The 57,671-nt window shown below is 71.6% G+C and carries 45 protein-coding genes, 1 tRNA gene and 1 pseudogene; 22 read left to right on the top strand and 25 right to left on the bottom strand.

Going from position 1 to position 57,671, the window contains the following annotated elements:
• Positions 1-42 precede the first annotated feature (42 nt).
• A complete protein-coding gene (uvrA, locus tag N7925_RS28565) occupies positions 43-3,090 on the bottom strand; it encodes an excinuclease ABC subunit UvrA (RefSeq protein WP_274345591.1) in 3,048 nt (1,015 codons plus the stop codon).
• Positions 3,091-3,265: 175 nt separating this feature from the next.
• Here uvrA and N7925_RS28560 point away from each other — a divergent pair, with 175 nt between their 5' ends.
• Together N7925_RS28560 and N7925_RS28555 are read left to right on the top strand one after the other, a co-directional pair.
• Positions 3,266-3,955: a maleylpyruvate isomerase family mycothiol-dependent enzyme gene (locus N7925_RS28560; RefSeq protein WP_274345590.1), complete on the top strand. Its 690-nt coding sequence runs from the start codon at positions 3,266-3,268 to the stop codon at positions 3,953-3,955.
• A 10-nt stretch (positions 3,956-3,965) separates the two neighbouring features.
• On the top strand, positions 3,966-4,622 hold the full coding sequence (locus tag N7925_RS28555) for an MBL fold metallo-hydrolase (RefSeq protein ID WP_265602277.1): 657 nt from the start codon (positions 3,966-3,968) through the stop codon (positions 4,620-4,622).
• 126 nt (positions 4,623-4,748) lie between these two features.
• Here N7925_RS28555 and N7925_RS28550 read toward each other — a convergent pair whose 3' ends face one another.
• The 5 genes from N7925_RS28550 to N7925_RS28530 all read right to left on the bottom strand — a co-directional run bounded on the left by N7925_RS28550 (position 4,749) and on the right by N7925_RS28530 (position 12,202).
• On the bottom strand, positions 4,749-5,777 hold the full coding sequence (locus tag N7925_RS28550; protein ID WP_265602276.1) for a TerC family protein: 1,029 nt from the start codon (positions 5,775-5,777) through the stop codon (positions 4,749-4,751).
• A gap of 243 nt (positions 5,778-6,020) precedes the next feature.
• Positions 6,021-8,003, bottom strand: coding sequence for a TerD family protein (locus N7925_RS28545; RefSeq protein WP_274345589.1), 1,983 nt, complete (start codon positions 8,001-8,003; stop codon positions 6,021-6,023).
• 292 nt (positions 8,004-8,295) lie between these two features.
• Complete coding sequence (locus N7925_RS28540; protein ID WP_026290465.1) at positions 8,296-8,874, bottom strand: TerD family protein; 579 nt, start codon at positions 8,872-8,874, stop codon at positions 8,296-8,298.
• A gap of 310 nt (positions 8,875-9,184) precedes the next feature.
• Positions 9,185-11,314 (bottom strand): excinuclease ABC subunit UvrB, encoded by a 2,130-nt coding sequence (uvrB, locus tag N7925_RS28535; protein ID WP_265602274.1) that lies wholly within the window; start codon positions 11,312-11,314, stop codon positions 9,185-9,187.
• A gap of 39 nt (positions 11,315-11,353) precedes the next feature.
• Complete coding sequence (locus N7925_RS28530; protein ID WP_274345588.1) at positions 11,354-12,202, bottom strand: MHYT domain-containing protein; 849 nt, start codon at positions 12,200-12,202, stop codon at positions 11,354-11,356.
• 230 nt (positions 12,203-12,432) lie between these two features.
• Here N7925_RS28530 and N7925_RS28525 point away from each other — a divergent pair, with 230 nt between their 5' ends.
• From N7925_RS28525 to N7925_RS28515, 3 genes are all read left to right on the top strand, one after another.
• Positions 12,433-13,308: a glycerophosphodiester phosphodiesterase family protein gene (locus tag N7925_RS28525; protein ID WP_265602273.1), complete on the top strand. Its 876-nt coding sequence runs from the start codon at positions 12,433-12,435 to the stop codon at positions 13,306-13,308.
• A 76-nt stretch (positions 13,309-13,384) separates the two neighbouring features.
• Positions 13,385-13,942 carry a methylated-DNA--[protein]-cysteine S-methyltransferase gene (locus N7925_RS28520; protein WP_274345587.1) on the top strand — a complete coding sequence of 186 codons (558 nt, stop codon included), beginning with the start codon at positions 13,385-13,387 and terminating at the stop codon, positions 13,940-13,942.
• 326 nt (positions 13,943-14,268) lie between these two features.
• Positions 14,269-15,471 (top strand): MFS transporter, encoded by a 1,203-nt coding sequence (locus tag N7925_RS28515; protein ID WP_443032360.1) that lies wholly within the window; start codon positions 14,269-14,271, stop codon positions 15,469-15,471.
• A 104-nt stretch (positions 15,472-15,575) separates the two neighbouring features.
• On the opposite strand, the gene N7925_RS28510 is transcribed toward N7925_RS28515, so the two are convergent.
• Entirely contained in the window at positions 15,576-15,938 is a 363-nt protein-coding gene (locus N7925_RS28510; RefSeq protein ID WP_274345585.1) for a cupin domain-containing protein, read from the bottom strand.
• A 105-nt stretch (positions 15,939-16,043) separates the two neighbouring features.
• Here N7925_RS28510 and N7925_RS28505 point away from each other — a divergent pair, with 105 nt between their 5' ends.
• Positions 16,044-17,015, top strand: coding sequence for a pseudouridine-5'-phosphate glycosidase (locus N7925_RS28505; protein ID WP_274345584.1), 972 nt, complete (start codon positions 16,044-16,046; stop codon positions 17,013-17,015).
• Positions 17,012-17,923 (top strand): carbohydrate kinase family protein, encoded by a 912-nt coding sequence (locus N7925_RS28500; RefSeq protein WP_274345583.1) that lies wholly within the window; start codon positions 17,012-17,014, stop codon positions 17,921-17,923. Before N7925_RS28505 ends, N7925_RS28500 begins: the two co-directional genes overlap by 4 nt.
• A 120-nt stretch (positions 17,924-18,043) precedes the next feature.
• Here the strand turns inward: N7925_RS28500 and N7925_RS28495 are convergent, their stop codons facing one another.
• Both N7925_RS28495 and N7925_RS28490 read right to left on the bottom strand, forming a co-directional pair.
• Positions 18,044-18,691 (bottom strand): uridine kinase, encoded by a 648-nt coding sequence (locus tag N7925_RS28495; protein WP_265602267.1) that lies wholly within the window; start codon positions 18,689-18,691, stop codon positions 18,044-18,046.
• A gap of 89 nt (positions 18,692-18,780) precedes the next feature.
• On the bottom strand, positions 18,781-19,473 hold the full coding sequence (locus N7925_RS28490; protein ID WP_274345582.1) for a winged helix-turn-helix transcriptional regulator: 693 nt from the start codon (positions 19,471-19,473) through the stop codon (positions 18,781-18,783).
• Positions 19,474-19,558: 85 nt separating this feature from the next.
• Between N7925_RS28490 and N7925_RS28485 the strand changes: the two genes are divergently transcribed.
• Positions 19,559-20,770, top strand: coding sequence for a pyridoxal phosphate-dependent aminotransferase (locus N7925_RS28485; protein ID WP_274345581.1), 1,212 nt, complete (start codon positions 19,559-19,561; stop codon positions 20,768-20,770).
• Between the two features lie 89 nt (positions 20,771-20,859).
• On the opposite strand, the gene N7925_RS28480 is transcribed toward N7925_RS28485, so the two are convergent.
• From N7925_RS28480 to N7925_RS28455, 6 genes and pseudogenes are all read right to left on the bottom strand, one after another.
• Entirely contained in the window at positions 20,860-22,257 is a 1,398-nt protein-coding gene (locus N7925_RS28480; protein ID WP_274345580.1) for a VWA domain-containing protein, read from the bottom strand.
• 233 nt (positions 22,258-22,490) lie between these two features.
• Complete coding sequence (locus tag N7925_RS28475) at positions 22,491-23,735, bottom strand: AAA family ATPase (RefSeq protein ID WP_274345579.1); 1,245 nt, start codon at positions 23,733-23,735, stop codon at positions 22,491-22,493.
• A 458-nt stretch (positions 23,736-24,193) separates the two neighbouring features.
• Positions 24,194-24,925 (bottom strand): DUF7873 family protein, encoded by a 732-nt coding sequence (locus N7925_RS28470; protein WP_265602262.1) that lies wholly within the window; start codon positions 24,923-24,925, stop codon positions 24,194-24,196.
• Positions 24,926-24,968: 43 nt separating this feature from the next.
• The gene (locus tag N7925_RS28465; RefSeq protein WP_274345578.1) at positions 24,969-26,324 is read right to left on the bottom strand and encodes an SWIM zinc finger family protein; all 1,356 of its coding nucleotides are present in this window, start codon (positions 26,322-26,324) and stop codon (positions 24,969-24,971) included.
• Positions 26,321-29,341 carry a DEAD/DEAH box helicase gene (locus tag N7925_RS28460; RefSeq protein WP_274345577.1) on the bottom strand — a complete coding sequence of 1,007 codons (3,021 nt, stop codon included), beginning with the start codon at positions 29,339-29,341 and terminating at the stop codon, positions 26,321-26,323. Before N7925_RS28460 ends, N7925_RS28465 begins: the two co-directional genes overlap by 4 nt.
• Positions 29,342-29,453: 112 nt before the next feature.
• Positions 29,454-29,938: pseudogene (locus tag N7925_RS28455) on the bottom strand (hypothetical protein); the annotation flags it as partial.
• 96 nt (positions 29,939-30,034) lie between these two features.
• Between N7925_RS28455 and N7925_RS28450 the strand changes: the two are divergent.
• Positions 30,035-30,391 carry a hypothetical protein gene (locus N7925_RS28450; protein WP_265602258.1) on the top strand — a complete coding sequence of 119 codons (357 nt, stop codon included), beginning with the start codon at positions 30,035-30,037 and terminating at the stop codon, positions 30,389-30,391.
• A 37-nt stretch (positions 30,392-30,428) separates the two neighbouring features.
• Here N7925_RS28450 and N7925_RS28445 read toward each other — a convergent pair whose 3' ends face one another.
• Positions 30,429-31,127 (bottom strand): class I SAM-dependent methyltransferase, encoded by a 699-nt coding sequence (locus N7925_RS28445; protein WP_265602257.1) that lies wholly within the window; start codon positions 31,125-31,127, stop codon positions 30,429-30,431.
• Between the two features lie 197 nt (positions 31,128-31,324).
• On the opposite strand from N7925_RS28445, the gene N7925_RS28440 reads away from it, so the two are divergent.
• Positions 31,325-31,663: a DUF6343 family protein gene (locus N7925_RS28440; protein WP_274345576.1), complete on the top strand. Its 339-nt coding sequence runs from the start codon at positions 31,325-31,327 to the stop codon at positions 31,661-31,663.
• Positions 31,664-31,751: 88 nt separating this feature from the next.
• Here the strand turns inward: N7925_RS28440 and N7925_RS28435 are convergent, their stop codons facing one another.
• The 3 genes from N7925_RS28435 to N7925_RS28425 form a co-directional block, all read right to left on the bottom strand.
• The gene (locus N7925_RS28435; RefSeq protein ID WP_265602255.1) at positions 31,752-32,120 is read right to left on the bottom strand and encodes a tetratricopeptide repeat protein; all 369 of its coding nucleotides are present in this window, start codon (positions 32,118-32,120) and stop codon (positions 31,752-31,754) included.
• A 91-nt stretch (positions 32,121-32,211) separates the two neighbouring features.
• Positions 32,212-32,814 carry a dephospho-CoA kinase gene (gene coaE, locus N7925_RS28430; RefSeq protein WP_274345575.1) on the bottom strand — a complete coding sequence of 201 codons (603 nt, stop codon included), beginning with the start codon at positions 32,812-32,814 and terminating at the stop codon, positions 32,212-32,214.
• 31 nt (positions 32,815-32,845) lie between these two features.
• Positions 32,846-33,784 (bottom strand): PAC2 family protein, encoded by a 939-nt coding sequence (locus N7925_RS28425; RefSeq protein ID WP_030627562.1) that lies wholly within the window; start codon positions 33,782-33,784, stop codon positions 32,846-32,848.
• 307 nt (positions 33,785-34,091) lie between these two features.
• Here N7925_RS28425 and N7925_RS28420 point away from each other — a divergent pair, with 307 nt between their 5' ends.
• On the top strand, positions 34,092-35,051 hold the full coding sequence (locus N7925_RS28420; RefSeq protein ID WP_274345574.1) for a right-handed parallel beta-helix repeat-containing protein: 960 nt from the start codon (positions 34,092-34,094) through the stop codon (positions 35,049-35,051).
• A gap of 111 nt (positions 35,052-35,162) precedes the next feature.
• Here the strand turns inward: N7925_RS28420 and rpsA are convergent, their stop codons facing one another.
• Positions 35,163-36,683, bottom strand: a complete 1,521-nt coding sequence (gene rpsA / locus N7925_RS28415) for a 30S ribosomal protein S1 (RefSeq protein WP_018957589.1) — start codon at positions 36,681-36,683, stop codon at positions 35,163-35,165.
• A 410-nt stretch (positions 36,684-37,093) separates the two neighbouring features.
• Here rpsA and N7925_RS28410 point away from each other — a divergent pair, with 410 nt between their 5' ends.
• The gene (locus N7925_RS28410; protein WP_265602252.1) at positions 37,094-37,933 is read left to right on the top strand and encodes a class I SAM-dependent methyltransferase; all 840 of its coding nucleotides are present in this window, start codon (positions 37,094-37,096) and stop codon (positions 37,931-37,933) included.
• A 60-nt stretch (positions 37,934-37,993) separates the two neighbouring features.
• The gene (gene hrpB / locus N7925_RS28405) at positions 37,994-40,495 is read left to right on the top strand and encodes an ATP-dependent helicase HrpB (RefSeq protein WP_274345573.1); all 2,502 of its coding nucleotides are present in this window, start codon (positions 37,994-37,996) and stop codon (positions 40,493-40,495) included.
• On the opposite strand, the gene N7925_RS28400 is transcribed toward hrpB, so the two are convergent.
• The 3 genes from N7925_RS28400 to N7925_RS28390 all read right to left on the bottom strand — a co-directional run bounded on the left by N7925_RS28400 (position 40,482) and on the right by N7925_RS28390 (position 43,623).
• The gene (locus N7925_RS28400; protein WP_274345572.1) at positions 40,482-41,447 is read right to left on the bottom strand and encodes a DUF3068 domain-containing protein; all 966 of its coding nucleotides are present in this window, start codon (positions 41,445-41,447) and stop codon (positions 40,482-40,484) included. The two genes, hrpB and N7925_RS28400, sit on opposite strands and share 14 nt — an antisense overlap.
• A gap of 26 nt (positions 41,448-41,473) precedes the next feature.
• Positions 41,474-41,611 (bottom strand): SPW_0924 family protein, encoded by a 138-nt coding sequence (locus N7925_RS28395; RefSeq protein WP_107406108.1) that lies wholly within the window; start codon positions 41,609-41,611, stop codon positions 41,474-41,476.
• 185 nt (positions 41,612-41,796) lie between these two features.
• Positions 41,797-43,623, bottom strand: coding sequence for a lytic transglycosylase domain-containing protein (locus N7925_RS28390; RefSeq protein ID WP_274345571.1), 1,827 nt, complete (start codon positions 43,621-43,623; stop codon positions 41,797-41,799).
• A gap of 188 nt (positions 43,624-43,811) precedes the next feature.
• Between N7925_RS28390 and N7925_RS28385 the strand changes: the two genes are divergently transcribed.
• On the top strand, positions 43,812-44,687 hold the full coding sequence (locus tag N7925_RS28385; protein ID WP_274345570.1) for a DUF4184 family protein: 876 nt from the start codon (positions 43,812-43,814) through the stop codon (positions 44,685-44,687).
• A 64-nt stretch (positions 44,688-44,751) separates the two neighbouring features.
• On the opposite strand, the gene polA is transcribed toward N7925_RS28385, so the two are convergent.
• Complete coding sequence (polA, locus tag N7925_RS28380; protein ID WP_265602247.1) at positions 44,752-47,463, bottom strand: DNA polymerase I; 2,712 nt, start codon at positions 47,461-47,463, stop codon at positions 44,752-44,754.
• Positions 47,464-47,583: 120 nt separating this feature from the next.
• Between polA and N7925_RS28375 the strand changes: the two genes are divergently transcribed.
• The 7 genes from N7925_RS28375 to N7925_RS28345 all read left to right on the top strand — a co-directional run bounded on the left by N7925_RS28375 (position 47,584) and on the right by N7925_RS28345 (position 56,753).
• Positions 47,584-49,881 carry an FdhF/YdeP family oxidoreductase gene (locus tag N7925_RS28375; RefSeq protein ID WP_274345569.1) on the top strand — a complete coding sequence of 766 codons (2,298 nt, stop codon included), beginning with the start codon at positions 47,584-47,586 and terminating at the stop codon, positions 49,879-49,881.
• A gap of 72 nt (positions 49,882-49,953) precedes the next feature.
• Positions 49,954-50,424 carry a PaaI family thioesterase gene (locus N7925_RS28370; RefSeq protein ID WP_265602244.1) on the top strand — a complete coding sequence of 157 codons (471 nt, stop codon included), beginning with the start codon at positions 49,954-49,956 and terminating at the stop codon, positions 50,422-50,424.
• 633 nt (positions 50,425-51,057) lie between these two features.
• The gene (locus N7925_RS28365) at positions 51,058-52,269 is read left to right on the top strand and encodes a branched-chain amino acid ABC transporter substrate-binding protein (protein WP_265604033.1); all 1,212 of its coding nucleotides are present in this window, start codon (positions 51,058-51,060) and stop codon (positions 52,267-52,269) included.
• 114 nt (positions 52,270-52,383) lie between these two features.
• Positions 52,384-53,313, top strand: coding sequence for a branched-chain amino acid ABC transporter permease (locus N7925_RS28360; protein ID WP_265602243.1), 930 nt, complete (start codon positions 52,384-52,386; stop codon positions 53,311-53,313).
• Between the two features lie 5 nt (positions 53,314-53,318).
• The gene (locus N7925_RS28355; RefSeq protein WP_265604032.1) at positions 53,319-55,103 is read left to right on the top strand and encodes a branched-chain amino acid ABC transporter permease; all 1,785 of its coding nucleotides are present in this window, start codon (positions 53,319-53,321) and stop codon (positions 55,101-55,103) included.
• 4 nt (positions 55,104-55,107) lie between these two features.
• The gene (locus N7925_RS28350) at positions 55,108-56,040 is read left to right on the top strand and encodes an ABC transporter ATP-binding protein (protein WP_265602242.1); all 933 of its coding nucleotides are present in this window, start codon (positions 55,108-55,110) and stop codon (positions 56,038-56,040) included.
• Positions 56,037-56,753 (top strand): ABC transporter ATP-binding protein, encoded by a 717-nt coding sequence (locus N7925_RS28345; RefSeq protein ID WP_265602241.1) that lies wholly within the window; start codon positions 56,037-56,039, stop codon positions 56,751-56,753. The genes N7925_RS28350 and N7925_RS28345 overlap by 4 nt, the downstream gene beginning before the upstream one ends.
• 84 nt (positions 56,754-56,837) lie before the next feature.
• Here N7925_RS28345 and N7925_RS28340 read toward each other — a convergent pair whose 3' ends face one another.
• Entirely contained in the window at positions 56,838-57,494 is a 657-nt protein-coding gene (locus N7925_RS28340) for an ANTAR domain-containing response regulator (RefSeq protein WP_007460230.1), read from the bottom strand.
• A 94-nt stretch (positions 57,495-57,588) separates the two neighbouring features.
• Between N7925_RS28340 and N7925_RS28335 the strand changes: the two genes are divergently transcribed.
• Positions 57,589-57,671: transfer RNA gene (locus N7925_RS28335), tRNA-Leu, on the top strand.

The following is a 57,671-nucleotide window of genomic DNA, read 5'->3' as shown; positions in this document are numbered from 1 at the left end:
CGCCGTCGACGAGGGTGGTCCGGGCGACCGCTCGCGCCTCGCTCAGGCCTTGCGGGCGCGGGTGGCCTTCTTCGCGGCGGCCGTCGTCGTGACGGCCTTGGCCGTACCCGCCTTGGCTCCCGTGGCGTTCGCCTTGGTCACCGCGGCCTTCTTGGCGGCGGCCGTCTTCTTCGCCGGGGCGGTCTTGCGGGCGGCCGTCCTGCGGGCCGTTCCCCGCCCGGAGGGCACCGCGGCCTCGCTGACGCGGTCCGCGTCCAGGACGCCCTGGAGGAACTTCCCGGTGTGACTGGCGGGGACCGAGGCGACCTGCTCCGGCGTCCCCTCGGCGACCACCAGACCACCGCCGTTGCCGCCCTCGGGGCCCATGTCGACGACCCAGTCGGCGGTCTTGATGACATCGAGGTTGTGCTCGATGACGATGACCGTGTTGCCCTTGTCCACCAGGCCGGAGAGCACGGTGATCAGCTTGCTGATGTCCTCGAAGTGGAGACCGGTGGTCGGCTCGTCCAGGACGTAGACCGTGCGTCCGGTGGAGCGCTTCTGGAGCTCGCTCGCCAGCTTGACGCGCTGCGCCTCGCCGCCGGAGAGGGTCGGCGCGGACTGGCCGAGCCGCACATAGCCGAGGCCGACCTCGTTGAGCGTACGGAGGTGGCGGGCGATCGTGGGGACGGCCTCGAAGAAGTCCAGGCCCTCCTCGATCGGCATGTCCAGCACCTCGGCGATGGACTTGCCCTTGTAGTGGACCTCCAGGGTCTCCCGGTTGTAGCGCGCGCCGTGGCAGACCTCGCACGGGACGTACACGTCGGGCAGGAAGTTCATCTCGATCTTGATCGTGCCGTCGCCGGAGCAGTTCTCGCAGCGGCCGCCCTTGACGTTGAAGGAGAAGCGGCCCGGCAGATAGCCACGCACCTTCGCCTCCATCGTCTCGGCGAAGAGCCGGCGGACGTGGTCGAAGACTCCGGTGTACGTCGCCGGGTTGGACCGGGGGGTCCGGCCGATCGGCGACTGGTCGACGTGCACCACCTTGTCGACGAGGTCGTCGCCGTCGACCCGGGTGTGACGGCCGGGGACCGACTTGGCGCCGTTCAGCTCGCGGGCGAGGTGGGTGTAGAGGATGTCGTTGACCAGCGTCGACTTTCCGGACCCGGAGACGCCCGTAACGGCGGTGAGGACGCCGAGCGGGAAGGAGACGTCGATGTCGTGGAGGTTGTTCTCCCGGGCGCCGTGCACGGTGAGACGGCGGGCCGGGTCGACCGGGCGGCGGACGTCGGGGGTCGCGATGGACCGCTTGCCGGACAGATACTGGCCGGTGATGGACTCCTCGTTGGCCAGGAGCTCCTTGAGCGAGCCGGAGTGGACGACCTTGCCGCCGTGCTCACCCGCGCCGGGGCCGATGTCGACGACCCAGTCGGCGACCTTGATGGTGTCCTCGTCGTGCTCGACGACGATGAGCGTGTTGCCCATGTCGCGGAGCCGGACCAGGGTCTCGATGAGCCGGTGGTTGTCGCGCTGGTGCAGGCCGATGGACGGCTCGTCCAGGACGTACAGCACGCCGACCAGGCCGGAGCCGATCTGGGTCGCCAGCCGGATGCGCTGGGCCTCGCCGCCGGACAGGGTGCCGGCCGCGCGGTTCAGCGACAGATAGTCCAGGCCGACGTCGACGAGGAACTTCAGCCGCTCGTTGACCTCCTTGAGCACCCGCTCGGCGATCTTCTTGTCGCGGGCGTTCAGCTTGAGGCGGCCGAGGAACTCGGCGCACTCGCTGATCGACATCGCGGCGACCTCGGCGATGGACTTCTCCATCACCGTCACCGCGAGCACGATCGGCTTCAGCCGGGTGCCCTCGCAGGTGGGACAGGGCACCTCGCGCATGTAGCCCTCGAACCGCTCCCGGCTGGAGTCGCTCTCGGCCTCGGTGTGGCGCCTCTTGACGAACTGCACCGCGCCCTCGAAGGAGGGGGTGGTGTAGGCGCGCTCGCGCCCGTAACGGTTGCGGTAGCGGACCTCGGTCTGGATCTTGTGGCCGAAGAGCAGGGCCTTCTTGGCCCGCTGCGGCAGCCCGGCCCAGGGGATGTCCGTACGGAAGCCGAGGGCTTCGGAGAGCGCGCCGATCAGGCGGCCGAAGTACTCCTTGGTGTGGCCGTGGGACCAGGGGTGGATCGCGCCCTCGTCGAGGGACTTCTCCTCGTCCGGGACGATCAGCTCCGGGTCGACCTCCATGCGCGTGCCGATGCCGGTGCAGTCGGGGCAGGCGCCGAAGGGTGAGTTGAAGGAGAAGGAGCGCGGCTCCAGCTCCTCGAAGGAGAGGTCGTCGTACGGGCAGTAGAGGTGCTCGGAGAACATCCGCTCGCGCTCGGGGTCGTCCTCGGGGAGGTCGACGAAGTCGAGCACGACCATGCCGCCGGAGAGGCCGAGCGCGGTCTCGACCGAGTCGGTCAGCCGGCGCTTGGCGCCGTCCTTGACGGTGAGGCGGTCGACGACCACCTCGATGGTGTGCTTCTCCTGCTTCTTGAGCGTGGGCGGCTCGGCGAGCTGGATGGTCGCGCCGTCGACCCTGGCCCGGCTGTAGCCCTTGGTCTGGAGGTCGGCGAAGAGGTCGACGAACTCCCCCTTGCGCTCGCGCACCAGCGGCGAGAGGACCTGGAAGCGGCTGCCCTCCGGCAGGCCGAGGACCCTGTCGACGATGGCCTGCGGCGACTGGCGGGAGATGGGGCGATGGCACTCGGGGCAGTGCGGCTTGCCGATCCTGGCGAAGAGCAGCCGGAGGTAGTCGTAGACCTCGGTGATGGTGCCGACCGTCGAGCGCGGATTGCGCGAGGTCGACTTCTGGTCGATGGAGACGGCCGGCGAGAGACCTTCGATGAAGTCGACGTCCGGCTTGTCCATCTGGCCGAGGAACTGCCGGGCGTACGAGGAGAGCGACTCGACGTAGCGGCGCTGCCCCTCGGCGAAGATCGTGTCGAACGCGAGGGACGACTTGCCCGACCCGGAGAGCCCGGTGAAGACGATGAGGGAGTCACGGGGCAGGTCGAGCGAGACGTTCTTCAGGTTGTGCTCGCGCGCGCCACGGACGATGAGACGGTCGGCCACGCCGGTCCGCACCTTTCTAGAGAGAAGCGGGGGAACTGAGCCCCTCTCCCAGGGTATGGGGGGCGCCACAGCGGTTTGAGAAGCTTTCCATTCCGAGCGTATAGCACGCACATTCGATTTACGGCCACCCTCTGACTCCTTCACCCGAATGAGTGGCAGAGCTAGGCTCGGCCGCATGACTGATCATGCGCACGACCTGGGAGCTGTACGCGAAGCGACCGAACGACTGCTCGACGCAGTCGGCAAACTGGACAACGCCGCTGTCGCCGAGCCGTCACGGTTGCCCGGATGGAGCCGGGGCCATGTTCTGGCCCACCTGTCACGTAACGCCGACGCGATCGGAAATGTTCTCCGGGGACTCCCGATGTACGCGAGCAGCGAAACCCGGGACGCCGACATCGCCGACGGCGCCCCCCGCCCGGCGGCCGAGCAGCTGACCGATCTGCGGGAGAGCGCGGAGGGCTTCCTGGCGGTCGCCGCCGCATACGCCGACTGGTCCCGTACGGTCACCCTGCGCAACGGGGTGACGGACTCCGCGGCCCGCGTCCCCTTCCGGCGCTGGGTCGAGGTGGAGCTGCACCACGTCGACCTGGACGTCGGCTACGAGCTGGAGGACCTGCCGGCGGAGTTCGTTTCGCGGGAGATCGCCTTCCTGACCGAGCGCTTCCTGGGCAACCAGGAGGTGCCCGCCAGGGCGCTGACCGACCTGGACGGCCGTACCTGGAGCACCGGCGGCGGCCCGCCGAGCGCCCTGGTGACGGTGCAGGGGCCCGCCGCCGAGCTGCTGGGCTGGCTCTGCGGCCGCCGTGACGGCGCCGCCCTGACCGTGGCCGGGGGCCCCCTGCCCGCACTGCCCCCGCTATAGGCTGAGCCGTATGACGTACAGCGGAGCGGTGAAGGTCGGCGGACCGGCGAGCGTGCACGAACTGACGGATCTGATGATCTCCAAGGTCGCCGTCGGCGAGATGAACAACAACGCCTATCTGCTGCGCTGCCGGGCGACCGGCGAGCAGCTGCTGATCGACGCGGCCGCCGAGCCGGAGACGCTGCTGGCGCTGATCGGTGACGACTCGATCGCCTCCGTCGTCACCACGCACCGGCACGGGGACCACTGGCAGGCGCTGGCCCAGGTGGTCGGGGCCACCGGCGCCCGGACGTATGCGGGCCGCTACGACGCCGAGGGCATCCCGGTCCCGACCGACGTCCTGGTGGAGGACGGCGACACGATCACCGTCGGCCGGGTCGGGCTGACCGCCCGCCATCTGGCCGGTCACACCCCGGGCTCCATCGCCCTGGTCTACGACGACCCGCACGGCGCCCCGCATCTGTTCACCGGGGACTGCCTCTTCCCCGGCGGGGTCGGGAACACGCTCCAGGATCCCGAGGCGTTCGCGAGCCTTCTGCACGACGTCGAGACGAAGCTGTTCGACCGGCTGCCCGACGAGACGTGGGTCTATCCGGGCCACGGGCACGACACGACGCTCGGCGACGAGCGGCCCCAGCTGCCCGAGTGGCGCGCCCGCGGCTGGTAGGCCGCGCGCCTCTCTCCGGCGCCTATCCCTCGTACGCGTACACAGCAGCGGCCGGGGCGGACGGCTTTCGCCGTACCGCCCCGGCCGCTGCCGGTGTCTCCCTGTGCCGCTCGGGGCGGCCCCGGGTCAGCTGTTGATGCTCTTGCTCTCCTCGTCGGACGGGCCGGCCGTCTCCGGCTTCCCGTCCTTCTCGGCCTTCTCCGCCTCGGCCGCCGCCATCTTCTTGCTGGCGATGAGGCTGGTGATCGTGGTGATCACCAGGACGCCGCCGATGACGGCGAGGGAGAACGGGATGGAGACGACGGGCACGTGCACCCCGTTCTCGTGCAGGGCGTGCAGCACCAGCTTGACGCCGATGAAGCCGAGGATCACCGACAGGCCGTAGCTGAGGTGGACCAGCTTCTTCAGCAGACCGCCGATGAGGAAGTACAGCTGGCGGAGACCCATCAGGGCGAACGCGTTGGCGGTGAAGACGATGTACGGGTCCTGGGTCAGGCCGAAGATCGCCGGGATCGAGTCCACCGCGAACAGCACGTCGGTCATACCGATGGCGAGCATGACCACCATGAGCGGGGTCATGACGCGCTTGCCGTTGTTGCGGATGAAGAGCTTGGTGCCGTGGTACTTGTCGGCGACACCGAAGCGGTGCTCGATCGACTTCAGGAGGCGGTTCTCCTCCCAGTCGTCGTCGTCCTCGTCGGCCCGCGCCTCCTGGATGAGCTTCCAGGCGGTGTAGATCAGGAACGCGCCGAAGATGTAGAACACCCACGAGAAGTTCGCGATCACGGCGGCACCGGCGGCGATGAAGATCGCCCGGAGCACCAGGGCGATCAGCACGCCGATGAGCAGCACGCGCTGCTGAAGCTGAGAGGGCACCGCGAACTTCGCCATGATCAGGACGAAGACGAAGAGGTTGTCGACGCTCAGCGACTTCTCGGTGATGAATCCTGCGAAGAACTCGCCGGAGGCCTGGCTCTCACCGACGACCGCGAGTCCGGCCCCGAAGAGCACGGCCAGCGCGATCCAGACGATGGTCCAGATTCCGGCTTCCTTGGTCGACACGTCATGGGGCTTGCGCCCGATGAAGAAGTCGACGGCGATCAGGGTTGACAGACCAACGATGGTCAGGACCCATACGGTCCATGAAACGTCCACTGCGCCTCCGGCAGTTCGCTACGGCTACTTGTCAGCGTCGTCGCTGCCGGAGGTCTCTTCCACCCTTGCACGCGCTACGCATGCCTGGACCGGCGCCCCGGGACCGATAACGGTCCGTATTGACGGGACGTCGCGTAAGGAGTACTCCCCTCCGTTCCCCGAACAGTACAGGCAACACCAAGTAAAGGTAAAGAAAAGGGTAAAGAACTCGTCAAAACCGCAGGTGAGGGGCTGGCTACCGCATCAGCGGCCGGCGGCTCGACGGGCGGCTGCCACCGCCGCGAGCACCTGTTCCAGGACGCGACTGCCCGGCGGAACCGCCAACGGCTCGTACGTCCAGGCATGCCCGACCCACGGATCGGCGAGGTGGCTGTCGGCTACCGGGGTGATCCGCAGGAGCGAACGCCACAGCGGGTCGAGCACCGGCCCGTACGCACTCGCCTCCTCCCGGTCCGCGACCATCAGGAGGTGCACCCCGACCGCGGGGCCCTCGTCGGCGAGATAGCGGAGCTGGGTGACGGCGCGGTCGTCGAAGCCGTGCGGGAAGTCGTTGACCACCAGCAGTTGCTCGCCGGTGTCCAGGTCTGGCGGGAGCGAATCGGCCGCCCCGGCCCGCACCGCCATCTGCACCAGGTCCACCCGCCGGGTGAGGTGGGCGAGGACCGAGGCCACTCCCCCGGGTCCGGCGGCGGGCGGCCCGGCGAGGACGCCCGCCTCGACCAGCGGGGCGAGCGGGCCGGCCGCGGCGCCCGCCGGGTCGATGACGTGCACCGAGAACTCACCGGGTGGATACACCGCGAGCAGCCGCGCCGCGTGGGCGACCGCGGTCTCCACGGCGAGCCGGCGCAGCCGGTCCGTGTCCATCAGGACGGCCGCCTCGGACGCCGTCCGTCCGCTGTCCACCCAGATCCCGCGCTCCAGCGGCAGCCGGACGAGCAGCGGTACGCGCAGGTCGGGGCGCTCGGGAAGGTGGAGGTCGCCGACGCGCAGCGCCATCGGTATCTCCATGGGGACGCGGTGGGCGTGCCAGACGGGGTTGCCCCAGCCGGCGTACGCGGCCGGGAGCGCGGGCTCGACGACTGCCGCCTCGGCTGCCAGCTGGGCCAGATCGCGGTCGAGCGCCTCCCGGGCCCGGGAGGTCAGCTCGTCGCGCTTGGCGCGGGCCCCCTCGCGGGCACGGTCGCCCGCGCCCCCGATCCGGTTGCGCGGGTCGGACAGGGCTCGGTCGAGCTCCTGGTCCATGCGGGACTCGGCGAAGTCCACGGCGCTGCGGTAAGCGGCGACGGCGCGGGCCAGATCCTCGAACATGCCCCAGATCTGGTTGTAGAGGCGCTCGTCCATCGACCAGCCGGTGGCGTCCCCGGCGACCGGCTGCGCGGCCTCTCCGGGCTGGGCCGCAGGCGCGGTGGGCGGGGGCGGCGGGGGCGCGGCGTGCTGCCGCCGCGGGTGCGCGTAGTTGATCGGGCCGTCGGCGGCGGATCCTGCGGGGGCCGGGCCCGGGGCGGTGTGCGGCTGGGGGGCGGTGGCCGGGTCGGTCAGCGGCTCGGGGTGCTCGGGGGCCGGGGGCGACGGGGGCGGGCGGTGGTCCGCGGAGCCCGCGGAGCCCGCGGAGCCCGTCGCGTGCCGTACGCGGTCGCCTTCCTGGGTCCGGGGCGGCGGCGCCACCGAGCGGGCCATGCCCCGGGTGACGGCCTCCTGAATGGATCCGGCCAGTCCGGTGGCCTCGGCCACACCCTGGTCGGCGAGCATCTCGGCGAGCCCGCCGGCGTACCCCTGCCCCACGGCGCGGACCTTCCAGGCGTCCTGGCGGCGGTAGAGCTCCAGGGCGCTGACCGCCGACTCGGCGTCCAGGCCGGTGAGCGTGAAGGTGGCGATCTCGGCACCGTCGAGACCGGTGACGGCGACGAAGGGGGCGGGAACGGCGCCGAACCGCGCCGGGCCGCCCGCTCCGACGGGAAGCGCGAGCAGCACGGTGACCCGGTGGGCGCCTGCGGGCAGTGCCTCCAGATCGACGGCGAGACGGTGATCGGCCGCCGCCTGCTGGGAGACCTCAAGACCGGGGAGCTGGGGCGAGCCGGGGTGGGCGATCCACTCGACGCCGCGCACCGTGCCCCGTTCGTCGCCGAGGGTGGCCCCGGCCACGACGGGCGTGCCCGCCGATACCCGGATCTCCAGACGGGTCTGGGGCAAGGTGTGGTTCTGCCCCCGGACCAGTTCGGCCGTCATTGCCCTGTCCCCCTCGACGATGGCCCGCGCGTCGAGGGGCGCGGTGCCGTGCGGTGCCGTGTTCTGCCGTTCCGTGTGTGACCTGTGCGCGGGTGCGGCCGTGTAGGCGCCTGCGGGTGTGGAGCCGTGCAGGTGCGTGCCGTGTGCGACCGTGCAAGTGCGCGGCCGTGTACGTGGGTGTGTGCCCTGTTGCCTGTGCGTGCCGCCGTGTGGGGGCAGCTCCCGGCGGCGGGTGCCTACGGGAGCTGCTCCTGGCCGTTCCGGTGCCGGCCGTGCCGGACCGGTGCGGGTCCTACAGGTGCGGGAGGATCGACGGCATCAGGTCCTGGAAGGTGCGGCCGTTGGCCGGGTTCCCGAGGGCCGTCATCTGCCATCCGCTGCCCGCGCGGTGCACCTTCGCCATGATCTGGGCGGTGTACTGGCCGCCGCCGTCGAGCGTGTACCGGGCGAGCTCCTGGCCGTTGGTCTCGTCGACGATGCGGCAGAAGGCGTGTCGGACCTCCTGGAACGTCTGCCCGGTGAAGGAGTTCACCGTGAAGACGATCTGGTCGATGTGGACCGGAACGCGCTGGAGGTCGACGAGGATCGCCTCGTCGTCGCCGCCGGAGCCGGCGCCGCCGACCAGGTTGTCACCGGTGTGCTTGACCGAGCCGTCGTCGCTGACGAGGTGGCGGAAGAACACGACGTCGACCGGCTGCTTGTCGGCGAAGAGCACCGCCGAGGCGTCCAGGTCGACCTCGCGGGTGCGTGAACCGAACAGGCCACGGCGCGGAGCCGCCTGCCAGCCGAGCCCCATCCGTACCGCGGTCAGGGTCCCCCCGTCGCTCTTCTGCAGGCTGATGGCCTGACCCTTGGTCATATTGACCGTCACGCGCTGTCCCCTCTCGGCATTGCCCCGCAACCATCCGTGTGCGGCTTCCCGGCACCCTACGCATTCCACCCCGGGCGGCAGCAGGCTCGGCCCGCTTTTGTGTCGCTCTTGCAACACACCCGGCGCGGCATGCCCGGCGCATCGGAAACGACACCGGAGACCGCACCGGAATCCGCGCTGGAACCGGTGCTGGAACCGGTGCGGGACCGCTGCGAAACCGGCACGCGTCAGCGGCGATCCCGCGCCCGCGGGGAACACCGGTCGCCGGGTCACCGGGTCACCGGGTCACCGGGGCACCGGGGCACCGGGATCAGGCGAGGCCCGCTTCCTTCATCTGGCGCAGTTCCTTCTTCAGTTCACCGACCTCGTCGCGCAGCCGGGCGGCCACCTCGAACTGCAGGTCCGCGGCGGCGGCCCGCATGCGCTCGGTCATCTCCTCGATGATCCCGGCCAGTTCGGTGGCGGGCCGGTCGCTGAGCACCGCGCCGGGCGAGGCCGCCCTGCCCTTCGCCCCGCCCTTGGCCGCCTTCGAGCCGAGCGCGGGCACCGGCGCCTTGGCCTCCTTGCCCTGCCGGTAGCCGGTGCCGAGGAGCTGCTCGGTGTCGACCTCCTCGCGGGCGATGGTCGCGACGATGTCGTTGATCTTCTTGCGCAGCGGCTGCGGGTCGAGGCCGCGCTCCGTGTTGTACGCGACCTGCTTCTCGCGGCGGCGGTTCGTCTCGTCGATTGCCTGCGCCATGGCCGGGGTGATCTTGTCGGCGTACATGTGGACCTGGCCGGAGACGTTACGGGCGGCGCGGCCGATGGTCTGGATGAGCGAGGTGCCGGAGCGCAGGAAGCCCTGCTTGTCGGCGTCGAGGATGGCCACGAGGGACACCTCGGGAAGGTCGAGGCCCTCGCGCAGGAGGTTGATGCCGACGAGCACGTCGTACTCGCCGGAGCGCAGCTCGCGCAGCAGCTCGATGCGGCGCAGGGTGTCGACGTCGCTGTGCAGGTAGCGGACCTGGATGCCGAGCTCCAGGAAGTAGTCGGTGAGGTCCTCCGACATCTTCTTGGTGAGCGTGGTGACCAGGACCCGCTCGTCGCGCTCGACGCGCTTGCGGATCTCGTGGACCAGGTCGTCGATCTGGCCCTCGGTGGGCTTGACCACGACCTCGGGGTCGACGAGGCCGGTGGGGCGGATGATCTGCTCGACGAACCCGTCGCCGCGCGAGAGCTCGTACTTCCCCGGGGTGGCGGAGAGGTACACCGTCTGGTCGATCCGCTTCAGGAACTCCTCCCACTTCAGCGGCCGGTTGTCCATCGCGGACGGCAGCCGGAAGCCGTGGTCGACGAGGGTCCGCTTGCGGGAGGCGTCCCCCTCGTACATCGCGCCGATCTGCGGGACCGTGACGTGGGACTCGTCCAGGACGAGCAGGAAGTCGTCCGGGAAGTAGTCGAGGAGCGTGTTGGGGGCGGTGCCGGGCGCGCGGTCGTCGAAGTGCATCGAGTAGTTCTCGACGCCGGAGCAGGTGCCGATCTGGTGGAGCATCTCGATGTCGTACGTGGTGCGCATGCGCAGTCGCTGGGCCTCCAGCATCTTGCCCTGCTTCTCCAGCTCGGCCAGGCGCTGCTCCAGCTCCTGCTCGATGCCGCTGACGGCCTTCTGCAGACGCTCGGGCCCGGCGACATAGTGGCTGGCGGGGAAGACGTGGACCATGGGGTCCTCGCTGATGATCTCGCCGGTCAGCGGGTGGAGCGTGGACAGGGCCTCGATCTCGTCGCCGAACATCTCGATCCGGACGGCGAGCTCCTCGTAGACCGGGAAGATCTCGATGGTGTCGCCCCGGACCCGGAAGGTGCCGCGGGTGAACGCCAGGTCGTTACGGCTGTACTGCATCTCGACGAAACGGCGCAGCAGCTGGTCGCGGTCGATCTCCTCGCCGACCTTGAGCCGGACCATGCGGTCCACGTACTCCTGGGGCGTGCCGAGGCCGTAGATGCAGGAGACGGAGGCGACCACGACGACGTCGCGCCGGGTGAGCAGCGAATTCGTCGCCGAGTGGCGCAGCCGCTCGACCTCCTCGTTGATGGAGGAGTCCTTCTCGATGTAGGTGTCCGACTGCGGGACGTACGCCTCGGGCTGGTAGTAGTCGTAGTACGAGACGAAATACTCCACCGCGTTGTTCGGGAGGAGCTCACGGAACTCGTTGGCCAGCTGGGCGGCGAGGGTCTTGTTCGGCGCCATCACCAGAGTGGGGCGCTGCAGCTTCTCGATCATCCAGGCGGTGGTCGCCGACTTGCCGGTGCCGGTCGCGCCGAGCAGGACGACGTCCTTCTCGTCGGCGCGGACGCGCCGCTCCAGCTCGGCGATGGCCGCCGGCTGGTCGCCGCTGGGCTGGTAGGGACTGACGACCTCGAAGGGCGCCACCGAACGTTCGATCTTGGAAACGGGCCGCATGCATCCACCGTACGGCCCGCCACTGACAACGGCCCCGGATCAGCGGTACCGGGCCCCTCCCGCCCCCTCCCGGGCGCTGCTCCGCGGGCGCTGCCGGCCCTGCGGACTCTGCCTGCCCCGCGGGCCGGGACCGGGCTCCCCCGTCACGGCCTGGGGGTCGAACATGAGCACCACGGCGGCCAGGAGCAGGAAGCAGCCGGGTCCTGCCAGCATCGGGCCGATCATCTCGGCGGGCCGGTCGCCGGGCAGGACGTCGGCCAGGTCGGACGGCAGGGTGGGCGGCAGGTGCAGGTGCACATCGAGCGCGGCCATGCCGGTGTAGTGCATTCCGGTCACCGCAACGGCCATCAGGATGCTCGCGCCGAGGCCGGAGCGGGCTCCCCGGAGGGTGACGGCGGCCCACAGGGCGCCCGTGGCGGCGATTCCGGCGATCAGCACCGAGAGGACGACGAGGGGCGTGTCGTACGCGAACCGCGCGTCCATACGCATGCCCGCCATGCCGAGATAGTGCATCGAGGCGATGCCGAGGCCGGTGATGGTGCCCCCCGTGATCAACGCCATGCGGGTCGCGCCCCGGTAGCCGACAATGAAGATGCCGATGCCGACCATCACCACGGCAATGGCCAGGCCTGCGAAGGTGAGGGGTTTGTCGTAGGAGATCGGGGTCTCCTGGACGGTGAAGCCCGTCATCGCGACGAAGTGCATGGTCCAGACCCCGGAGCCGATGGACAGCGACCCCAGAGCCAGCCAGCCGGCCCGCCAGGAGCGTGCGGCGTGAAAGGACCGGGTGGTGCAGCGGAGTCCGAGGGCGGCTCCCAGGGCAGCCATGAGGAAAGCCGCGACCGGAGTCACCAGGCCGTAGGTGAATCCGTCGACTGTTCCTTGCATGCGCGCACGCCCTTCGAAAAAGCCCGGGGTCGAGGAGAGTCCCCCAAGGGGCGAGTCCCGGCAGGCAGACAAAGAAAGCACATTTTATCGGCACGGCCGCGGGACGTGCTCCGGAGGTGGCCCCGGGATCGAAGGTTCCGTTCATTTCGCGGCCATCGCCGCCCCGCCGGGCGTTGGCGGGCCGCTGTCACTCTCTGCGTGTCCGCACACTCCCGACGTGAGGAGTCCCCGTGTTCGTCCGCACTGCCACCGCCTCCACCACGGCCGCCGCCCTGCTCGGCGCCGGCGCCCTGCTGCTGCCCGCCGACCGGCCCGAGGCTCCGGAGCGGCAGGACGCCCCGGTCGTCGTGGCCCACCGGGGGGCGTCGGGCTACGCGCCGGAGAACACCCTCGCCGCCGTCGACGCCGCCGACGCACTCGGCATCGAATGGGTCGAGAACGACGTCCACCGCACCCGCGACGGCGTGCTCGTCGTGCTGCACGACACCGACCTGAAGCGCACGACCGACGCCGAGCAGGTCTTCCCCGACCGGGCGCCGTGGGCCGTGAAGGACTTCACCGCGGCGGAGCTGGCGAAGCTCGACGCGGGCAGCTGGTTCGGAGCGCAGTTCACCGGGGCCCGGGTGCCGACGCTCACCCAGTTCCTGCACCGCATGGAGCGCAACCGGCAGAAGCTGCTGCTGGAGATCAAGAGCCCGGCGACCTACCCGGGCATCGAGCGGGACATCATCCGGGTCCTGGGGCGGTCGGGGTGGCTGGACCGCTCCCACGTACGGAGCCGGCTGGTCATCCAGAGCTTCGGCGCCGACAGCGTGAAGAAGGTGCACAGCCTGCGCCCCGACATCACGACCGGCTTCCTGGGCACACCCGCGGTGGCCGACCTGCCCTCGTACGCGGCGTTCACCGATCAGATCAACCCCTCGTACGCGACGGTCAGCGCCGACTACGTGGCGGCCGTCCAGCGGCTCAAGGGCCCGCACGGCAAGCGTCTGCGGGTGAACACGTGGACGGTCAACAAGGCGGCGGACGCGGTGAAGGCCCGTGACTTCGGGGTCGACGGCATCATCACCAACTTCCCCGACGTGGTGCGCGACGCGACGAGCTGACGCGGCCGGGGGCGGGCCCGTCGGTTTCCCGCCGACGGGCCCGCCGCTGTCAGTGGCGGGCCGTACGGTGGTCGGCATGAACAGCTACGGGACCGGTGCCGATCCGGCCGTCGAGTGGGCCGTCGTGGACAGCGACATCGGCCCGCTGCTGCTCGCCGCGACCGGGTCCGGACTGGTGAGTGTGTCCTTCCACGCCCGCCCCGCCGTGCGGGACGGGGTCCTCGACCGGTTGCGGACCCGGTTCGGCGCGGAGCCGGTGGAGGCGCCCGGCTCCGCGCGGCTCGCCGGGCCCGTACGCGCGCTCGCGGCGTATTTCGCGGGCGAGCGGCAGGATTTTGACCTCGATCTGGACTGGTCGCTCACCTCCGGCTTCCACCGTGAGGTGCTCCGCGAGCTGGCCTCCGGGGTGCCCTACGGGACGGTCGTCGGGTACGGGGAGCTGGCCGCGCGGGTCGGCCGGCCGGAGGGGGCGCAGGCGGTGGGCGCGGCCATGGGGGCCAACCCGCTGCCGGTGGTGGTGCCGTGCCACCGGGTGGTGGAGAGCGACGGAGGCCTGGGCGGGTTCGGCGGCGGTCTGGAGACCAAGCGGCGGCTGCTGGCGCTGGAGGGGGTCCTGCCGCAACCGCTGTTCTAGGGCCGCGGCGAGCGAGCCACTGTTCCGAGTCGGAGAGGCTCTGTACTCCGGAGTCGGTGGGGCGCTGTGTTTCGGAGTCGGTGGGGCACTGTGTTCTGGAGTCCGCGGCAATCGCTGCTCGGGAGAGCATGCGGAGGGCCGCTGTGCCACCGGATGGCCGCACGCCCCGCCGGGGAACATCCGGTCGATCACCGTCAGGGTCCGTTCACCCGTCCGGGTGCATGACGGCGCCCGAGCGGTGACACACTGCGCCGGTGACGCGACCTCTCTCCCTCCCCCAGGTAACGGCCGCCGGTATACCGGCTCTCCAGCGCCGGACGTCGGCCGTGCTCATCGTCAGCCAGATACTCGGCGGCCTCGGCGTGGCCGTCGGCATCGCCCTGGCCCCGATACTGGCCGCCGAGGTGAGCGGTTCGGAGGCGCTGTCCGGACTGGCGCCGACCGCGTCCGTCGTCGGCACGGCGCTGCTGTCGCTGCCGCTGGCCGCCCTGATGAACGCCCGGGGCCGCAGGTCCGGCCTGGCGCTCGCCTATCTGATCGGTGCGCTGGGCGGCGGCCTGGTGGTCCTCGCCACGACGCTGGCCAGCTTCCCGCTGCTGCTGCTCGGCATGGCCGCGTTCGGCGCGGGATCCCTGGCCGGTCTCCAGGCCCGGTTCGCGGCGGCCGACCTGGTGGGGCCGGAGCGGCGGGGGCGGGCGATCTCCGTCGTCGTCTGGGCCACCACGATCGGCTCGGTCGTGGGCCCCAACATCTCGGCCCCGGCGAGCCGGCTGTTCCGCGGTACGCCGGTGCCCGAGTCCGCCGGGCCGTATCTGTGCTCGGCCGTCGTGTTCCTGCTGGCCGGAGCGGTCGTGGCGCTGGCGCTGCGCCCCGATCCGCTCCTCACCGCCCGTGCCCTGGCTCCGGAGGGCCCGACGGGGCCGCCGAAGCGCTCGCTGCGCGCCGGGATCGAGGCCGTCCGGGAGTCGCCGATGGCGCGGCTCGCCCTGCTGACGGTCACCGTGTCGCACACCGCCATGGTGTCGATCATGGTCATGACCCCGGTCGATCTGGGCCGGCACGGCGCCGGTCTCCAGCTGATCGGGCTCGTGATCAGCGGGCACATCGCGGGCATGTACGCGTTCTCCCCGGTGATGGGGTGGCTGGCCGACCGGTTCGGCCGGCCGGCCGTGATCGGCCTGGCCGTCGGACTGCTGAGCTGCGCCGCGCTGCTGGCGGGCACGGCCGGGCCCCGGCACGGGCAGACCGCCGCGGGCCTGTTCCTGCTGGGCCTCGGCTGGTCGGCGGGGATGATCGCCGGTTCGGCGCTGCTCACCGACGCCGTGCCGCAGTCGGCCCAGGCCGCGGTGCAGGGGCTGTCGGACCTGACCATGAACGCCGCGGCGGCGGTGGGCGGGGCGGCGGCCGGGGTGATCGTCGCCCAGTGGGGATACGGCCCCCTCAACGCGATCGGCGCCGCGCTGCTGCTGCCGGTCGCCGCGCTCGCCCTGCGCCGGAGTCTGCGGCGGCCGGGAGCGGTCAGCGGCTGACACACCCCCGGACCGCCGGCCACAGCCACCGCAGCCACTACTACCGCCACCGCCAGCACTACCGCAACCGCCGCCGGCGCGACCGTAGTTATCGGCCACAGCTCTCAGAGGCTGATGTGGTACGCCTTGCGGAGCGTCTCGTGAACCGTCCAGGTCGTCCGGTCGCCCTCGCGCAGGACGCAGGCGTCCCCCTGGCCGATCTCCAGGGTCGCCCCGCCCTCGACCTCGACCGTCGCCCGTCCGCCGACGACCACGAACAGCTCGTTCGCCTCGGTGTCGGTGACCACGCCGGGGGTGATCTGCCAGATCCCCCGGAGCTGCTTGCCGTCGGCCGATTCCCACAGCACCTTGCCCGTCACCACGGGATCGCCCGAGACGATCTGCGCCGGATCGAGAGGTTCCGGTATGAGTTCGGCGTCCGGGATGTGCACGGCGAAGGAGGCGGGGACCTGGTCATGTGTCGTCATGGCCGGTCACCTTAGCGACCGCTTCCGGCCACCCCGCGGCCAGGACCCGCCCCAGGAGGTCCGTCCGTGGTTTGCACCCCTCCCGGCCGCGACAGGGATGGGGGCATGCCTCAGAACCCACCGGACCAGCGTCCCGCTCCGCGCGAGAACCCTGGGACGAACACCTACGAACCCGTGCTCTCGGCGGAGGTGCGGGCCGCTCTGGACGCCGGTCTGCCCGTCGTGGCACTGGAGTCGACGATCATCGCGCACGGGCTGCCGCGCCCCCGCAATCTGTCCGTGGCTCGGGAGCTGGAGGGGCTCGTCCGGTCCGCCGGCGCCGTCCCGGCCACCGTCGCCGTCCTGGACGGGCGGGCCCATGTCGGGCTGGGAGAGGACCAGTTGGAGCGGATCGCCGAGGATCCGGCGGTACGCAAGCTGGGGCACCGTGATCTCGCACCGGCGCTCGCCGCCGGGGCGAGCGGGGCGACGACGGTGTCCGCGACGGCGTTCCTGGCAGCGCGGGCGGGCCTCGGCGTCTTCGCGACGGGCGGTCTCGGCGGCGTACACCGGGAGTGGGCCGAGAACCAGGACGAGTCGGCCGATCTGCGGCTGCTCGCCCGCACCGGGATCACCGTGGTCTGCGCGGGGGTCAAGTCGATCCTCGACGTCCCGGCGACCCTCCAGCGGCTGGAGACCCTCGGCGTCTCCATCGTCGGCTACGGCACCGGGCACTTCCCCGGCTTCTACCTGAGCAGCTCCGGCGAACCCGTCGACTGGACGGTGCACAGCCCCGAGGAGGTGGTGGAGGTGATCCGGGCGAAGGAGGCGCTGGGCGGCCCGCCGGCCGCGCTGATCGTCGCCAACCCCGTAGCGGAAACGGACCAGTTGGATCCGGCACTGCACGACCGGGTGCTGGCGGAGGCGCTGGACGCGTGCCGGGGGCGGGGCGTCTCGGGGCAGGGCGTGACCCCGTTCCTGCTGGACCAGTTGATGCGGCGGACCGGGGGCGCGTCGCTGGAGGCGAACCTGGCGGCCGTCCGCGGAAACGTGACGCTCGCGGCGCGGATCGCCGTGGCGGCGGCGGACGCCCGGTGAACCGTCCGGCGGCGGGCGACGGGCTGCTGGTGGTGGGGGACGTGGTCACGGACGTGGTGGCGCGGTACGGATCGGCGCTCGCCCACGGTACGGACACGGCGGCCCGGATCCGTACGCTGCCAGGCGGCGCGGGGGCCAACGTCGCCTGCTGGGCGGTGCGTTCGGGGTGCACGGACGTGCGGCTGCTGGCCAGGGCGGGGGCGGAGTCGGCCGACTGGCACCGAAAGGAGCTGGAGCGGGCGGGGGTGCGGGCGTTCCTGGCGGTGGACGACGCGTTCCCGACGGCGACCGTCATCGCCCTGGTGGACGCGGCGGCGGAGCGCACGTTCCTGACCGACGGCGGGGCGGTGCTGCGGCTCACCGTCGAGGACTTCGCGCCCACGATGCTCGACGGTGTCGGGCGGCTGCATCTCTCCGGCTACCTCCTGTTCGCCGCGGTGAGCCGGGCCGCCGCCCTCCTCGCCCTGCGCACCGCCGTGGAGCGGGGCGTTCCGGTGAGCGTGGACCCGGCGTCGGCCGGGTTCCTCGGCGAGCTGGGGCCCGAGCGGTTCCTGGAGTTCGCGGAGGGTGCGGAGCTGTTGCTGCCGAACGCGGACGAAGCCCGCCTGCTCACCGGGCTGCCCGGACCGGAGGCCGCGGCGGCCGAGTTGAGCCGGTGGTTCCCGCGCGTCGTCGTCACCCTGGGCGCGCGGGGAGCCGTGGTGGCCGCCGGGGGCGAGGTCGTCGGCCGCGTCCCCGCTCCGCCGGTGCGCGAGCCGGTCGACTCGACGGGGGCGGGCGACGCGTTCACCGGCGGCTTCCTCGCGGCGCTGCTGGCCGGGGCCGACGACCTGGCCGCTGCGGCCGAGGGCTGCCGGGCGGGGGCGGCGGCCGTGGCCACGGTGGGCGGCCGGCCGCCGGTCCCGTGACGGGCGGTGCCGGGTGGTGACGGACGGGCGGTGCCGGGGGTGACGGACGAGCGGTGCCGGGTGGTGACGGACGAGCAGTGCCGGGTGGTGACGGACGGGCGGTGCCGGGGCGGGCCCCGTTCACCCGCTCCCGGGCAGCCCCGACCAGGCGGGGCGCGACGGGTCGTCCGCCCGGACCACCACGTCCGCGCGGTCCGAGGGCGCCACCTCGTCCTCGTACCGGGCGAAGGCGGGCAGGGTCCAGCGTTCCGGCTCCGCCGTGCGGCGCCGCAGCGCCCCCGGGGACAGCCGCAGATGGACGCTGAGCGCGAACGGGAACCAGTGCCCCAGCAGGAACGGGCCGTGCACGACGACCACCCCGCCCTCGGGCAGGGAGTGGTACGGGCTACGGGTGGCCCGGTCGGTCACGGGGTCCCACAGATCGGGCAGCACGCGGCCGGATCCGCCGGCCTCCAGCGGCCCGAACACCTCGCGCCACAGCGCCCCGGTGTCGTACCAGCTGTCGGCGTACGCGTCCGGGTCCCGCTTCCCGTACTCGAAGCGCAGGCTCGCCGGGCGCAGGAAGCCCTCGGTGGAGATGACCAGCACCGCACGGCCGAGCAGCCGCAGCTCCCGCGCGAGGCGCTCGGCGCTCTCGCCGGTGCGGGCGGCCGGCGCGCCGTCGATGCCGAGCGCGAGCCAGGGCCCGCCGTCGGCGGCGGACAGCCCGTCGGCGTACCGGGCCAGCTCGCCGGCCAGCCGTTCCCAGGTGATCGCTTCGAGTCTCACGGACCCATCATCGCCGCACCGGCGGAGGGCCGGTCGGGTGAGGGAGGTCCGGCCGCCCGTGAGCGGGGTCCGGCCGCCCGCGCGGAAGGTCAGGCGCCCCGCAGTTCGGCGGCGAGCGAGCCCTCGCCGATCACCTCGACGCGGCCGTCCTTCACCGCCTCCGCGAGGGTCGCCCCACCCCGCGCGAGCTCCAGACACACCTCGGCGTCGAGGACGATCCGGGCGTCGGGGCGGTCGGCGGGGCCGTAGCCGTACACCGCGGGGACCTCTTCGGCGGCCGTGAGCGCGCCTCCCGCTCCCCCACCGAGCCGGAGGTGGAACTGGCCCTCCTCCAGCCGGACTTCGAGAACGCCCGCCCGGGTGAGCCCGGCGAGGGCGCCGAGCAGGGGCAGGGCGAACCAGTGGGCGCGCACCGCGTCCGTGGGACGGCGCTCGGCGAGGGCCGGCGCCCCCCACCCGGCGAGGGCGGCGAGGACGGGCAGCAGGCCGTGGCCCCGCGCGGTCAGCTCGTAGACCGTCGCGGCCGACGGGGGCGGCAGCTTGCGGCGCAGGGCCAGTCCGGTCTGCTCCATGTCCTTGAGCCGGGAGGCCAGCACGTCCGTGCTGACGCCGGGCAGGTCGGCGTGCAGGTCCGTGTACCGGCGCGGCCCGCCCAGCAGTTCACGGACGATCAGCAGCGTCCACCGGTCGCCGACGGAGTCGAGGGCGCGGGCGGTGGCGTCGAACTGGTCGTAGCTCCGGCGACGGACGGGGCGTGCTGCTGGCTGCTGCTGACGTGGCATGCGACGCAGTCTAGACATGTTGTTGGACTTTCCAAGCTGAAGCTTGGTAAAACCAAGTATCGCAATTCGGCTCGGGAGGCAGCGCATGGAGTTCCGGCAGTCCAGCAAGCTCAACGAGGTCTGCTACGAGATCCGGGGCCCGGTCATCGAGCACGCCAACGCCCTGGAGGAGGCGGGCCACAGCGTGCTCCGGCTCAACACGGGCAATCCCGCGCTCTTCGGTTTCGAGGCCCCCGAGGAGATCGTCCAGGACATGATCCGGATGCTGCCGCAGGCGCACGGATACACCGATTCGCGCGGCATCCTCTCGGCCCGGCGGGCGGTGGTCCAGCGCTACCAGGCCATGGGGCTGACCGAGGTCGGCGTGGACGACGTGTTCCTCGGCAACGGGGTCTCCGAACTGATCTCCATGGCGGTGCAGGCGCTGCTGGAGGACGGCGACGAGGTGCTGATCCCGGCCCCGGACTTCCCCCTGTGGACGGCGGTGACCACGCTCGCGGGCGGCAAGGCCGTGCACTACGTCTGCGACGAGGAGTCCGACTGGAATCCGGATCTCGCCGACATGGCCGCGAAGATCACCGACCGGACCAGGGCCGTCGTGATCATCAACCCGAACAACCCCACCGGCGCGGTCTATCCGCGCGAGATCCTCGAAGGCATCCTCGATCTGGCCAGGCGGCACGGGCTGATGGTGTTCGCCGACGAGATCTACGACCAGATCCTGTACGACGGGGCCGAGCACCACAGCGCGGCGGTCCTCGCCCCCGACCTGGTCTGCCTCACCTTCAGCGGTCTGTCGAAGACGTACCGGGTGGCCGGCTTCCGGTCCGGCTGGATGGTGGTGTCCGGTCCCCGGCAGCACGCCCGCAACTACCTGGAGGGCCTCACCATGCTGGCCTCCATGCGCCTGTGTCCCAACGCCCCGGCTCAGTACGCCATTCAGGCCGCCCTCGGCGGACGGCAGTCGATCCGGGAGCTGGTCGCGCCCGGCGGGAGGCTGCACGAGCAGCGCGACCGGGCCTGGGAGCGGCTGAACGAGATCCCCGGCGTCTCGTGCGTGAAGCCGAAAGGCGCGCTGTACGCCTTCCCGCGCATCGATCCGAAGGTGCACCGCATCGTCGACGACGAGAAGTTCGTGCTGGACCTGCTGCTGCGGGAGAAGATCCAGGTGGTGCAGGGCACCGGCTTCAGCTGGCCGCGCCCGGACCACTTCCGCATCCTCACCCTCCCGTACGCCGACGACCTCGACGCGGCGATCAGCCGCATCGGCCGCTTCCTGAGCGGGTACCGGCAGTGAATACCGGCAGTGATGCGCGCGCCCCGTCCGGCCGGGGTCGGGTGAAGCGGATCCGGCCGAGGGCCGGGTGCGGCGGATCCGGCCGGGGGTCAGATGAGGCGGAAGAGATCCGCGGCGGCGTGGACGTCGGTGAGGTCCTCGATGGAGCGGAGGTTGTCGCACAGCGCGTCCAGGACCGAACCGGCCTCGGCGGCGCCGGGGGCGCCGACGGCGAGGCCGAAGACGCGGAAGCCCAGCACCCGCCTGGCATCGTTCCAGCCTCGCATCCACTCCTCGGTGACGCCGCATTCGTCGTCGGTGATCATCACGATGTCCCCGCGCGTGGTGGCGGCGTCGTCGAACTCCTCCTCCAGCAGTTCGCGGGCCGCGGTCAGGGGCGTCTGGTAGCTGGTGCCGCCGCCGAGGAAGGTCTCCGCGAAGTCGAGCACCCGCTCGATGCCGGCGGGCCGGCCGGCCGGGAAGCGGAAGACCTGGATCCTGTCCTCGGCGGAGAACAGGATGCCGACGAAGTCGCGCCCGGCATGGCGGGCCTGGTCCAGCAGCGCCAGGGCGCACGCCTTGGACCACGCCTCCCGCGTGACTCCTCCGGGCCCCGCCGCGTACATCGAGTGGGAGGTGTCCACGCACGCGATGACGGCGCCCCGCCCCGTCGGCTGCTCGCCCCGGCTGTCGTAGAGCATCAGCTCCCCGGCGGCGTACCGCGCGGCGAAGACGGCACGCAGTTCGGGCAGCCCGAGGTTGGCCAGCTCGGAGGGGATCAGGCGGGAGAGGTCGTCGCCGAGCGTGACGCCGACCAACTCACCGGCGGTGCTCTCCACCTTGCGGGCCCGCTCGCCGTCGGCCATCTGCCGGAAGCGGCCGATCAGTTCGGCCCATCGGGCGAGACGACCGGCGCGCAGCCTCTCGGCGAGCCGGGCGCGGCGCGCGTACGGCATCCGCTCCAGCTCGCCGGGGCCCACACCCCAGGCCCGCATCAGCACGGCCTCCTCCCGGGCGGCCTCGGCGGCCTTCGCCGCCGCGTGGTGCGCGGCGGTGCGGAGGCCGGGGACGGCGGCGGCGCCCTGCTCGGCAGCCCGGGCGGCCACTCGCGCGGCGGTTCCGGTCGCCTCGGCGGCCTCGATCGCCCGATGGACGGCGTCGGCGGTCGAGGCCGGTACGCCGCCGTCCTCATCGGCCTCTTCGGCGGCGCGCTGGAGCGCCTCGGCCACGGCGGTCGCAGCGCTGTCGGCGTCCTGGAGGGCCTTCGCCGCCCGCTCGGCCCGCCCCTGGGCGTCCTGGGCGCGCTCCAGCATCCTGCGCAGGGCGCCGGACTGGGCGAGGACGGCCATGGCGGCGGCGTAGGGGTCGCCGACGGTTTCCCGGCGCAGTGCGGTGAAGTCCGGTGACTCCACCAGTGCGGTGACGATCTGGTGGTTGACCAGCCGCGAGGGTGCCATCTCCGTCCGCTCGCGCAGTCGGAGGCCGGCCTTGTAGGCGGCCAGGAACACATCGGCCAGGAGGTCGGCGGCGTGGCCGTGGCGCTCGCCCAGCTCCTGGGCCAGCTCGCGCAGTCCTTCGGACTGTTCGCAGGTGTCGCGCCAGGTGAACCGTTCGAACCGGTCCGCGACGACGGCCCCGGTGCTCCGCTCGGCCGTGGAGTGGCCCAGCCACGTCCGGGCCCGGCCCGCCAGTGCGTCGAGCGCGGACGGCGCCCTGCCGGCGCCGCTGTTCCTCCCGGCGGTCAGAGCCGGTCCTGGACCATGCTCGCGTCCATGCCGAGCGCCTCGGTGAGGACGCGGGCGCGGACGGCGCGCTGACGGCCGGTGACCCGGTCGATGGCGGCGGTGGAGCGGCCGGCGCCCGCCGCCTCGGCACGCAGTTTCTCCAGCCGCTTGCCCGCCGTGGCGAGTTTGTTGTGGGCCTTCTTGATGACCCAGTCGCTGAGCGCCTCGCGGGACTGCCCCGCCATGGCGTCGAGCTGGGCCTCCAGCTCGTCGAGGGCGTCGGCCAGGTCGAGCGCCTCCTTGGCGTCGGGGTTGACCAGGTGCAGCACCTCACGCTCGACGGTGGGGCGCTGGGCCGGGGAGTCCCACAGCACGTGGGTGAGCACGGTCAGGTCGGTCTCGGCGACCGCCGGGCGGCCGTCGAGGTACGCGGACGCCTGGAGCAGCCGCACCGCCTGCCGCCAGCGGCGGTCGGAGGCGACGAGCTCCTTGCGGCGCAGGGCCGCCCGCAGCGCGCACACGGCGTCCACGATGGCGTCGGGGACGTCCACGGCCGGGACGGATCCGGTCACCGCGTGCTGCAACGCGGTCAGTCCGACGGTGGTACGGACCGGGGCCGCCGGGCGGCTGACGGCGGAGCGGACCAGCGCGGCGAAGTTCGACGGGTCCGCCAGGTATCCGACCTCGATCCGCACCAGCAGCCGGTCGTAGATCGCGGCCGTGTCCTCCCCGGTCGGCAGTTCGTTGCTCGCCGTGATGGCGCCGATCAGCGGGCAGCGAATCGGTTCGCCGCCGCTCTCGGGGTGGTAGATCCGCTCGTTGAGGTAGCCCAGGGTCTCGTTCAGCGCCGCCGTCGAGCACTTGAAGATCTCGTCGATGAACGCGACGTGCGCGGTCGTGGCACGGCCCTCGTACACCTGGCGGTACTCCCCGCTGGCCAGCGCGGCGACGTCGACGGGACCGAACATTCTCGTCGGCGCGGTGAACTTCGACAGGAGGATCTCCCAGTAGGCGGCCCCCTCGACCCTGCCGGTGAGCTCCCGGGCGATCTCGGACTTCGCCGTTCCGGGCGGGCCGAGCACCAGCGAGTGCTGCCCGGCCAGCAGCGCCACCACGAGCGTGCGCACCACGTCGGCCCGCTCGTAGAAGCGGTCCGACACCTCGTCACAGATCGCCCGCAGCCGGGCGGCTGTGGACTGCGCGTCCCCTGAGCCCTGCACGTCCCCTGCACCTTGCACGTCTGCACCTCGCACGTCCTGCATTGTGCCCTGCGGGTCCCGCGGCCCCGTGGTCGGCTCCGGGTCTCCCCCGCCGCCCGGGAACGGGAGCGGGCCCGGAGGCGTAGCCGGCCTCCGGGCCCTGAGTGTGCCGCCCATCGGGCACGCCGGCACGTTTAAGGATCCGGGTCAGTCTGATGTCGTCGCGTCCTGCCTTTGGACCACCGCAGATCGAAGCTCTGCGGGCCGGACTTGAACCGGCATTTCGACGCGCGCGGGCCCGGGCCCGTTCGATCCGGCGATCGGCGGCGAATGCTGAGTCTGGAGCAATAGTCTGAGATTGACGGCGGTCTGCCTCTGCCTGCTTGGGCTACTCCGGCCCGTGCCGGAGGGAGGAGTTGAACCTCCACTGGAACCGCGCCTTCACGACAAGCCTCAGTTTCAGCTTGCGCTCCTCGCGCACCCCGGCCGCCTTGAGCGGCGCCCGGGGAATCCATGGTCGGTCACCCGAAGAGGTAACCGAATACCGCATCACCCACCCGCTGGTCGGTGACGTCTGCGCCGTTGGCCTCCTCGCGGGCGAACTTCACGGCCTGCTGGAGCTTCTCGATCCGGTCCAGCAGTTCGTTGACGCGTCGCGCCGGAAGCGCCCCGGAGAACTTGACCGTCGTCCAGTACCCGATCGGAATGTCCTCGTAGTACACCTCGACCTGCGCCGGGTGCTTCTCGGTGGCCTCCGCCTTCACGTGGTTGCGGGGCACCTTCTTCGTGCGGACCGTGCGGACCGGCTCGGTCTTCCAGGAGTCCGTCGAGGGGTCCTGCACCCAGGCCTCGGCGGCGTCCAGCACGGGCAGCTTGCGGACGAAGGTGTTGAGGTCGGTCAGCTGCTTCTCCAGGAAGAGCAGATACGACACCGGCACCTCGCTCACCAGCACCCGGCCGTCGACCGACACATCGGCCCTGGCCGAGCAGTTCGCCCAGTCCTTCGTGGCGGTCACATCGAAGAGCCGGGTCAGGGTGACCGCGGTGTCCCGCAGCACGTCCTCGGCCTTGACCTGGACGAGCGTCGACTCGGGCGGAAGCTGTTCGCCCTCCTCGTCCTTGGGCTGGTAGGTCCGGGAGATCCCGGCCAGCAGTCCGGTCTTCTGGAGGCCGTGATGAGCCGCCGTCAGGTCCTGGTGTGCCTTGGACTTGACGCCCTTCTCCACTGCGATGATCTGATTGAGTTTCGCCACGTCGTGGACGCTAACAGGGGCGAGTCTCCCCTGGCCAAGGGTTTTACCGTACGTACGACGGGTCGTCGGTCCCGGAGGCGTCGGGGACGGAGTCGCCGGCCAGCAGGGCCTCCAGGGCGGCCACCGGGTCGGGGTCCGGGGCGGCGCGCGGCCACCAGTCGTCGGCGCCGGGATCGGATTCGTAGCCGTACCACCGGTGGTCGTGGCCGAAGCGGAGCTGGAGCGAACCGTCGGGGTGGGTGAGGTGGTTGCGCCAGGGTGCGAAGCGCGGGAAGTCGGCGGCGGCGAGCGCGGGCCTGGCCCGGTCGAAAGGGCCGGCCGGCGGGTCCCAGGGCGTCTCCAGGACCGCGAGGCCCTCGGCACCGCCCTGCCGCCAGGCGGCGACGGCGCGGGCCAGGTCGGTGGTGGTGCGGCCGGTGGCGTAGGCCAGCTCCCGGTAGAGCGCGCGGGTGGTGGCGGTGAGCCCGGCGGTCGGCCGGGCGGCGGCGAGGCGGACCGCATCCTGCCACGGGGTGAGCCCGGCCAGCGGATCACGGCCCGTGGTCAGCAGGGCGTGGGCGCGGGCGGCGGCGTCGGTGGCGAGGTGGTCCAGGCCCAACGGGTCGCGGGCGCCGGGCAGATCCGGATACGACGGTGGCTGGCCGGGATGCGGCGGTACGGGCAGGGGCGCCGGGAGCGGCGGCAGGAAGCGGGCGGCGAAGGCCTCCCGGGCCCCGACCGACGGGACGGCGGGAGCGGCGGGGCGCTCACGGGCGGAGTGTTCGGCGTTGCGCCGGCCCAGCTCGTCCAGCAGCTCGCGCTCGCCCCGGCCCCGCATCAGCAGCAGGACGAACGGGTCGCTGTCGAGCAGCAGGGCCGTCTGGAAGCAGAGGGCGGCGACGTGCTTGCAGGGCCGCCCGTGGTCGGGGCAGGTGCAGCTGGGGTCGAGGTCGTCGGCGGCGGGCAGCAGCCGGACACCGGCCTCCTCGGCGGTGTGCGCCAGGGAGTGCGGCATCTCCTTGGCCAGCAGCGCGGACAGATGGCCCGGGTGGGCGGCGACCGCGTCGAGCAGGGTCTCCCAGCCGGGGTCGGTGAAGGTGCGCAGCCGCAGTTCGGCGCGGTAGGGGCGGGCCCGGCTGCCGTGCACATAGGCGACGACCCGCCCGGGGGTGACGGTGATCGCGGCGACCTTGCCGTCGTCGGCGTACGCACGGCCGCGGGCGAGGCGGGCCTCGTCCATCGACAGCGATTCCACAGCGTCCACCCAGGCCCGGCCCCACCAACTGCCCGCGAAGGGCTCGCCCTCGGCGGAGGTGCGGGCGGGCACCGCCTCGAAGGTGCGCCGCAGATCGTCCGGGCCGGGCCGGGCGCGGGGGGCCGATCTCCGGGCGGCCGGGCCGGTGGTCGGGCGCGGGCTCATGCGGGCCTCCGCAGCGATACGAGGTCGGCGAGGTCACGGTCGCTGAGCTCGGTCAGGGCGCTCTCGCCGCTGCCGAGCACCGCGTCGGCCAGGACCCGCTTGGACTCCAGCAGCTCGGCGATCCGGTCCTCCACCGTGCCCTCCGCGATGATCCGGTGGACCTGCACGGGCTGGGTCTGGCCGATCCGGTACGCCCGGTCGGTGGCCTGCTCCTCCACGGCGGGGTTCCACCAGCGGTCGAAGTGGACGACATGGGCGGCGCGGGTCAGATTCAGCCCGGTGCCGGCCGCCTTGAGGGAGAGCAGGAAGACGGGGACCTCGGCGGACTGGAAGCGGTCCACCATCCGCTCCCGCTCGGCGACCGGCGTACCGCCGTGGAGGAGCTGGGAGGGGATCGCGCGGGAGGCGAGGTGCGCGGAGAGGAGCTTCGCCATCGCCACGTACTGCGTGAAGATCAGGACCGAGCCCTCCTCGGCCAGGATCGTGTCGAGCAGTTCGTCGAGGAGGGCGAGCTTGCCGGAGCGGCCCGTGAGCCGGGTCGGCTCCTCCTTCAGATACTGGGCGGGGTGGTTGCAGATCTGCTTGAGCGAGGTCAGCAGCTTCATGACGAGACCCCGGCGGGCGATGCCCTCCGCCGCCTCGATCTGCGCCATCGTCTCGCGGACGGCCGCCTCGTAGAGCGTGGCCTGCTCGCGGGTGAGGGAGACGGGGTGGTCGGTCTCCGTCTTGGGCGGCAGCTCGGGGGCGATGCCGGGGTCGGACTTCTTGCGCCGCAGGAGGAAGGGCCGCACCAGCCGGGACAGCCGTTCCACCGCCTCCTCGTTGCCCAGGCCCGCGGCGGTGCCGGTGTTCTCCACGATCCGGGCGTGCCGGGCCCGGAACGCCTTGAGCGGGCCGAGGAGTCCGGGTGTGGTCCAGTCGAGGAGCGCCCAGAGCTCGGAGAGGTTGTTCTCGACGGGGGTGCCGGTGAGGGCGACCCGGGCCGGGGCGGGGATGGTGCGCAGCGCCTTGGCCGTCGAGGAGTGCGGATTCTTGACGTGCTGCGCCTCGTCGGCGACGACCAGGCCCCAGCTCTGCTCGGCGAGCTGGGGGGCGCTGGAGCGCATGGTGCCGTAGGTGGTGAGGACGAAGCCGCCGTCCGGGTCGCTCAGGGTGCGGTCCGTGCCGTGGAAGCGCCGCACGGGGACGCCGGGGGCGAAGCGGTTGATCTCGCGATGCCAGTTGCCGAGGAGGGAGGCGGGGCAGACCACCAGGGTGGGCGAGGGGTGCGCCCGGTGCAGGTGGAGGGCGATGAGGGTGATCGTCTTGCCGAGGCCCATGTCGTCGGCGAGGCAGCCGCCCAGGCCGAGCGAGGTCATCCGGTCCAGCCAGCCCAGACCGCGCAGTTGGTAGTCGCGCAACGTCGCGTCGAGGCCGGGTGGGGGCGCGATCGTGGTGTCCTGGGCGAGGATCCGCGTACGGAGGGCGGCCAACGCCCCTGCGGGGACGGCGTCCACCCGCTCGCCGTCCACCTCCGCGCTGCCGGTGAGGGCGACGGCGAGCGCGTCCACCGGGTCCAGGAGCCCCAACTCCCGCTTGCGCGCCTTGCGTACGAGGGCGGGGTCGACGACCACCCACTGGTCGCGCAGCCGCACCACCGGGCGGTGGGCCTCGGCCAGGGTGTCCATCTCGGCCTCGGTCAGCCGCTCATCCCCCAGGGACAGCTGCCAGTCGAAGGCGAAGAGGTGCTCGGCGTCGAAGAAGGACGTGCCGTCGGTGGCGGACCCGGGCGCGGGCCGCACGACGGCGGTCGCGGTGAGGGAACGGGCCAGCTCGCGCGGCCAGTGCACCTCGACCCCGGCGGCGGCCAGCCGGGATCCCGCGTCGCTCAGCAGCTCGTACAGCTCGTCCTCGGTGATCGCGAGCACATCGGGGACGGGCTGCCCCAGCAGCCGTTCCAGCGGCGGCCAGAGGCGGGCGGCGCGGCGCAGCGCCAGCACCGCGTCGACCCGGGCCCGCGGCCCGAACGGCTCGTCCGCCGCGCCGTTCCACAAAGCGGCCGCGTCCACCACGTAGGTCGGGTCGGCGAGACTGTGGACCTGGACGACGGCAGCGGCGGCGTGCCGGACCGCCGGGTCGTCCGGGTGTTCCGGCCGCGCGGGTCCCCCGTCGGTCTCCGCCTCCTCGCGGGCGGCCGCGACCGCGTAGGTGTCGGCGGTGTCGAACAGCTCGTACGCGGAGAGGTCCAGGCGGAGCGAGACCCGTACGCCCGCGTCCAGACCCGAGGCGACCTCCACGGCCCAGGCCGCGGCCTGGGGCAGATGCTGGGCTTCCCGTGCGGCGAACGGCGCGCCCATCGCGAACGCGGCGGCGGGGGTGCGCGGCAGGGTGTCGGCGACGGCGTCCAGGAACGCCCCGATCAGCGCCTCGGAGTCGGGGAGCCGGAGCGGCTCGGAGCCGGGGACGGGCGCCGCGTGCCCCTCGGGCGGCAGGGCGGCGGCGACCGCCCGCAGATGCGCGACGTCCTCGGCGTCCCTCGGGCCCGCCCGCCAGGCGTCGTGACCGTCCGCGGTGAGTCCGGGCAGGAGCCTGCCGCGGGCGACGAGGTGAAGGGCGTGCAGCGCGGCCGCGCCCCAGCAGCGGGTGGCGGGGTGGGCGGAGCCCTGATGGCGCGCCCGGACGAGCAGGGGCAGCGCGTCGGCCACGGACAGCACAGCCGCGGGCATCGCGACGGCGCGGACGCTCCCGGGGCCGGCCGCCGGGTCCGGCCGGACAAGCGTGAGCCGGGCGGTGGTGCACGCGACGGAGTCGGGACCGCCCGGGGTCTCCGCGTACACGAAGGGCGTCCCGCTCCGCCCCTGCGCGCCGTCGAGCCACGGGTCGGCGTCCGTATCCGGGTCCCAGAAGGCGATGCGGCCGTCCCTGGGCACCGGACCGGGCAGGAAGACCGCCGCGCAGCGCAGCAGGCGTCCGGCGTCGGCGGTCCGGGACGTGTCCTCGGTGCCCCGCGGCTCGCTCTCGCGGGTTCGTGCCGTCATGTCCGTCACCCCCTCCCACCTGATCCACGGTCTCCGTCGGCACGGAATGTGCTGACTCCGCGAGTCTAGGCGGGAGGTCTGACAGCGCGGACGCCCGCCGCATCGTCCCAGGTCAGCGGCGACGGAATCGATCGAGCGGATGCCCCGCTCCGCGCGTGGGCCGCCACGCTCGGTGATGGGCGAACGGCTGTTCCGACGATGACGGTGCGGTCGGGGCGGGGGCGGCGGGAGGCACGGTCGGGGCGAGGGCGGCGGGAGGCACGGTCGGGGCGAGGGCGGTGGAAGGCGCGGTCGGGGCGAGGAGGTCGGCAGGTACGGCCGGGGCGGGAGGTACGGCGGGTTCGTCGTGCCCCGTCTCCGCCGCCGTCGGCTGCTGCGCGCGCTCCAGGAAGCGGAGCAGCTCCACCGGGAAGGGCAGCACCAGCGTGGAGTTCTTCTCCGCCGCGACGGCGACCACGGTCTGCAACAGCCTCAGCTGGAGCGCCGCGGGCTGGGGGCGGGCATCTCGCCGGCCGCCTGCGCCGGCTTCTTCGAGGCCTGGAGCTCCGCGTCGGCGTTGATCACCCCTAACCCGGTCGGCCGCGCACCGGATGCCTGCCCGCCCCGGGGCGGGCAGGGTGGCCAGCGCCAGCACGTCTTCGCGACGTACCGAATCGCCGGACGAGCACCGGACGAGCAGACGAGGACCCGCCCATGTCCGTGACCGCCACCGTTCCCCGCCGCCGACGCCGCCTCGGGATCGCCGCCGGAGCCTCGCTCCTCGCCCTCGCCGTCTCGGGTTGCTCGGGGCTCGGCCGCACCGCGGTGGGCCCGGTGACGTACACGACGGAGCGCGAAGCGGTGCTCCAGGTGAACAGCCCGTCGGTGCGCGGCTGCCACCGGATCGCTCCTGCGGGAGCTCGCGAGGTGGAGAACGGGACACTGGTCGACGCCATCATGTACCGCACACCTGACTGCACGGGCGGCAGTACGATCTATGTGCCGACTGGGTTCAGCGATGTGACGGCTACGGGCAGCGAGCCGTGGCGCAGCTACAGCTTCGTGCACTGAGCGACAGGGGCGGGCCGCCGGCAGGCCGGCGGCTGGGTCAGAGCACGGGCCGGGCCAGCAGCCACGTGCCGTCGTCGGTGAGGGGGCGCTCCACCGCGAGTCCGGCCGTCGCCAGATGCCGGGCGATGTCCTCGTCGGACAGCTCCCGCGACAGGAAGGTCTGCGTCCACCGCGCGTCGTCGAAGTGATACTCCGCGCGCACCGAGCGCACACCGTCGCCCACCGGATCCGCGGAGACGATCCGGATCAGACCGCCGGACGGGTCGGTCCGCTCCCACGGCAGCTCCGAGCGGTGGGCGACCCCCTCGCGCTGGACGAGGACGATCCCGTCGTCCCGCACATGGTCGCGGCAGACGCGCAGCATTCCGTCGCGCACCCGGTGCTCGCCCGCGTGGACCAGGAACGAGCCGAGCAGCACCACGTCGAACCGCTCGCCGCCCAGGTCCAGCGCTTCGATGGGGCTGCGCACCCTGCGCGCCCCGACGATCTCCTCCAGCATCTCGGGCGACTCGTCCACCGCCGTCACGCGGAAGCCGCGACGCACCAGCGGGTGTGTCACCCGGCCCGCCCCGCAGCCCAGTTCGAGGATGCTCGCCCCGGCGGGGGCCACGCCCGCGATCACGTCCGGCTCCTCGCCGACGGACAGCCGGCGATACAGCTCCACCGCGCACCCGTCGGGCGTGATGGCTCCGGGACCGGTCCCCTCATACCCCTCGCGTACCAGTGATTCGCTCATGAAGGACGAACGAGCCGTCACCGGGCGAGGTTCCCCGGCCATCACGCCGGGTCAGCGCCGGATCCCGCAGCGTAGCAACCCTCCCGGGCCGCGTGCCGGTTCCTCCCCGGGCCGCATGCCTGTTCCTTCCCCGTGCGCCGCGTTCTGATTTCGTACGCCGCCGGATGGGTCCATGCTGGTGGGGTGAGGTGATCGTCATGCGTACCGGCAGTGAACCCGCGACCGCCCGCAGTCCGCTGCGGATGCGGCTCTGGCTGAGCCTGTGGGGCATGCTCTGGGCCCTCTTCGGCCTGGTGGCGTTCTCCCTGAACGGACGGCCGGGCTGGGCGGCGGCCTGCGGGGTGGTGCTGCTGCTCGCGATCCTGGATCTCGGCGTGATCACGTACCGCATGCGCCAGGGCTCGCACTACCAGCCGGGCCGCGATGTCCCGCCGTACGATCCGGACCACGACGGCCGTCCGCACGGGCCGGGGACCGGCACGGACGGCCACGGGAAGAACGGAGGGCGGGCGGACCCTTCTTCCGGACGCCCCTAGGCAGCCCTGGCGGCGTCAGGCCCGGTCCGTCAGGCCCGGCTCGTCTCCGTCAGGCCCCGCTCGTCTCCGTCAGGCCCGCTCATCTCCGTCAGGCCTGCTCGTCGAACTTCGCGGCCCGGAGGTACTCCGGCTTCGGGTCGAGTGCCGCCGCCAGGCGGAAGTGCCGGGTCGCCTGCTCGGGCCGGCCGGCCCGCTCGAAGGTACGGGCCAGGGCGAAGTGGGCGAACGCGTTGTCCGGCTCGCGCTCCAGCACCAGCTCGAATTCCAGCTCGGCGGGGCGCAGCTGGGCGGCGGCGAAGAAGGCGCGGGCCCGCAGCAGCCGGGCGGCGGTGTTCTCCGGATGCGCGGCGATCACCGAGTCGAGGAGCTTGACGGCGCCCCGGGGGTCCCGGGCGTCGAGCAGTTGCTCGGCCGCACGGAAGTCGATGACGTGGGTCTCCGGATTCTTCTCGGGCACGGTCGCGTCCTTCCCTTCCCTCGCCGGTTTTCAACGTCCGCCCCGGAGCCGGTATTCCGCTACGTCCGGCCGGGGCGTCCCGTACACGGACTCAGCGGGCGGCGGCCCTGCGGACCAACTCGTCCCAGACCGTGCGCACCTGCGGTTCCAGCGCCTCCAACGGCCCGTCGTTGTCCACGATCAGGTCGGCGACGGCCCGGCGCTGGTCACGGGTGGCCTGTGCGGCCATCCTGGCACGGGCGTCGGACTCCGTCATTCCGCGCAGCGTGACGAGCCGTTCCAGCTGGGTCTCGGCGGAGGCGTCGACGACTACGACCAGGTCGTAGAGGGGGGCGAGCCCGTTCTCCGCGAGGAGGGGGACGTCGTGGACGACGACGGCGTCCTCGGGGGCCGCCCGTTCCCGTTCGGCCGCGAGGGCGCCGACCAGGGGGTGGACGATCGCGTTGAGCGCGGCGAGCCGCCCGGCGTCGGCGAAGACGAGCGCGCCGAGCGCCGGGCGGTCCAGAGCACCTTCGGCGGTCAACACGCCCGGCCCGAACTCCTCGACAACGGCCGCGAGTCCGGGGGTGCCGGGCTCGACGACCTCACGGGCGATTCGGTCGGAGTCGATCAGGACGGCACCGTACTTCACGAGCAGCCGCGACACTTCGCTCTTGCCGGCTCCGATGCCGCCGGTCAGGCCCACTTTCAGCATGGGCCGCAGCCTACGGGCCGGGCGGGGGCGCTCAGCCCTCGCCCTCCCGCTCGGCGAGGAAGCGCTCGAACTCGCGGCCGATCTCGTCGGCGGACGGCAGGTCGACCGGCTCGGCGACGAGGTTGCCGCGCGTCTCGGAGCCGGCGACGGCGTCGTACTGGTGCTCCAGGCCCTCGACGAGCGAGACCAGCTCCTCGTCGCCCTGGCCGATCTGCCGGTCGATCTCGGTCTGCGTGCGGTGCGCCTCGGTGCGCAGGGAGTGCGCGAGCGCGGGCAGCACGAGACCCGTCGCCGCGGTGATCGCCTCGAGCGCGGTCAGCGCCGCGTCCGGGTAGGAGGACCTGGCGACGTAGTGGGGGACGTGGGTGGCGACCCCGAGGACGTCGTGGCCGGACTCCATCAGCCGGTACTCGACGAGCGCTTCGGCCGAACCGGGCACCTGAGCCTCGTCGAAGGGGCTGCGGTGGCCCGGCATCAGGTCGGTGCGGTTGCCGTGCGGGGTGATGCCGACGGGACGGGTGTGCGGGACGCCCATCGGGATGCCGTGGAAGTTCACCGCGAGCCGGACGCCGAGGCGCTCGACGATCTGCTCGACGGCGGCGGCGAACCGCTCCCACTCCACGTCCGGCTCAGGGCCCGACAGCAGCAGGAAGGGCGCTCCGGTGGCGTCCTGGACCACCCGCACCTCCAGGGTCGGAGCCTCGAAGGACGTCCAGCGGTCGCGCCGGAAGGTGAGCAGGGGGCGTCGTGCGCGGTAGTCGACGAGCCGGTCGTGGTCGAAGCGCGCGACGACCTGGTGCGGCAGCGTTTCGAGCAGGCCGTCGACGATCTGCTCGCCGGTCTCGCCCGCGTCGATGTAGCCGTCGAAGTGGTAGAGCATGACCAGGCCGGCCGACTCCTGCGCCAGCGCCATGTCGACGACGGCCAGGCCCTTCGGCTCCCATTCGTACAAACTCTGCGGATCAGGCACGGTTACCGCTCCTCCTCGTGTTCCTAGGCAAGAACACGAAGGGCGGCACGCGCATTCCCCGCACCCGGCCTTTCCCCGGCGCGGGCGGGTCACGGCGCGTCAGTTGTCCGTGCCGCACGAACGGTTCGGCCTCTCCGGCATCGCCCGCCGATCCTGGTCCAGACCTTGACGCGCCCCGCCGCCGTCCCTACCGTCACTGGGCAACACGTTCAGACACGCATCTCAGGTTCATGTACAAGAACCTCGCGAGAGCGTAGCCGTACCCGTGCGAGAACATCCGGACCCCTTCGACCGGAAGGCACCCCCCATGCGCACCCGCTCCCCCCTCACCGCTCTGCTCGCCGCCGCTCTGGCCGCCGGCGGTCTCACCCTGGCCGGCGCCGGGCCCGCGAACGCCGCGGTCATCGACGTCAGCACCGCGGCCCAGCTCAAGTCGGCACTCACCACCGTCTCCCCCGGTGACACGATCCGGCTCGCCGACGGCACGTACACCGGAAACTTCAAGGCCACCCGGCCCGGCACCTCCGGGGCACGGATCACCCTCACCGGCTCCAGCAGGGCGGTCCTGACCGCCGGCGGCGGCTACGGCCTGCACCTGAACGGCGCCTCGTACTGGACCGTCCGGGGCGTCACGCTCAAGGGCGGCCAGAAGGGCATCATGACCGACGCGGCGAACGGCGTCGTCATCGACTCGGTGACCGTGCACGACCTCGACATGGAGGGCGTCCACTTCCGCAGTTCCAGCAAGGACGGCGTTCTGAAGAACTCCCGGATCTACGACACCGGGCAGAACGGACGCGGCATGGGCGAGGGCGTGTACGTCGGTTCGGCCGGCGACCTCTCCGACCGCAGCGACAACGCGCAGATCCTGAACAACACCATCGGCCCCGGTGTCGGCGGCGAGAGCATCGACATCAAGGAGGGCACGACCGGCGCGAGGATCATCGACAACACTTTCGACGGCCACGGGCTGACCGGCGCCAACTACGACGACTCCTGGGTCGACGTGAAGGGCAACAACGTCCTGGTCGAGGGCAACAAGGGCTCGCGCACCACCAACAACGGCTACGAGACCCACACCCAGCAGAGCGGCTGGGGCTGCGGCACCGTCTTCCGCGGCAACGCCTCGGACCTCTCCGGGGCCACCGGCGACAAGCGACTCGCCATCAACGTCACCAACAACAGCTCCGGTTGCCGCACCACGGTGTACGCGAGCAACACCGTCACCGGCGGCAAGGGGCTCACGAACATCGCCGTCACCCCGTAGCCGTCCCGCCCCGCCCCCTGAACGCGAGTGAGGCCCGCCCCCCGAAGGGAACGGGCCTCACTTCTACCGCTGTACAGCTACCGCAGCCGATGAGCCGCCGGGGTCAGAGCGTCAGCTCTGGCCGCCCGCGAGCTTCTCGCGCAGCGCGGCAAGGGCCTCGTCCGACGCCAGGGCGCCGGAGTTGTCCGCCGACTCCGAGGAGTAGGAGCCGCCGCCGCCACCGCCACCGCTGCCACCGGAGGCGGCCGGAGCAGCGCCGGCCGGGGCAGCAGCGCCCTCGGCCGCAGCAGCCTCGTCGGCCTCGCGGGACTTGATGACCTGGGCCTGGTGCTGCTCGAAGCGCGTCTGCGCCTCGGCGTACTGGGTCTCCCAGACCTCGCGCTGCGCCTCGAAGCCCTCGAGCCAGTCGTTGGTCTCGGGGTCGAAGCCCTCGGGGTAGATGTAGTTGCCCTGGTCGTCGTACGACGCGGCCATGCCGTACAGCGTCGGGTCGAACTCGACCGAGGCCGGGTCGCCACCGAAGGACTCGTTGGCCTGCTTCAGCGAGAGGCTGATGCGACGACGCTCGAGGTCGATGTCGATGACCTTGACGAAGATCTCGTCGTTGACCTGGACGACCTGCTCCGGGATCTCCACGTGGCGCTCGGCCAGCTCGGAGATGTGGACCAGGCCCTCGATGCCCTCGTCGACGCGGACGAACGCACCGAAGGGAACGAGCTTGGTGACCTTACCCGGGACGACCTGACCGATCTGGTGCGTCCGGGCGAACTGCTGCCACGGGTCTTCCTGCGTCGCCTTGAGCGACAGGGAGACGCGCTCGCGGTCCATGTCGACGTCGAGAACCTCGACGGTGACTTCCTGGCCGACCTCGACAACCTCGGAGGGGTGGTCGATGTGCTTCCAGGACAGCTCGGAGACGTGCACGAGACCGTCGACGCCACCCAGGTCCACGAAGGCACCGAAGTTGACGATCGAGGAGACGACGCCGGAGCGGACCTGACCCTTCTGCAGGGTCGTGAGGAAGGTCTGGCGAACCTCGGACTGGGTCTGCTCGAGCCAGGCACGGCGGGACAGGACCACGTTGTTGCGGTTCTTGTCCAGCTCGATGATCTTGGCCTCGAGCTCCTTGCCCACGTAGGGCTGGAGGTCGCGGACGCGACGCATCTCGACGAGCGACGCCGGCAGGAAGCCACGGAGGCCGATGTCGAGGATGAGACCACCCTTGACCACCTCGATGACGGTACCGGTGACGATGCCGTCCTCTTCCTTGATCTTCTCGATGGTGCCCCAAGCACGCTCGTACTGAGCGCGCTTCTTCGAGAGAATCAGGCGGCCTTCCTTGTCCTCCTTCTGGAGAACCAGGGCCTCGATCTCGTCGCCGACCTTGACGACCTCGTTCGGGTCGACGTCGTGCTTGATCGAGAGCTCGCGGCTCGGGATGACACCTTCGGTCTTGTAACCGATGTCGAGGAGGACCTCGTCCCGGTCAACCTTGACGATGACGCCATCAACGATGTCGCCGTCGTTGAAGTACTTGATCGTCTCGTCGATCGCCGCGAGGAACGCGTCCGCGTCGCCGATGTCGTTGACCGCAACCTGCGGCGTGGTGGTGGTCTCGGTGCTGCTCGTCATGTGGGAAAGGGCTCCGGTACGGACAGAGAGTCGTAGGTACTGCTACGCCGAAAGCCCGTATCGCCTCTGCAGAAGCCGGACAGCCTGGAAAGCACGCAATCCGTTTCCGGAGAGACGCTCTCGACAACCGAGGGGACATGCAACAGACGCGAGCGCGGCCTGCTAGGTCTGAGGCGCGCAGGCTCGCAGCGCAACTTGTAGCATACGGGGGCAGCCGGACAGGGTCAATGCGCGAAGGCGCACACCCGGGGCACATCGCCCCAATTCCGGCGCAACTCGTGTTCCCCGAGGCCACATCGGCCCGAGAACGCTACGGCACGGCGCCGCGGACGCGCGTCCGTACCCCTGGGGTACGCCCCCTGGTACGTACCGCGCGCGGCGGGTGAAGGCAAACTACAACGACGGGCACGATGAGCCAAGAGATCCACGGGACCCGCTCCGCGGAACCCGCACAGCCCCCGGAGCCGGAAGCCACACGCCGTGCGGCGGACGAGACGGAGAGCAGCCGGGCCAGCCGCGGCTGGTGGGACCGGAACGCCGACGACTACCAGAGCGACCACGGCGGTTTCCTGGGGGACGACCGCTTCGTCTGGGGTCCCGAAGGGCTGGACGAGGCGGACGCCGCCCTGCTGGGGCCCGCCGGCTCCCTCAAGGGCCTCGACGTCCTGGAGATCGGCGCCGGGGCCGCCCAGTGCTCGCGCTGGCTGGCCGGGCAGGGCGCCCGCCCGGTCGCGCTCGACCTCTCCCACCGCCAGCTCCAGCACGCCCTGCGGATCGGCGGGGACGTGCCCCTGGTCGAGGCCGACGCGGGCCGGCTCCCGTTCCGGGACGGGGCCTTCGACCTGGCCTGCTCCGCGTACGGGGCGGTGCCGTTCGTCGCCGACCCCGTGCGGGTCTTCCGCGAGGTCCACCGGGTACTGCGGCCCGGCGGGCGCTGGGTGTTCTCCGTGACGCACCCGATCCGCTGGGCTTTCCCGGACGAACCCGGGCCCGAGGGGCTGTCCGTCGCCGCCTCCTACTTCGACCGCGTCCCCTACGTGGAGCAGGACGAGGGCGGCGACGCCGTCTATGTGGAACACCACCGCACGCTGGGCGACCGGGTCCGGGACGTGGTGGCGGGCGGCTTCCGGCTGGTCGACCTGGTCGAACCGGAATGGCCGGCCTGGAACAGCCAGGAGTGGGGCGGCTGGTCCCCGCTGCGCGGCAACCTGATCCCGGGCACGGCGATCTTCGTCTGCGAGCGGGGCTGATCCGCTGACCGGCCGGGGTGCGCGGCACCCCTGGGGAGGCTCCCGTACGACACTGGGGGCGTGATCCGCACCGAAGCCCTGGACCGACTGCCCGTCAGCATTGCCGTGCCCGCCCTGCGGCGCGCGCTCGACGACCGGGGCGTCGCCGTCCTGTGCGCCCCGCCCGGCACCGGCAAGACGACGCTCGTCCCGCTGGTGCTGGCCGGGCTGACCGGCCAGGGCCCGGTGCGCCGGGTCGTGGTCGCCGAGCCGCGCCGGATCGCCGCGCGGGCCGCGGCGCGGCGGATGGCCTGGCTGCTGGGCGAGCGGCCGGGCGAGCGGGTCGGCTTCACGGTGCGCGGCGAGCGTGTGGTGGGGCGGGACACGGTGGTGGAGGTGGTGACCACCGGGGTGCTGCTCCAGCGGCTCCAGCGGGACCAGGAGCTGGCCGGGGTCGACGTGGTGATCATCGACGAGTGCCACGAGCGGCACCTGGACGCCGACACGGTCGCCGCGTTCCTCCTGGACGTACGGGAGGCGATCCGGCCCGATCTGCGGCTGGTGGCGGCGTCCGCGACGACGGACGCGGAGGGCTGGGCGCGGCTGCTCGGCGACGCCCCGGTGATCGAGGCGGAGGGCGTCTCGTATCCGGTGGAGGTCCTCTGGGCGCCGCCCGCCCGTCCGGTGAAACCGCCGCACGGGATGCGCGTCGACCCCGCGCTGCTGACGCACGTGGCGGCGACCGTGCGGCGGGCGCTCGCCGAGCGGGAGGGGGACGTGCTCTGCTTCCTGCCCGGCGTCGGGGAGATCGGGCGGGTGGCCGGGCAGCTCGCGGGCGTGGACGCGGAGGTGCTCCAGGTGCACGGGCGGGCTCCGGCCGCCGTGCAGGACGCGGTGCTCGCCGGGTCGTCCGGAAGGCGGCGGGTGGTCCTGGCCACCTCGGTGGCGGAGTCGTCACTGACGGTGCCGGGGGTGCGGATCGTCGTCGACTCGGGTCTCGCCCGGGAACCCCGCACCGACCATGCCCGGGGGCTGGGCGCCCTGAGCACCGTACGGGCCTCCCGGGCGGCCGGGCGGCAGCGTGCCGGGCGGGCGGGGCGGGAGGCTCCGGGGGCGGTGTACCGGTGCTGGGACCAGGCCGAGGACGGGCGGCTCGCGCGCTTCCCCTCGCCCGAGATCAAGGTCGCCGACCTGGCCGCCTTCGCGCTCCAGGCGGCGTGCTGGGGCGATCCGGACGCCTCCTCGCTCGCGCTGCTGGACCCGCCGCCCGCCGGGGCGATGGGCGCCGCCCGAGAGGTGCTGGAGGCGATCGGCGCGGTGGACGGCGAGGGCCGGGTCACCGAGCGCGGCACCCGGATGTCCCGGCTCGGGCTGCACCCCCGGCTGGCGCGGGCCCTGCTGGACGGCGCCCGGGAGGCGGGGGCGCGGCGGGCCGCGGAGGTGGTGGCGCTGCTGAGCGAGGAGCCGCCGAGGGAGTACGGGGACGATCTCGCGGCGGCGCTGCGGACCGCCCGTCGGGGCCAGGACGGATACGCGGGGCGCTGGAAGCAGGAGGTGCGCCGGCTGTCGGGCCAGGTGGAAGGCGCCGGCTCCGGCGGGGCCCGGGGCGACGACGCCGTCGTCGGTCTCGTCGCCGCGCTGGCGTTCCCGGAGCGGGTGGCGCGGGCCCGGGGCGACGGGGCCTTCCTGATGGCGTCGGGCACGGGCGCGGAGCTGCGGGACACCTCACGGCTGCGCAGTGCGCCCTGGCTGGCCGTGGCGGTCGCGGACCGGCCCTCGCATGCTGCGTCGGCGCGGGTGCGGCTGGCGGTGGTGGTCGACGAGCCCACCGCGCTGCTGGCCGCCGGGCATCTGCGGGTGCGGGGCGAGGAGGTCAGGTGGGTGGACGGCGAGGTGGTGGCCCGGTCGGTGGACCGGTTGGGGGCGGTGGAGCTGGCGGTACGCCCGCTGCGCCGGCCCGATCCGGAGCTGGTGCGCGGGGCCCTGGTCGAGGGACTGCGGCGGGAGGGGCTCGGGCTGCTGCGGTGGACCCGGGACAGCGAGCAGTTCCGGCTGCGCCTGGCGTTCCTGCACCGGGTGCTGGGTGCGCCGTGGCCGGACGTGTCGGACGAGGCGCTGCTCGCCCGGACCGGGGCGTGGCTGGAGCCGGAGCTGTCGCGGGCCCGGCACCGCTCGGACCTGGGCCGGATCGACGCGGGCCAGGCGTTGCGGCGGCTGCTGCCCTGGGCGACCGGGGAGGCCGCCCGGCTGGACGAGCTGGCGCCGGAGCGGATCGAGGTGCCGAGCGGCTCCCGTATCAGGGTCGAGTACGGCGGCGATCAGCCCGTCCTGGCGGTGAAGCTCCAGGAGTTGTTCGGGCTGGGCGAGACGCCCCGGGTGGCCGGGGTGCCGGTCCTGGTGCACCTGCTCTCCCCCGCCGGGCGGCCCGCGGCCGTCACCGCGGACCTGGCGTCGTTCTGGCGGGAGGGCTACAAGGCGGTCCGTGCGGAGCTGCGCGGCCGCTACCCGAAGCATCCGTGGCCGGAGGACCCCGCGACCGTACCGGCGACGCGGTTCACCTCGGCCCGGCTCAAGCGGTCGTAGGGCTCTCCGCCTGCCGGGAGCGCGCCTCCAGCCAGAGAGCGAGCGCGAGCAGTCCGATGCCGAGGCCGAGGAAGCCCCAGGGCAGGTACGAGGTGAGGAGGAGGACCAGGACGCGCTGGGACTTCACCAGGTCGACGGTGTCCGCGATGTAGTCCTCGCGCATCTTCACATGGCCGGAGAACGCGGTGACGGTGTCCTCGGACATGCCCATCTTCTTGGCGTCGCGCAGCTCCTCCGTGTGAATCTCCTCGCCGTTGACGGGGGCTCCGGTGACGGGGTCGACCCAGAACATGCGCTTCGTCGTGTACCAGCGGGTCATGCCGGTCTGTGCGATCTGTTCGGCGGTGATGCCCTTGATGGGCATCTTCTTGGGCATCGGGACCTTGGTCCACGAGATGGTCTGCTCGAAGTAGTACACCTCCAGACCGCGGAAGGTCCGGGTGCCCCTGTAGTGGATGGGGGCGGTGGTGCGGCTCTGGGCGTCGAAGTACTCGTAGTCCCTCTTCTCGGTGAGGAAGGGCCACTTGTACTCGATGCCCTCGCGCCGGACCGGGTCGCCGTCGACCATCTCGCCGGTGGCGTTGACGGGGGCCTGGCTGTGGGCGTCGAAGATGTAGCGCTCGGGGATCTCGGAGACCATCTTTCCGTCGGGGCCCTGGATGTAGGAGAGCGCGTCCCAGACGACGACGTCGCGTCCGGCGCTGCGTTCGATCTTCTCGGACTCCTCCACGTTGCCCTTGAGCGTCTGGACGATGGTGACCTTCTCGACCTTCCTGGCCTTGAGGGTGGTGTAGTCGAGGAGGGTCGCGGGGGACGCCTCCAGGACGACTTCCTGGTACTGGTTGGGCGGGACCTTGGCCAGGCGCGGGAAGGCGTACCAGCGCAGCAGGGGTGACAGGGCGGCGAAGAACACGGCGAAGGCCAGGAGTACGAGACCGGCTCGGCGGCGCATGGTGGTGACCTCTCCCTCTGCGGCGGCTATCTCTTCGGTCCCGGGACGGTGGTCAGCAGGGGTTTCGGCGAGGTCTCCCCGGCCGGGGAGCCGACGGCGGAGACGGTGAACACGAGCACGAGGGCGGCGGCCAGTCCGATGGCGGCGGCGACGAGGGCACGCATGCTCGGCCTCCCGGGGCGGTGATCCGATGACGGCGTCCTGATGGGCCGCCGACTACCTGATGGGTCGTCAGGGCTGGGGCACCGTAGCAACCGGGGCGCGAGATGAGAACACAGCGGACAGCCCCTCGGCCGGATGACCGAGGGGCTGTGCGCGGTGGCTGTGCGGTGGGGCGGGTGCGGCGGGGTCAGGCTGCGGGGGTTCCCGTCTCCTTCGGAGCCGCCTCCTCGGGGGCTGTCCCCTCCGGGGCGGCCTCCTCCGGGGCTGTCTCCTCGGGGGCTGTCTCCTCGGGGGCTGTCTCCTCCGGGGCTGTCTCCTCCGGGGCCTGGATGGTGAGTTCGATGACGACCGAGGCGCCGCCCTCGGTGGTGAGGCGCAGTTTGAAGGTGCCCTCGGTGTCGTCCGCGAAGATCTGCGGGAGCCGGAGCACGCCCTCGGCGTCCGTCGTCAGGGTGGTCAGGGTGCGCACCGGCTTGCCGGCCGCGTCCTTGAAGTACGGGCCCTTGTCGTTGTCGAAGAGCCCCAGGGGGTCCTTGACCATGGTGGCGGTGACGGCCACTCCGGCCGCCGCCGCGTCCTTGTACGTGGCCCTGACGGTGACGGCGTCCGCGAACCTCTCGCCGGGTGCGGCGACGAGCGCCTTCTCGCCGGTCCGGGCGATCGCGTCGGCCTGGCGGGCGGTGACGGTCGCCGCGTAGGTCAGGGTGCGCGGCCTGCCGGTGCCCGCGACGGCGGTCACCGCGAACTCCCCGGCCTTCTCCCCGGCCCTCAGCTCCGGCGCGGTGGCGGTGCCGTCGGCCCCGGTCCGCACCGTGGCGGTCTTCTTGCCGCCGGCGAAGAGCGTGCCGGTGTTCCCGGTGACGGTGAACGTGACGGACACCTTGCCGAGCGGTGCGCCGAGCGCGTTGCGGGCGAGGACGGCGACCCGCTCGTCGAACGCCTGGCCTGCGGTGGCGCGGAGCGGGCCGGTGCCGGCGTTCTCCAGGGAGCCGAAGGTCTCGGCCGGCGTCGGCTTGGAGGTGGGCGGCTTCGGCGGCTTGGGCGTCGGGCTGGTGGAGCCGTCGCCGGGCTTCGAGGGGCCCGGGCTGGGCTTCCCGCCCGGCTTGTCCGGGGAGGGTTTCGGGCTCGGGGTGGCGCTCGGACCGGGACGGGTGCTCGGGCCCGGGTTCGGGGAGGGGGTGCTCGGAGTGGTGGGCAGCGTTCCGGTGCCGTCGGGGATCTCGTGCGTACCGCGCTGGTAGTAGGAGAACCAGGAGCGGACCGTGCGCAGGTACTCGTTCGACCGGTTGTAGCTCAGCACGGCCTTGTCGAGGTCGGCGGCGATGGCCAGATCCCGGTCGTTGGCGCAGAGGTAGCGGCCGGCGGCGAGCGCCGCGTCGAAGATGTTGTTGGGGTCCTTGCGGCCGTCGCTGTTGGCGTCCTGGCCCCAGGCGGCCCAGGTCGACGGGATGAACTGCATCGGGCCGACCGCGCGGTCGTGGACCGCGTCGCTGTCGTACGCGCCGCCGTCGGTGTCCTTGATCAGGGCGAAGCCCTGGCCGTTGAGGGCCGGGCCGAGGATCGGGGGGCTGGCGGTGCCGTTGGCGTCGACGCGTCCGCCGCGCGCCTGGCCGGACTCGACCTTGCCGATCGCCGCGAGGAGTTGCCAGGGCAGCCGGCAGGCGGGGTCGGTCGTCCTGACGGTCTGCTCGGCCTGCTTGTACGCGGCCAGGACCGAAGCCGGAATGCCCGCTTCCGCACTCCCGGTCGCCGGCAGGTTGCTGGAGGCTCCGGGCTTGTTGGGCGTGACCAGGGGCGGAAGGTCGGTGTAGTAGGGCGAGTTGCCGGTCGCGGCGCCGTCGTCCTCGGTGCTCGCGGTGTCCTCACCGGCCGCCTTCGGGTCACCGCCGCCGACGGGTCCGTCGGCCAGGGTCGCTGCGGGCGCCTGCGAGGCCGCGAGTGCCGCCACGGCGGCCGCCGCCACCGCGGTGGTCGTGGCCCCCTTGCGCAGACGTCGGCGAATGTGCGCTGCCATACGTTCCGGTCCCTCCCCCTCGAAGGCTGCTCGCGCTCCCCAGCGCGAGGACTCCAGCGACCCTACGGCAACTTGTGTCGGCCGAGCACCGGGCTCTGACCGCTTCTTACTGTTTTTTCACGTTCGCGGGCGCATGTTGTCCTGCGGGCCACGGAAGGGTGCCCGAACGGTCCCGCATACTGGCCGCCATGCCGTTCACGCTCAGTCATGCCGCCGCCGTGCTCCCGGCGATCCGCCGGGACGGGACGGCCCGGTGGCCGCTGTTCCCCTCCGCTCTCGTCGCCGGTTCGTTCGCGCCCGACATCACCTACTTCGCGGACACGGTGATCCCCGGGGCGATGGCGTTCGGGTCGTTCACGCACACCTTCCTCGGGGTCGTCACGGTGAACGTGGTCATCGCGGCGGCGCTGGTGGCGGTGTGGGTCCTGCTGCGGGAGCCGTTGGCGGCGCTGTTGCCGGTACGCGTACGGGGCCGCGTCCACGCCTTCGTCCGGGGGCAGCGGTGGACGCGCGTCTCCTTCGGTCCTTCCGCCTGGCTCTGGTTCGCCGTCTCCGGTGCGCTGGGGGCGGCCACGCATGTGGTGTGGGACGCGTTCACCCACCACAGCCGGTGGGGGACGGAGCTGGTGCCGGTGCTCAGCCGCAGCTTCGGCGGTTTCCCGGTGTTCCAGTCCGTCCAGTACGGCAGTTCGGCCCTGGCCCTCGTGGTCATCGGCTGGTTCGCCGTCACCGGGCTCCGGCGGACGCCGAAGGTCCCCGCGCCCGATGAGGTGCCGGTGCTCGGCCGCCGGGAGAGGTGGGGCGCTATCGGCCTGCTGGGCCTGTGCGTGCTGCTCGGCGCCGTCCACCGGTGCGTCCGCTGGTACGCCCGCTTCGGCCGGGTGGAGAGCCCGCTCGACATCATCCCCACGGCCTGCTTCGGCGCGGGTGCCGGGCTGGCGGCCGGGCTGCTGCTGTACGGGGTGTGGATGCGGCTGCCGGGCAGGCGGCGGGGGACGAAGGGCCCGGAGCGGTCGCCGGCAGCGGAGAGGTCCCGTACGGGAGCGCCGGCCGGCCGGAGCTAGCGACGAGCAGAAGGGCCGGGCCCGGAGCCGTGACGCGGTCCGGGCCCGGCCTCTGCCGGGTGGTTCAGTGCGCGGCCGACTCCCAGTCCTTGCCGACGCCGACCGACACGTCGAGCGGGGCGCGCAGCTCGACCGCGTGGGCCATCTCGTGGCGCAGGATCTCCTCGACCCGCTTCCCCTCGCCCTTCGCGATCTCCAGGACGATTTCGTCGTGCACCTGGAGCAGCATCCGCGAGGTCAGCCCGGCTTCGGTGAGCGCCTTGTCCACCCGCAGCATCGCCACCTTCACGATGTCCGCGGCGGTGCCCTGGATCGGGGCGTTGAGCGCCATCCGCTCGGCGGCCTCGCGGCGCTGGCGGTTGTCGCTGTTCAGGTCGGGGAGATAGCGGCGCCGGCCGAGGATCGTCTCGGTGTACCCGGTGGCCCTGGCCTCCTCGACGACCCGGTGGAGATAGTCCCGTACCCCGCCGAACCGCTCGAAGTAGGTGTCCATCAGCACCCGGGCCTCGGCGGGGTCGATGTTCAGCTGCTGGGAGAGGCCGAACGCGGAGAGACCGTACGCCAGGCCGTAGGACATGGCCTTGATCTTGCGGCGCATCTCCGCGTCGACCGCGTCCTTCTCGACGCCGAAGACCTGCGAGGCGACCGTGGTGTGCAGGTCCTCGCCCGAGGCGAACGCCTCGAGCAGACCGGCGTCCTCGGAGAGGTGCGCCATCACCCGCAGCTCGATCTGGCTGTAGTCCGCCGTCATCAGCGTCTCGAAGCCCTCGCCGACGACGAAGCCCCGGCGGATCGCCCGGCCCTCGTCCGTGCGGACGGGGATGTTCTGCAGGTTGGGCTCGGTGGAGGAGAGCCGGCCGGTCGCCGCCACCGTCTGGTTGAACGTGGTGTGGATCCGGCCGTCGGCGGCGATCGTCTTGATCAGGCCCTCGACGGTGACCCGCAGCCTGGCCTGATCGCGGTGGCGCAGCATGAGGACCGGCAGCTCGTGCTCGGTCTGCGCGGCCAGCCAGGCCAGCGCGTCCGCGTCCGTCGTGTACCCCGTCTTGGTCTTCTTCGTCTTCGGCAGGCCCAGCTCACCGAAGAGGATCTCCTGGAGCTGCTTGGGCGATCCGAGGTTGAACTCACGGCCCACCGCCGCGTGCGCCTCCTTGATCGCCTGCTGCACGGTCCCGGCGAACTGCTGCTCCAACCTCTCCAGATGGGCCCGGTCCGCGGCGATCCCGTGCCGCTCCAGACGGGCCAGGAGGATCGACGTCGGCAGCTCCATGTCGTGCAGCAGCTCCGCCGCGCCCACCTCCTTGAGGCGGGTGGTGAACGCGTCGCCCAGGTCGAGCACGGCGCGGGCCTGCGCCATCAGGGCGTCCGCCTCGGCCCGGTCGTCCGCGCCGAAGGCCAGCTGCCCGTCGGAGGCGGCGGCCGGGGCCAGCTCCCGGCCCAGATACTCCACGGCCAGCGCGTCCAGGGCGAAGGAGCGACGGCCCGGCTTCACCAGATACGCGGCGAGCGCGGTGTCCATCGCGACGCCTTCGAGCCGCCAGCCGTGCTCGGGGAGGACCCGCATCACGTTCTTCGCGTTGTGCAGGACCTTCGGCCGCGCCGGGTCCGAGACCCAGGCGGCGAACGCCTGCTCGTCGGCCTCCTCCAGCTGGGTGGGGTCCAGCCAGGCGGCGGTCCCGTCGGCGGCGGCGAGCGCGATCTCCGTGACCGTGCCGGCGCCCAGCGACCAGGTGTCCACCGTCATGACGCCGAGCGGCTGCGCGCCGTGCGCCTCCAGCCAGGGGGCGACCTCGCCGGAGCCGAGCACGGTCCCGTCCAGCTCGATACCGGCGGCGGGCGCGGGCGGCTCGGCCTCCGCCGCCCCGGGGTCGACGGCGAGGAGGCGCTCGCGCAGGCTCGGGTTGCGGATCTCCAGTATGTCCAGGACACCGGTGACCGCCGTGCGGTCGTACGGGGCGCGCTCCAGCTCGGCCGGGGCCTTCGGCAGCTCCACGTCACGGACCATCTCGGTCAGTACCCGGTTCATCTTCACCGCGTCCAGGTGGTCGCGGAAATTCTGCCCGGCCTTGCCCTTGACCTCATCGGCCCGCTCGACCAGCTCGGCGAAGGAACCGAACTGGTTGATCCACTTCGCGGCCGTCTTCTCCCCCACCCCGGGAATGCCGGGGAGGTTGTCCGACGGGTCGCCGCGCAGGGCGGCGAAGTCCGGATACTGGCGCGGGGTGAGCCCGTACTTCTCGACGACCTTCTCCGGGGTGAACCGGGTCAGCTCGGAGACCCCCTTGGTGGGGTACAGCACGGTCACGTTCTCCGTGATCAGCTGGAAGGAGTCCCGGTCACCGGTGACGATCAGCACCTCGAACCCGGCCGCCTCGGCCTGGGTCGCCAGCGTCGCGATGACGTCGTCCGCCTCGAAACCGTCCACCGCGAACCGGTCCGCGTGCATCGCGTCCAGCAGCTCGCCGATCAGCTCGACCTGCCCCTTGAACTCGTCGGGGGTCTTGGAGCGGTTCGCCTTGTACTCCGGGAACTCCTGCGCGCGCCAGGTCTTGCGGGACACGTCGAACGCCACCGCGAAGTGCGTCGGCGCCTCATCACGCAGGGTGTTCGCCAGCATCGACATGAAGCCGTACACGGCATTCGTCGGCTGCCCCACCGCCGTCGTGAAATTCTCCGCGGGCAGGGCGAAGAACGCCCGGTACGCCAGGGAGTGCCCGTCCATGAGGAGCAGGCGCGGTCGGTTGTCTGCCGTCTTCTTCGATGCCGTCTCAGCCACGCCCCCGATCCTGCCACGGCCCACTGACAATCCGGACCGGCACGACATCCACGGGGCCGTGACAGGATCGACTGTGAGGACACAGACACGTGGAAGAAGCGCTCGAAGGGGAGCAGCATCATGGCCACCAAGCCGCCGACCGGTGACCCGGTCCAGGACGCCCCGCAGGTCGAGCCGGCCCCGCACGCCGCCGCGGGCCTGCCCGCCGTCGCCCACTCCCTGCGCATCGCCCAGCAGCAGATGGGCGTGCGCCGCACCGCGCAGACCCTCCTCAAGGTCAACCAGAAGGACGGCTTCGACTGCCCCGGCTGCGCCTGGCCCGAGGGCGACAAACGGCACACCGCCGAATTCTGCGAGAACGGTGCCAAGGCAGTCGCCGAGGAGGCGACCCTGCGCCGCGTCACCCCCGACTTCTTCGCCGCCCACCCGCTGGCCGACCTCGCCGGACGCAGCGGCTACTGGCTCGGCCAGCAGGGCCGGATCACCCAGCCGGTGTACCTCCCCGAAGGCGCCGACCGGTACGAGGCGGTCACCTGGGAGCGGGCCTTCGCGATCATCGCCGAGGAGCTGACCGCCCTCGACTCCCCCGACGAAGCGCTCTTCTACACCTCCGGCCGCACGAGCAACGAGGCCGCGTTCCTGCTCCAGCTCTTCGCCCGCGAGTTCGGCACCAACAACCTCCCCGACTGCTCCAACATGTGCCACGAGTCGTCCGGCTCGGCGCTCACCGAGACCATCGGCGTCGGCAAGGGCAGCGTCTCCCTGGAGGACCTCCACCAGGCCGACCTGATCATCGTCGCCGGGCAGAACCCCGGCACCAACCACCCCCGGATGCTGTCCGCCCTGGAGAAGGCGAAGACCGCCGGGGCGAAGATCATCTCGGTGAACCCGCTGCCCGAAGCCGGCATGGAGCGGTTCAAGAACCCCCAGACGCCGCAGGGCATGATCAAGGGCACCGCCCTCAACGACCTCTTCCTCCAGATCCGCATCGGCGGCGACCAGGCCCTCTTCCGCCTCCTCAACAAGCTGATCCTCGCCGCCGACGGCGCCGTCGACACCGCGTTCGTCACCGAACACACCCACGGCTACGAGGAGTTCACCAAAGCCGCCGAAGCGGCCGACTGGGACGAGACCCTCACCGCGACCGGCCTCACCCGCACCGAGATCGAGCAGGCCCTCGCCCTCGTCCTCGCCTCCCAGCGCACCATCGTCTGCTGGGCGATGGGCCTCACCCAGCACAAACACTCCGTGCCCACCATCCGCGAAGTCGTCAACTTCCTTCTCCTGCGCGGAAACATCGGCCGTCCCGGCGCCGGAGTCTGCCCAGTGCGCGGCCACTCCAACGTCCAGGGCGACCGCACCATGGGCATCTTCGAACGGCCCGCACCGGCCTTCCTCGACGCCCTCGACAAGGAGTTCGGCATCACCTCGCCGCGTCACCACGGCCTGGACGTGGTGCGCTCCATCCAGGCCCTGCGCGACGGCGAGGCGAAGGTCTTCTTCGCGATGGGCGGCAACTTCGTCGCGGCCACGCCCGACACCGCCGTCACCGAGGCCGCGATGCGCCGCGCCCGCCTCACCGTCCACGTCTCCACCAAGCTCAACCGCTCCCACGCCGTGACCGGGACCCGCGCCCTGATCCTGCCCACGCTCGGCCGCACCGACAAGGACGTCCAGGCGAGCGGCAAGCAGTTCGTCACCGTCGAGGACTCCATGGGCATGGTCCACGCCTCACGCGGCAACCTGGCCCCCGCCAGCCCCCACCTGCTCTCCGAACCGGCCATCGTCGCCCGCCTCGCCCGCGCCGTCCTCGGCGCCGGCTCCCGCACCGACTGGGAGGCCTTCGAGCGGGACTACGCCACCATCCGCGACCGCATCTCCCGCGTCGTCCCCGGCTTCGAGGACTTCAACGCCCGCGTCGCCCGTCCCGGCGGCTTCACCCTCCCCCACGCCCCCCGCGACGAGCGCCGCTTCCCCACCGCCACCGGCCGCGCCAACTTCACCGCCGCCCCCGTCGAGTACCCCGAACTCCCCGACGGCAGGCTGCTGTTGCAGACACTGCGCTCCCACGACCAGTACAACACCACCATCTACGGCCTCGACGACCGCTACCGGGGCATCAAGGGCGGCCGCCGCATCGTCATGGTCAACCCCGAGGACGCCGCCGCCCTCGGCCTCGCCGACGGCGCGTACACCGACCTCGTCAGCGAGTGGAAGGACGGCGTCGAGCGCCGCGCGGACGGCTTCCGCGTCGTCCACTACCCCACCGCCCGGGGCTGCGCCGCCGCCTACTACCCGGAGACCAACGTCCTGGTCCCCCTCGACTCCACGGCCGACACCAGCAACACCCCCGCCAGCAAATCGGTCGTCGTCCGCTTCGAGAACACCCGGACCGGTGGAGAAACCGCCACCCCCTAAGCGTCCGCTCAGCCGTCTGATAGGAACAGTGCAGACAGCAACGAACGAGCGCACCGAAACGGAGCCGGACCCATGGGCGAGCACACCACCCCCCTCTTCCCGCAGGAAGTCATCGACGAGTACGCGGCACTCGGCGTCGACCTGCCCGCCCTCTTCTCCGCCGGCCACCTCGGCGAGCGCATGGGCGTCACCATCGTCGAGGCCTCCGCCGACCGCGTCGTCGGCACCATGCCCGTCGAGGGCAACACCCAGCCCTACGGACTCCTGCACGGCGGCGCCTCCGCCGTCCTCGCCGAAACCCTCGGATCCATCGGCTCCATGCTCCACGGCGGAGCCACCAAGCTCGCCGTCGGCGTCGACCTCAACTGCACCCACCACCGGGGCGCCCGCAGCGGCCTCGTGACCGGCGTCGCCACCCCCGTACACCAGGGACGCTCCACCGCCACGTACGAGATCGTCATCACCGACGAACAGGACAAGCGGGTCTGCACCGCACGCCTCACCTGCCTCCTCCGCGACGCCCCCCGCCCCGAAGCGGACTGACCCCCACCACCCACCAACCCCCGCCCCACACGGCCCGAACCCACCTGCCCGGCCAGAACCGCACCCTGTGCAATCCGGCCGGGCAGTGCCATATCCCCACCAAAGACAGACAGTTGGCCAACACACTCGGTCAACTTCCTTGACGCCACAGCGCGTTCCATGAGCCACTCAGCAGCCACATCAGCCCCCGCGGCCCCGCCGACCCCAACGCCGATGTAACACTGCGTAACGCGTAGGCAATGCGGAATCCAGCCGCGCACCCCGGCCACCGACACCCGGGGAACTTCGCCGCGCCCACCGCGATCACCGAACCGCGTCAGCACCAAGATCACCCCAAGCCCCTTAGCAGAGCTGCGCGTTCTCACCATGTGGTCCTTCCGCACTCCAGGCGAAACCGCCACATGTCCTCACAGGAACCTCAAGCCTTGCTCAAGGGCATAACAAGAGAGTCACATCCGCCGCCGACCAGTCCCGGTGGCCCCCAGCTGCGCTTAGAGTCACCGCCAGTCACCGCGCCGCCGGGCGCGTCTGCTGCACGGCCCTGTACCAACCCAGTACGGCCCGGCGATCGTCACGGCACCTCAAGCAGAGGAGGCCGCGCCAGGGAAAGGACTTTTCGTGCGACACCGTTCTTTGCTCATACTCACCGCAGTGCTCACCACCGGAGCACTCACCCTCACCGCCTGCGGTTCGCGCGACGACAGCAAGAGCAGCGGCGGCGACGGAGGCAACCAGACGGTCGTCATCGGCCTCGACGCCCCGCTCACCGGCGACCTGTCCGCCCTCGGCCTCGGCATCAAGAACTCCGCCGACCTCGCCGTCAAGACGGCGAACAAGGAAAAGACCGTCCCCGGCGTCACCTTCAAGCTGGAGGCGCTCGACGACCAGGCCCAGCCCTCCGTCGGCCAGCAGAACGCCGTCAAGCTCATCGATACCAAAGAGGTCCTCGGCGTCGTCGGCCCGCTGAACTCCGGCGTCGCCCAGTCGATGCAGAAGCCCCTCAACGACGCCAAGCTGACCCAGGTCTCCCCCGCCAACACCGGCACGGAGCTGACCCAGGGCAACGGCTGGAAGGCCGGCGACAAGAAGCGCCCCTACGCGTCCTACTTCCGCACCGCCACCACGGACCAGATCCAGGGCGCCTTCGCGGCCAAGTACCTCTTCGAGACCGCGAAGATCAAGGACGTCTACCTCATCGACGACCAGAAGCCCTACGGCGCCGGTCTCGCCGCCTCCTTCAAGGCGACGTTCACCGAGCTCGGCGGCAAGATCGTCGGCACCGACCACGTGAACCCCGAGGACCGCGACTTCAACTCCGTCGCCACCAAGGTCAAGAGCTCCAAGGCCAAGGCCGTCTACTACGGCGGCGAGTACCCCGCCGGCGCCCCGCTGAGCCAGCAGATCAAGGACAGCGTCAAGATCCCCTTCATGGGCGGCGACGGCATGTACAGCGCCGACTTCATCAAGCTCAACAAGAAGGCCGAAGGCGACATCGCCACCTCCGTCGGCAAGCCCGTCGAGGAGCTGGAGTCCGCCAAGAAGTTCATCGCCGACTACAAGACGGCCGGCTACAAGGACGCCTACGAGGCCTACGGCGGCGGCACCTACGACGCCACCTGGGCCATCATCGAGGCCGTCAAGATCGTCGCCGCCGAGAACGACGGCAAGATCCCCGCGGACGACGGCCGCGCCCAGGTCCTCGCGGCCATGGACAAGGTCAAGTTCGAGGGCGTCACCGGCCCCGTCTCCTTCGACGAATTCGGCGACACCACCAACACCCTGATGACCGCCTACCAGGTCACCGGCGGCAAGTGGGTCTCCAAGGTCAGCGGCACCGTCGAGTAATCATCGGCCGGGCCACCGCCCCGCCACCATCACACAAAGCAACCAGACCGCGCGGGAGCGCTACGAGCCCTCCCGCGCGGTGCCATATCCGAACCACTCCACGGAGGCCCTGCGGTGAACGAACTGCCGCAACAGCTGGCCAATGGACTCATCCTCGGCGCGATGTACGGTCTCATCGCGATCGGTTACACGATGGTCTACGGAATCATCCAGCTCATCAACTTCGCGCACGGCGAGATCTTCATGATCGGGGGCTTCGGAGCCCTCACGGTCTACCTCGGGCTTCCGTCCGGATTCTCCCTCATAGCCGCGATACCCCTCATGATCGTCGGCGGAGTCATAGCCGCCGTCGCCATCAGCATGGCCGCCGAACGCTTCGCCTACCGGCCCCTGCGCGGCGGCCCACGCCTGGCACCACTCATCACCGCCATCGGGCTCTCCCTCGCCCTCCAGCAAGCGGTATGGATGTGGTACCCCAACGCCACGAAGGACCGCCCCTTCCCCCAGTTCGAGGGCGAAGCCTTCGACATCCTCGGCGCCACCATCCAGCGCGGCGACGTCTTCGTCCTCGTCGTGGCCCCCCTGTGCATGCTCGCCCTCGGCTTCTTCGTCTCCAAGACCCGGGCCGGCCGCGGCATGCAGGCCACCTCCCAGGACCCCGACACCGCCAAGCTCATGGGCATCAACACCGACCGCATCATCGTCATGGCCTTCGCCATCGGTGCCGCGTTCGCCGCCGTCGCCGCCGTCGCCTACGGGCTCAAGAACGGCCAGATCGGCTTCCGCATGGGCTTCATCATGGGCCTCAAAGCCTTCACCGCAGCCGTACTCGGCGGCATCGGCAACATCTACGGCGCCATGCTCGGCGGCATCGTCCTCGGCGTCGCCGAAGCCCTCGCCACCGGCTACATGAGCGAAGTCCCCGGCATGGAACTCTTCGGCGGCGGCGCCTGGAAGGACGTATGGGCCTTCGCGCTCCTCATCATCGTCCTCCTCGTACGCCCCCAGGGCCTGCTCGGCGAACGCGTCGCGGATCGGGCGTGATGACCATGACCACCAAGACCACACCCGCCAACAGCGCCCTCATCGCGCTGCCCGCCGCCCGCCACCTCACCACCGCCGGCGCGGCCATCACCCTCATCGGCACCTTCCTCGCCTGGACCTGGACCGCCGAATTCCCCGGCGACCTCACCGTCACCGGCTACCCCGGCGGCCTCCAGGTCCTCACCCTCGTCGGCGCCCTCCTCACCCTCCTGTTCGCCCTCTCCGGCTACGGAATCAAGGGACTTCGCTGGCTCACCCCGGGCGGCGCCAACAGCCCCGTCCGACTCGCCGCCCTCGGCGTCCTCGGCACCACCGGCTTCACCATCGGCGCCATCACCGTCAAACTCGGCGGCGTCGTCAACCTCGAACCCGGAGCCTGGGTCGCCCTCACCGGCGCGATCATCACCACCGTCGCCGCCCTCGGCCTCCCCGCCGACCAGGAACTCGACGACACCACCCGCCCCACCCCGCTCAACCGCTTCATCAACAGCCTCCGGGCCCCCGCTCCCACGCGCGCCAAGGACCTCCCCAACTGGGCCGAGATCCTCATCATCGCCGGAGCCTTCGGCGTCGCCCTGCACGTCTTCACGTACGGCATCGACACCGAGTACGCCGAACTCTTCATCGGCTACATCATCAGCGTCGCGTTCGGCTTCACCGCCCTCACCCGGGCCGGGCTCATCGCCCGCATCACCCGGCTCACCACCAAGCACCGCAACGTCACCCTCGCCGCCGCACTCATCGCGGCGTTCTGCTTCCCCTTCACCCAGCAGAACGAGCAGTACGCCCTCATCGGCGCGAACATCCTCATCTTCGCGACCGTCGCGCTCGGCCTCAACGTCGTCGTCGGCCTCGCCGGCCTCCTCGACCTCGGATACGTCGCCTTCCTCGGCGTCGGCGCCTACGCCGCCGCCCTGGTCTCCGGCTCCCCGCTCTCCCCCGTCGGCGTCCAGTTCCCCTTCTGGGCCGCCGTCCTCACCGGCGCAGCAGCCTCACTGGTCTTCGGCGTCGTCATCGGCGCCCCGACCCTGCGACTGCGCGGCGACTACCTCGCCATCGTCACCCTCGGATTCGGCGAGATCTTCCGGCTCACCGTCAACGCCCTCAACGGCGTCAGCGGCCCCGACCTCACCAACGGCTCCCAGGGCATCCCCAGCATCCCCGACCTCAACCTCTTCGGCTTCGACTTCGGCGTCAGCCACAACATCGCCGGATTCACCCTAGGCAGGTCGGCCAACTACTACCTGCTGATGCTCGTCTTCACCGCCGTCGTCGTCCTGGTCTTCCGACGCTCCGGAGAATCCCGCATCGGCCGCGCCTGGGTCGCCATCCGCGAGGACGAGACCGCGGCCACCGCCATGGGCATCAACGCCTTCCGGCTCAAACTGCTCGCCTTCGCCCTCGGCGCCACCCTCGCCGGACTCGCCGGCACCGTCCAGGCCCACGTCTCCTACACCGTGACGCCCGAGCAGTACCAGTTCGCCGGCTCCGTGCCCCCGAACTCCGCCTTCCTCCTCGCCGCCGTCATCCTCGGCGGCATGGGAACCCTCAGCGGACCCCTCGTCGGCGCCGCACTGCTCTACCTCATCCCGGCCAAGCTGCAGTTCATGCAGGACTACCAGCTCTTCCTCTTCGGCATCGCACTCATCCTCCTGATGCGCTTCCGCCCCGAAGGGCTCGTCGCCGACCGCAGGAAGCAGCTCGAATTCCACGAGACCGGCCAACTCGACGTCCCACCCGACGTCCCACTCACCGACCAGGCCGCCGGCACCACGAAGGCGGGGGCGTGATCACATGACCACCACGACAACCACCCCGGCCAACCCGGCCACCACGGTCCTCGACGCCAGCGGCGTCACCATGCGCTTCGGCGGACTCACCGCCGTACGCGGCGTCGACCTCACCGTCAACAGCGGCGAGATCGTCGGACTCATCGGCCCCAACGGCGCCGGCAAGACCACCTTCTTCAACTGCCTCACCGGCCTCTACATCCCCACCGAGGGCAAGGTCAGCTACAAGGGCACCGTCCTGCCGCCCAAGCCCCACCTCGTCACCAAGGCCGGCATCGCCCGCACCTTCCAGAACATCCGGCTCTTCTCCAACATGACCGTCCTGGAGAACGTCCTCGTCGGACGCCACACCCGGACCAAGGAAGGCCTCTGGTCAGCCCTCCTGCGCCTCCCCGGCTACCACAAGGCAGAAGACGCCAGCCGCGAACGCGCCATGGAACTCCTCGAGTTCATCGGCCTCCAGGACAAGGCCGACCACCTCGCGCGCAACCTCCCCTACGGAGACCAGCGCAAGCTGGAAATCGCCCGCGCACTCGCCAGCGACCCCGGACTCCTCCTCCTGGACGAGCCCACCGCCGGCATGAACCCCCAGGAAACCCGCGTCACCGAAGAACTCATCTTCGCCATCCGGGACCAGGGCATCGCCGTCCTCGTCATCGAGCACGACATGCGGTTCATCTTCAACCTCTGCGACCGCGTCGCCTGCCTCGTCCAGGGCGAGAAACTCGTCGAGGGCACCCCCGGCGACGTCCAGGCCGACGAACGCGTCGTCGCCGCCTACCTCGGCACCCCCTTCGAAGGCGCCCCCGGCGCCGAAGAAGTCGCCGAGGTCGAAGCAGCCGAGGCCCACGCCGCAACGGCCACCGGCACCACCACCCCGGCGAAGGACACCACGACGCCCGACACCACCAGCACCGATGAGGAGGGCACCCGATGACCGCACTGCTAGAGGTCGAAGACCTCCGGGTCGCCTACGGCAAGATCGAAGCGGTCAAGGGCATCTCCTTCACCGTCGACGCCGGCCAGGTCGTCACCCTCATCGGCACCAACGGCGCGGGCAAGACCACCACCCTGCGCACCCTCTCCGGACTGCTCAAGCCACTCGGCGGCCGCATCCTCTTCGAGGGCAAGCCGCTGGCCAACATCCCGGCCCACAAGATCGTCTCCCTGGGCATCGCCCACTCCCCCGAGGGCCGCCACATCTTCCCCCGGCTGACGATCACCGAGAACCTCCTCCTCGGCGCCTACCTCCGCAACGACAAGGCAGGCATCGAGAAGGACGTCCAGCGCGCCTACGACCTCTTCCCCATCCTCGGGGAACGCCGAAAGCAGGCCGCGGGCACCCTCTCGGGCGGCGAGCAGCAGATGCTCGCCATGGGACGCGCCATGATGTCCCAGCCCAAGCTGCTCATGCTCGACGAGCCCTCCATGGGACTCTCCCCGATCATGATGCAGAAGATCATGCAGACCATCGTCGAGCTCAAGGCATCGGGCACCACGATCCTGCTCGTCGAGCAGAACGCCCAGGCCGCCCTGTCCCTCGCGGACCAGGGCCACGTCATGGAGGTCGGCAAGATCGTCCTCTCCGGCGCGGGCTCGGACCTGCTCCACGACGAGTCGGTCCGCAAGGCCTACCTCGGCGAGGACTGACACCCCGCCGCTGCCGTACGCGAGAGGCCCGCACCGCCCGATCTTTCGGGGTGCGGGCCTCTCGCTCTTCGTACGTCTTCGCGGCTACTCGGCCGACTTCTTCTTCTCCTCGGCGTCCTCGATCAGCGCCTCCGCCAGCTGCTGCATCGACATCCGGCGGTCCATCGACGTCTTCTGGATCCACCGGAACGCGGCCGGCTCGGAGAGCCCGTAATCCGTCTGCAGGATGCTCTTGGCCCGGTCCACCAGCTTCCGGGTCTCCAGCCGCTGGGAGAGGTCCGCGATCTCGCTCTCCAGCGCCTTCAGCTCCGCGAACCGCGAGACGGCCATCTCGATGGCCGGCACCACGTCGCTCTTGCTGAACGGCTTCACGAGATACGCCATGGCCCCGGCGTCCCGGGCCCGCTCGACGAGGTCGCGCTGCGAGAAGGCGGTGAGCATCAGGACCGGGGCGATGGACTCCTCGGCGATCTTCTCGGCTGCGGAAATCCCGTCGAGGACCGGCATCTTCACGTCCAGGATGACCAGGTCCGGCCGGTGCTCCCGGGCCAGCTCGACGGCCTGCTGCCCGTCGCCCGCCTCACCGACGACGGAGTAACCCTCCTCCTCCAGCATCTCCTTGAGGTCGAGGCGGATGAGGGCCTCGTCCTCGGCGATGACGACGCGGGTCGTCAGCGGCGGGACGTGCGACTTGTCGTCGTCGACGGCGTCTACGGGCTGGGGCGACTCGGGGGTAGTCACGGGGGCTCCTTGTTCCAGGGCAGAACTGCTGCCCCTGAGCCTACCTAGCTGTGGCAACCGGCAGGGACCCGGTACACTCTGACCAGCATGACCTGCCCGGTTGGAGGAACTGGTCATACTCGCGGTGCTCAAACCACCGTGCCTTCGGGCATGTGGGTTCGAATCCCACACCGGGCA

It is taken from the genome of Streptomyces sp. CA-278952 (assembly GCF_028747205.1).
Lineage (GTDB): Bacteria > Actinomycetota > Actinomycetes > Streptomycetales > Streptomycetaceae > Streptomyces.
The sequence above is the reverse complement of the archived record's forward strand: the minus strand, read 5'-3'. Positions and strand labels throughout refer to the sequence as shown.

Bases quoted from the DNA above. Each gene is read 5' to 3' on its own strand.
- N7925_RS28385 (WP_274345570.1), top strand. From the start codon at position 43,812: ATGCCGTTCACGCTCAGTCATGCCGCCGCCGTGCTCCCGGCGATCCGC.
- N7925_RS28375 (WP_274345569.1), top strand. From the start codon at position 47,584: ATGGCCACCAAGCCGCCGACCGGTGACCCGGTCCAGGACGCCCCGCAG.
- N7925_RS28485 (WP_274345581.1), top strand. From the start codon at position 19,559: ATGGAGTTCCGGCAGTCCAGCAAGCTCAACGAGGTCTGCTACGAGATC.
- N7925_RS28345 (WP_265602241.1), top strand. From the start codon at position 56,037: ATGACCGCACTGCTAGAGGTCGAAGACCTCCGGGTCGCCTACGGCAAG.
- N7925_RS28355 (WP_265604032.1), top strand. From the start codon at position 53,319: ATGACCACCAAGACCACACCCGCCAACAGCGCCCTCATCGCGCTGCCC.
- N7925_RS28555 (WP_265602277.1), top strand. From the start codon at position 3,966: ATGACGTACAGCGGAGCGGTGAAGGTCGGCGGACCGGCGAGCGTGCAC.
- N7925_RS28520 (WP_274345587.1), top strand. From the start codon at position 13,385: ATGAACAGCTACGGGACCGGTGCCGATCCGGCCGTCGAGTGGGCCGTC.
- N7925_RS28370 (WP_265602244.1), top strand. From the start codon at position 49,954: ATGGGCGAGCACACCACCCCCCTCTTCCCGCAGGAAGTCATCGACGAG.
- N7925_RS28410 (WP_265602252.1), top strand. From the start codon at position 37,094: ATGAGCCAAGAGATCCACGGGACCCGCTCCGCGGAACCCGCACAGCCC.
- N7925_RS28420 (WP_274345574.1), top strand. From the start codon at position 34,092: ATGCGCACCCGCTCCCCCCTCACCGCTCTGCTCGCCGCCGCTCTGGCC.
- N7925_RS28395 (WP_107406108.1), bottom strand. From the start codon at position 41,611: ATGCGTGCCCTCGTCGCCGCCGCCATCGGACTGGCCGCCGCCCTCGTG.
- N7925_RS28465 (WP_274345578.1), bottom strand. From the start codon at position 26,324: ATGAGCCCGCGCCCGACCACCGGCCCGGCCGCCCGGAGATCGGCCCCC.
- N7925_RS28510 (WP_274345585.1), bottom strand. From the start codon at position 15,938: ATGACGACACATGACCAGGTCCCCGCCTCCTTCGCCGTGCACATCCCG.
- coaE (WP_274345575.1), bottom strand. From the start codon at position 32,814: ATGCTGAAAGTGGGCCTGACCGGCGGCATCGGAGCCGGCAAGAGCGAA.
- N7925_RS28530 (WP_274345588.1), bottom strand. From the start codon at position 12,202: ATGCAAGGAACAGTCGACGGATTCACCTACGGCCTGGTGACTCCGGTC.
- N7925_RS28440 (WP_274345576.1), top strand. From the start codon at position 31,325: ATGCGTACCGGCAGTGAACCCGCGACCGCCCGCAGTCCGCTGCGGATG.
- N7925_RS28545 (WP_274345589.1), bottom strand. From the start codon at position 8,003: ATGACGGCCGAACTGGTCCGGGGGCAGAACCACACCTTGCCCCAGACC.
- N7925_RS28400 (WP_274345572.1), bottom strand. From the start codon at position 41,447: ATGCGCCGCCGAGCCGGTCTCGTACTCCTGGCCTTCGCCGTGTTCTTC.
- N7925_RS28350 (WP_265602242.1), top strand. From the start codon at position 55,108: ATGACCACCACGACAACCACCCCGGCCAACCCGGCCACCACGGTCCTC.
- N7925_RS28445 (WP_265602257.1), bottom strand. From the start codon at position 31,127: ATGAGCGAATCACTGGTACGCGAGGGGTATGAGGGGACCGGTCCCGGA.
- N7925_RS28450 (WP_265602258.1), top strand. From the start codon at position 30,035: ATGTCCGTGACCGCCACCGTTCCCCGCCGCCGACGCCGCCTCGGGATC.
- N7925_RS28490 (WP_274345582.1), bottom strand. From the start codon at position 19,473: ATGCCACGTCAGCAGCAGCCAGCAGCACGCCCCGTCCGTCGCCGGAGC.
- N7925_RS28560 (WP_274345590.1), top strand. From the start codon at position 3,266: ATGACTGATCATGCGCACGACCTGGGAGCTGTACGCGAAGCGACCGAA.
- N7925_RS28390 (WP_274345571.1), bottom strand. From the start codon at position 43,623: ATGGCAGCGCACATTCGCCGACGTCTGCGCAAGGGGGCCACGACCACC.
- N7925_RS28505 (WP_274345584.1), top strand. From the start codon at position 16,044: ATGCCTCAGAACCCACCGGACCAGCGTCCCGCTCCGCGCGAGAACCCT.
- N7925_RS28475 (WP_274345579.1), bottom strand. From the start codon at position 23,735: ATGCAGGACGTGCGAGGTGCAGACGTGCAAGGTGCAGGGGACGTGCAG.
- rpsA (WP_018957589.1), bottom strand. From the start codon at position 36,683: ATGACGAGCAGCACCGAGACCACCACCACGCCGCAGGTTGCGGTCAAC.
- uvrB (WP_265602274.1), bottom strand. From the start codon at position 11,314: ATGCGGCCCGTTTCCAAGATCGAACGTTCGGTGGCGCCCTTCGAGGTC.
- N7925_RS28460 (WP_274345577.1), bottom strand. From the start codon at position 29,341: ATGACGGCACGAACCCGCGAGAGCGAGCCGCGGGGCACCGAGGACACG.